24 protein-coding genes are annotated in these 42,035 nt (G+C 47.3%); 12 read left to right on the plus strand and 12 right to left on the minus strand.

Translation table 11 applies throughout. From position 1 onward, the window contains the following. Positions 1-431: 431 nt before the first annotated feature. Positions 432-791, plus strand: coding sequence for a thioredoxin (trxA, locus tag AAC052_RS26725; RefSeq protein WP_339816197.1), 360 nt, complete (start codon positions 432-434; stop codon positions 789-791). Positions 792-893: 102 nt separating this feature from the next. Here trxA and AAC052_RS26730 read toward each other — a convergent pair whose 3' ends face one another. The 5 genes from AAC052_RS26730 to AAC052_RS26750 form a co-directional block, all read right to left on the minus strand. Further along, the gene (locus AAC052_RS26730; RefSeq protein ID WP_339816198.1) at positions 894-2,378 is read right to left on the minus strand and encodes a mandelate racemase/muconate lactonizing enzyme family protein; all 1,485 of its coding nucleotides are present in this window, start codon (positions 2,376-2,378) and stop codon (positions 894-896) included. Between the two features lie 249 nt (positions 2,379-2,627). Beyond that, positions 2,628-4,145, minus strand: coding sequence for a SusD/RagB family nutrient-binding outer membrane lipoprotein (locus AAC052_RS26735; protein ID WP_339816199.1), 1,518 nt, complete (start codon positions 4,143-4,145; stop codon positions 2,628-2,630). Positions 4,146-4,156: 11 nt separating this feature from the next. Further along, complete coding sequence (locus tag AAC052_RS26740; RefSeq protein ID WP_339816200.1) at positions 4,157-7,723, minus strand: SusC/RagA family TonB-linked outer membrane protein; 3,567 nt, start codon at positions 7,721-7,723, stop codon at positions 4,157-4,159. A gap of 42 nt (positions 7,724-7,765) precedes the next feature. Then, on the minus strand, positions 7,766-8,770 hold the full coding sequence (locus tag AAC052_RS26745) for a FecR domain-containing protein (RefSeq protein WP_339816201.1): 1,005 nt from the start codon (positions 8,768-8,770) through the stop codon (positions 7,766-7,768). Positions 8,771-8,868: 98 nt separating this feature from the next. After that, positions 8,869-9,465, minus strand: coding sequence for a sigma-70 family RNA polymerase sigma factor (locus tag AAC052_RS26750; protein WP_339816202.1), 597 nt, complete (start codon positions 9,463-9,465; stop codon positions 8,869-8,871). A gap of 394 nt (positions 9,466-9,859) precedes the next feature. Here AAC052_RS26750 and AAC052_RS26755 point away from each other — a divergent pair, with 394 nt between their 5' ends. Further along, entirely contained in the window at positions 9,860-11,881 is a 2,022-nt protein-coding gene (locus AAC052_RS26755) for a M13 family metallopeptidase (RefSeq protein ID WP_339816203.1), read from the plus strand. A gap of 75 nt (positions 11,882-11,956) precedes the next feature. Here the strand turns inward: AAC052_RS26755 and AAC052_RS26760 are convergent, their stop codons facing one another. From AAC052_RS26760 to AAC052_RS26785, 6 genes are all read right to left on the minus strand, one after another. Beyond that, positions 11,957-12,919: a M14 family metallopeptidase gene (locus AAC052_RS26760; RefSeq protein WP_317491800.1), complete on the minus strand. Its 963-nt coding sequence runs from the start codon at positions 12,917-12,919 to the stop codon at positions 11,957-11,959. A gap of 111 nt (positions 12,920-13,030) precedes the next feature. Next, positions 13,031-14,023, minus strand: coding sequence for an SDR family oxidoreductase (locus tag AAC052_RS26765; RefSeq protein WP_339816204.1), 993 nt, complete (start codon positions 14,021-14,023; stop codon positions 13,031-13,033). A 110-nt stretch (positions 14,024-14,133) separates the two neighbouring features. After that, positions 14,134-14,850, minus strand: a complete 717-nt coding sequence (locus tag AAC052_RS26770; RefSeq protein WP_339816205.1) for a tRNA threonylcarbamoyladenosine dehydratase — start codon at positions 14,848-14,850, stop codon at positions 14,134-14,136. After that, positions 14,847-15,467 (minus strand): TatD family hydrolase, encoded by a 621-nt coding sequence (locus tag AAC052_RS26775; protein WP_339816206.1) that lies wholly within the window; start codon positions 15,465-15,467, stop codon positions 14,847-14,849. Before AAC052_RS26775 ends, AAC052_RS26770 begins: the two co-directional genes overlap by 4 nt. Positions 15,468-15,553: 86 nt before the next feature. Continuing rightward, entirely contained in the window at positions 15,554-16,252 is a 699-nt protein-coding gene (locus AAC052_RS26780; protein ID WP_317491796.1) for a response regulator transcription factor, read from the minus strand. After that, positions 16,249-19,368, minus strand: a complete 3,120-nt coding sequence (locus tag AAC052_RS26785; protein ID WP_339816207.1) for a histidine kinase dimerization/phosphoacceptor domain -containing protein — start codon at positions 19,366-19,368, stop codon at positions 16,249-16,251. The genes AAC052_RS26780 and AAC052_RS26785 overlap by 4 nt, the downstream gene beginning before the upstream one ends. 253 nt (positions 19,369-19,621) lie before the next feature. Between AAC052_RS26785 and AAC052_RS26790 the strand changes: the two genes are divergently transcribed. After that, on the plus strand, positions 19,622-25,408 hold the full coding sequence (locus tag AAC052_RS26790; RefSeq protein WP_339816208.1) for an Ig-like domain-containing protein: 5,787 nt from the start codon (positions 19,622-19,624) through the stop codon (positions 25,406-25,408). A gap of 339 nt (positions 25,409-25,747) precedes the next feature. On the opposite strand, the gene AAC052_RS26795 is transcribed toward AAC052_RS26790, so the two are convergent. Next, positions 25,748-31,042: a T9SS type A sorting domain-containing protein gene (locus AAC052_RS26795; RefSeq protein ID WP_339816209.1), complete on the minus strand. Its 5,295-nt coding sequence runs from the start codon at positions 31,040-31,042 to the stop codon at positions 25,748-25,750. 295 nt (positions 31,043-31,337) lie between these two features. Between AAC052_RS26795 and AAC052_RS26800 the strand changes: the two genes are divergently transcribed. The 9 genes from AAC052_RS26800 (at position 31,338) to AAC052_RS26840 (ending at position 42,032) form a co-directional block, all read left to right on the plus strand. Further along, entirely contained in the window at positions 31,338-33,359 is a 2,022-nt protein-coding gene (locus AAC052_RS26800) for a tetratricopeptide repeat protein (protein ID WP_339816210.1), read from the plus strand. A gap of 134 nt (positions 33,360-33,493) precedes the next feature. Beyond that, the gene (locus tag AAC052_RS26805; RefSeq protein WP_339816211.1) at positions 33,494-33,745 is read left to right on the plus strand and encodes a hypothetical protein; all 252 of its coding nucleotides are present in this window, start codon (positions 33,494-33,496) and stop codon (positions 33,743-33,745) included. A 67-nt stretch (positions 33,746-33,812) separates the two neighbouring features. Further along, on the plus strand, positions 33,813-36,800 hold the full coding sequence (locus AAC052_RS26810) for a GH92 family glycosyl hydrolase (protein WP_339816212.1): 2,988 nt from the start codon (positions 33,813-33,815) through the stop codon (positions 36,798-36,800). 57 nt (positions 36,801-36,857) lie between these two features. Next, positions 36,858-37,355 (plus strand): hypothetical protein, encoded by a 498-nt coding sequence (locus AAC052_RS26815; RefSeq protein WP_339816213.1) that lies wholly within the window; start codon positions 36,858-36,860, stop codon positions 37,353-37,355. 232 nt (positions 37,356-37,587) lie between these two features. After that, entirely contained in the window at positions 37,588-39,645 is a 2,058-nt protein-coding gene (locus tag AAC052_RS26820) for a 3'-5' exonuclease (RefSeq protein ID WP_339816214.1), read from the plus strand. A gap of 114 nt (positions 39,646-39,759) precedes the next feature. Beyond that, complete coding sequence (locus tag AAC052_RS26825) at positions 39,760-40,515, plus strand: DUF5715 family protein (RefSeq protein ID WP_317491779.1); 756 nt, start codon at positions 39,760-39,762, stop codon at positions 40,513-40,515. A gap of 70 nt (positions 40,516-40,585) precedes the next feature. Beyond that, positions 40,586-40,957, plus strand: a complete 372-nt coding sequence (locus tag AAC052_RS26830; protein WP_317491778.1) for a hypothetical protein — start codon at positions 40,586-40,588, stop codon at positions 40,955-40,957. Between the two features lie 30 nt (positions 40,958-40,987). Beyond that, on the plus strand, positions 40,988-41,671 hold the full coding sequence (locus AAC052_RS26835) for a hypothetical protein (protein ID WP_339816215.1): 684 nt from the start codon (positions 40,988-40,990) through the stop codon (positions 41,669-41,671). A gap of 70 nt (positions 41,672-41,741) precedes the next feature. Beyond that, the gene (locus AAC052_RS26840) at positions 41,742-42,032 is read left to right on the plus strand and encodes a hypothetical protein (protein WP_339816216.1); all 291 of its coding nucleotides are present in this window, start codon (positions 41,742-41,744) and stop codon (positions 42,030-42,032) included. Positions 42,033-42,035 lie beyond the last annotated feature (3 nt).

The following is a 42,035-nucleotide window of genomic DNA, read 5'->3' on the forward strand; positions in this document are numbered from 1 at the left end:
GCCTTTGTGGCTAATTAAGGCCGCAAAGTTGGTTTCAGCAGGAAAGTGCCTGCCGAACCGGTGAAGATCTTGTTGTTCTTTTTTATTGAATTATACATCACGCAAGGGGCAAGTTTGCTGGAGCAAACTGCAAAGTTGTTATGTGCTATGCTTCGAGCCTTTGTGCCTTTGTGGCTAATTAAGGCCGCAAAGTTGGTTTCAGCAGGAAAGTGCCTGCCAGATCGGTGAAGATATCGGACAGCGGTTTTTCTTTGCGACTTGGCGTCTTTGCCTGATATTTAGAAAGAGAAAAATAAGAGAGTGGCTAATCAGCCCTACTGAACGGAAACAGGTTTTATGATGTTGACTCTGCCTCCTCGGCTTACGTGACATGTGTCACAAAATTCCTTTAGAAGAACTAGTACTTTTGTAGAAAATTAAAACAAGCAACCATGGCAACTGTCAAATTGACTACACAACAATTCAAAGACGATGTTTTCGACTATACCACCGAAAAAGAGTGGAAATTCAAGGGTGAAAAGCCCGCTATTATCGACTTCTACGCCGATTGGTGCGGGCCCTGCAAAATGGTAGCACCGGTGCTTGAAGAACTTTCTAATGAGCACCCTGAAGTGACCATTTACAAAGTTGATACGGAGGTAGAGCAGGAACTGGCGGCTGTTTTCCAAATACGAAGCATTCCCAGCATGCTCTTTATACCCATGACAAAACAGCCTATGATGCAGGCTGGTGCTTTACCCAAGCATACATTGAAAGAGGTCATCGAAAAAGAGTTGGTGGCTTCGGTGTAGGCTCCTTTCGAATGGCCCTTTATAAAGAAAAACTGCACAGGATCGCTGTGCAGTTTTTTGTCCAAATGTTCTTGGCTGAACAACTATTGCTTTACCTCATTTTTAGCTCCATGTCCTGTCGTGGGAACGCTTTGCATCCCATTCCCTGGTGGGAGCAAAGTAAGAGGTGTCACGGGCATCAAGGTGCTGTTTTACCACGTCATCCACCAGTTCAATCCCCAGTCCGGGTGCGCTGAGCGGCACAGGGGCAAAGCCTTTGTCAATCAGCTTTCGTCCGTCCGTCGTTTTTACCATACTTTCCCACCATGGCAGATCGACAGAATGGTGCTCCAATGCCAGGAAGTTTTCGGTGGCGGCAGCGCAATGTACATTTGCCATAAAAGAAACTGGTGTACCGGCCTGATGCATGGCCATGGCGATGCCTTTTTCTTCAGCATAATCACCAATACGTTTCGTCTCCAGCAGGCCGCCTGAAGAGGCTAGGTCGGGGTGGATGATGTCCACGGCATGGACGTCGATAAGTGGCTTGCAATTTTCCAGCAGATAGATGTCTTCACCTGTAGTAGTTGGTGTTTCCAATGCATCGGTAATTGTTTTGTGCTGCTCAGTATATTGCCAGGGCACCATGTCTTCAAGCCAGGCCAGGCGGTATTTTTCCAGCGATTTGCCCAGCCGAATCATATTGTTGAGGTCGAAATGGCCATAGTGATCGGTAGACATGGGAATTTCGTCTCCCACCACGGCACGAACATCTGCCACCCGTTGGGCCAGAATTTCAAATCCCTTTTCCGTCACCTGGATGCCGGTAAATGGGTGTCTGGCATTTGCGTACGACATAAAATCGCCTGAAAATTGAGAACCGTTCGACCTCCAAAAAGCCTGGTTGACCAGCGTACCCGGAATATCTCTTAGCACGTTAATTGAAACGTCCATTTTTAGCCAGGTATACCCCTGGTCGACTGTCCGGAACTTTACTTTTTCCTTAAAAACTTCCAAATCCGGCGACTCTGGCGTGTCGGCATAGATACGAACAGTATCCCGGTACCTGCCGCCAAGCAGCTGCCAGGCCGGAACATTGTAGGCTTTGCCGCATAGGTCCCAAAGTGCCATTTCTACTGCACACACACCGCCTGCCTGACGTCCCTGTCCTCCAAACTGCTTGATGATCTTAAATACCCGTTCTACGTTGCACGGGTTTTCTCCCAGTATCCTGCTCTTGAGCATCAAAGCATAGCGGGGGTCTGCCGCATCTCGCACCTCGCCAAGGCCGTAAATACCCTGATTGGTGTCGATGCGGATGATGGCCGTGCCACCCATAACACCTGTTAGGCAATAGCGCATGTCGGTAATTTTGAGGTCGGAGGGAGCAGACGCTTTCTGGACTTTGGAGGTGGTTTGTGCCATGCTGTCCTCAAAGGACAAACTCATCAAACCGGCGAGCGACAAACCTCCCAGAGCAGTTTTCTTTAAAAAGCTGCGCCGGTTGTCGGGAGTTTCTGCGTTATCAATTTCAGCCTGGCGTACAAGTGCAGCTTCTCTCTCCCGCTGCTTATTCTTTTGGATGATTTCCTGTAGTACGTTTTTCATGGGGTTTGTTTTTTATTTGGATGCTCTTTTGGAGCAATTCATTGAGCATTAGATACATAACAGTAGCCGGTAGTGTTCTTTGGGAACTTACTCAACTGCATCCGTTCTTGCTGGTTCCAGCAACTATTTTAAAAGATGTGAGAGGTGCTGCTATTTGATTTTTCACCCCAGCTTTGGCATTGATAAACAAGCCAAAATAGCTGGGCTGTAAGAGTTGTTTCCAAACAACCTCTTACAGCCTCGCTATTATTATTTATCCCACCATACTTTGGTCTCAAGATCATCTGCACCCTGAGCAGCAATGGCTGCATTTACTTGCTCGGTGTTCACCGAGATCTCAGAGTTGGGGTAGGTGAGCCGGTTGATAAATACCACTTCCCTGCCGGGAAAAGGATTAGGTGACAAAGTCGGGAAACCGCTCCGCCTGAAATTGGCAAATGCCTCAGGTCCGTTCAAGAAGGAAGCAATCCAATATTGTGTATTGATTTGCTCCAGTTCTGTACCAGCACCCAACGGATTTGCCGCCACGTAATTGTCTCTGTCGGTAGCGGCCACTGCCGAAGCGGCATCAAAAGTGGCCAGTTGATCCATATGCGCTTTTATGCCTGCTTCATAGTACTGAGCGGCCGTGCCCGACGTAATCCAACCCCTGACCCTGGCTTCTGCGAGCAGCAGATTAGTCTGTGCTGCCGTTACCAGGAATGCCGGAGAACCTAATTTGGCCATTCTGCGACGATCCACCTGGCTGTAATCATAGAAGCTGGCCAGTCCGTCAGCCTCGGCTGCGCCGGTCACTGTTCCATTGTCATGGCCGAGTGGCATACCGATTTGATCCGCTGCCGCTTTTGAGCCTACTTCTACCACCTGCGTGGGCCCGGAAGTGGCGCCTACATAACGAATGGCTATGGCCGACAGGCGAGGGTCGTTTGTAGATTGCAAGGCATCCACAAACGGTTTTGCCAGATAGAAGTTAGCAGCCTCAGTAGAGTTCAGCGTATTCCCCATCGGGTTGGCATAGTTGGCGTCATGCCTGATAAAGGCATTATCGTCATTAGTAAGAATCACCCCGCCGTTGAATGCTGCTGCTACGGTTGACTGGGCTGTGGCTGGCGATACCTCGCTTAGTCTCATGCCAGCTCTAAGCATCAATGAATAACCAAATTTTCTCCATTTTTCTACATCGCCACCAAAAAGTACATCGGCCCGCTCCACTCTTCCGCTCGCATTAAGTGCAGCAGATGCCTCTTGTAGCTCCTGAATCAGCTTCGGATAAATGGACTCCTGCGTATCATAGGAAGGAAAGAAAATCTGTGTGTTGTAGCCATCTCCGCCTTCAGAATAGGGGATGTTGCCGTACGTGTCGGTCAGCACCATAAAGGCGTTGGCCTGCAGGATTCTGGCCATGCTCACAAGGTTGGCTCTGGCAGGGTCTCCGCTGGCTTGGGCAATCACGTCCTTTGTGTTCCGAATCACGTTTCTGTAGTAGTTTTGCCAGTTGCCCTGAGTAGACGCACGGTTGTCCTGATTGTAATTGGCTCCTGTAAGCACACCAGAGTTGGGGCTAATTATTTGTTGTACAATTCCAATCTCATACACAAGTTGTGCTGTTTGAAAAGAGGAGTTGAGCACGGCCCTGTTCAGTATAAAAGCAGGATCGATGGCTGTGGCGGCTGTTTTGCTCACGTTCATTTCGTCAAAATCCTTGTCACACGAGGTGATGAAGACAAACGAAAAAACCATTAGAAAGAGTTTATTTATGTTTTTCATGATAGGGCTGATTAAAATTTAACATTCAGGTTGAAACCCATGCTTCGGGTAGTAAGAAGACCTGGCGATTCCATGCCAACCAAATTGTCAGAACTATACCCAAAGCTTTCGGGGTCAATGTTGTCTACCCATTTTTTCAGCAGAAACACGTTGTTGGCTACCAGATTGAGTCGCAAACCTTTGATAAATGAACTGGGCTCGAAGAATCTTGTGAAATCATATCCGGCAGTTATTTGGCGCACTTTCCAGTAGCCGCCATTGTACACCACAGGCTCAATAAGTGCCTGCGAACGCACTATTTCCCAATAGGACTGAACTGGCGCCACAACAGTATTCACGTTGCCATCGATGTCAACGCCATCGCCCACAACACCGTTTTCTCTACCTTCAAGCGTAGCTTTGTGAAGCCCGTGACGGTAGGCATTGAAGTTGGTGCCCGATAGCATCTTGTTTCCCAACTTGAAATCGATGAGGAAAGAAACGCTAACTCCCTTGTAATTAAAGGCATTGTTGAAGCCGCCAACCCATTTTGGAAGTGCGCTGCCAAAATTGACTAACTCCAGGGTTCTCAGGGGCAGGCCATTCGTTCCAAATATCTGGCGACCGCTGTCATCCCTTCTGTAGCCAAACCCGGCAATCTGCCCCATTTCTTCACCCACTATTTGTCTCAATTCGCCATTGAATACGTGGGTACCCACGGTAATTCGTTCGCCCGGCGTGTCAGTGAGCAGGCTGAGTACCTTTGTAATATTATAGGCCCCATTAAAAGTGAAGTCCCAGGAGAAATCACTTGTCCGGATTGGACTGAAATTGAGCAACATTTCTATACCCTTGTTTTGGCTCTGGCCGCTGTTGATGCGGGAATCGACAAAACCTGATGCATCAGATATTTGAGCAGAAACGATCTGGTCGGTAGTGACTTTTTTGTAAACCGCAAGATCCAGCCCGACCCGATTGTTGAACATCTTTAGCTCAATGCCCAGTTCGGTTTCGGCTATTTCCATAGGCCTTAAATTGGGGTTGGGCACTGTGTTGCCGTTTGAACCACCAACTGGCTGACCAGCACCTGCCGGGTTCAACGCCAAATTGGAGTTAACTCCGTAGAACAACACGTTGGAGTAGGGGGGTACGTCGGTGTCGCTACCCACTCTCGCATAAGCGGCCCTGAACTTACCAAAGTTCAGCCAGCTGGGTGCGTCGAACGATTCAGAAAACACATAGCTAGCAGATACTGATGGATAAACGATGCTTCTGTTTGCTTCTGACAATGTAGAAAACCAGTCGTTCCGTAGCGTTGCATTCAGGTAAACAAATCGTTTGTAGTTCACCTCGGCAGACCCGTAGAGAGAGTTCACACCTCTCTCAGACAAGTCGTAGAGTGGATCCTTGGCCCGGCCGTTTTGAACAGTGTAAAGCCCTCTTACAACAAAATCGGTAACTTGTACGCTGTTAAGATCTGAACGTCTGTACATCTTGTTACCACCAGCGGTGATATTAACCCCGATGTCGCCAAATTCTTTGGTTCCGGAAATCAGGAAGTCAGAATTGATCTCTCTGAACCGGCGTGAATCCTGTGTGTACAAGCCATTAACAAACCCAGCCGGTGCCGCCGCCCGTGAAGCCTGGCCAGTGGGGAAGTTGTTGTATTCCTGATCACGGGACCAGTAGTCCTGGCCCACACGTCCCTGCACAAAGAGCCAATTCGTGATGTCGTATTTAACGGAAATATTACCGAATACCCTGTCACGGCGGATATTCTGAAACTGGTCTGATAATACGAAATATGGGTTTGTTCTATTCCTAAAGCGTGAGTACACGTATTCGTTGCCGTCGGCATCGTACCTGTTTGCTTTCAGCACGTCAAGAGGCATCGAATTAGCCATTGCCATCAATGAGGTGGGGATGGTGTTGTCTTGCTGCCCGACGTTTGGAGGGTTTTTGTTGTACTCGTTGGAGTAGTTGATGTTTCCCTTAAAGCTCAGCTTGTCTGACAGGTCGTAGCCGAAGCCCAGATTAATTGTTTTTCTTTCGTACGAGTTGTTAGGTACTATTCCCTGACTGTTCATGTTGGCAAACGACAGGTTGAGGCCACCTTTATCAGAGTTCGCAGCCAAAGATACCGTGTTGGTTAGGTTTTGACCATTTCGGTAAAAGTCTTTCAACATTCCTCTTTGCGGCTCATAAGGCACCGTTAGTCCGTCAAACAATACCTGGGTCATACCTGGCTGGAATTTCTCACCAAAAGACCACTGACCCGATGTGGGGTTGGCTGTTGTTGGGCGGACACCGTTTTCACCCTGACCATATTCGTATTGGTAGTCGGTGAAGTCGAGGGGCGTATCGTTGGTGTAGTTCATGTTGTAGGTAACGCCAAGGCCTTTGGCGGCTCCCCTAGATTTGGTGGTGATCATGATAACACCATCCTTTGCACGAGACCCGTAAAGAGCCGACGCTGCCGCTCCTTTCAAAACAGTCATGCTTTCAATGTCATCAGGATTGATGCTGGAAAGTCCGTCACCGCCGTCGGAGGTGTTTCCTCCGCCTCTGACGCCAATGGAGCTGTCGGATCCGGAATTACCCGGGTTGCTGCCAAAATTAGTGTTGTCAATTGGCACGCCATTGACGACGATAAGAGGGTTGTTTTGGCCGGAAATAGAGGACTGGCCACGGATGCGGATTTTTGACGTACCCGCAGGGCCTGTTCCAAGACCGGAAATGCTCACTCCAGCAACCTTCCCAGTCAATGCGTTCATCATGTTGGGTGTTCTGTTGATTGAAAGTTCATCAGAGTTAATTGTGGAGGTGGCGTAGCCGAGGCTTTTGGCTGACCTTTCCAAACCAAGGGCTGTAACTACCACTGTCTCCAGTGACTTGACGTCCAGTTGAAGGGAAATGTCAATTACACTTCTTGCCCCCACAGTCACTTCTTGTGTGGCATAGCCAATGGCAGAAAAAACCAAAACCGTGTTCTCATCAGGCACCGAAAGTGAATACTTCCCAGTGGCGTCAGTAGATGTGCCGCTCGACGATCCCTTCAGGATGACGTTCACACCCGGAAACCCGTTTCCGTTTTCATCTTTTACGGTACCACTAACTGTGAAATCAGGCTGGCTTTCCCGTTTTTGTTTGCGGCCTGATTTGGAGTAGGTCTTAAAATTGAGGTTGGCAGCAGGGGAGGTGACGCCAACTGACAGGTCAGGGGCTTTTGATGCTGACGCAGATTCCGATACTCCTGCATTCTGGAGGCTTTTTAATGATATCACGTAGAATCCAGAACCCGCCTTTTCATAGTAGAGCTCTGTTTCACTCAAGAGCTCACCAAGTGCTTCCTCCACGTTTCGTTTGTCAGACGACGGTGCCTGCACTTTCTTGCCTTTCACCCATTCATCCCGATAGGCAATTGACACATTGAACTTTTTTTCAAGCTGCTCCAAACCCTTTTCAAGTAAAATAGACTCAGCCTTGGTTTCCGCAATCGATTGCGGGTTAAAGGCAGAAGCAAGAGCTTGCTGGTACTGTGACGCAGCCTGATGCGCCATCACACAGGTAATAAAAACAATCAGATAAAGCTTTCTCATAGTAGTTTAATGTAGGTGTTATCATTTTTTAAGTCGGTATTATCAATTCTTTAAAAGGTAGTAGTCTTTTCTCTTTTCTACTTTCAGCTGAAAAACCTTGGCGACTTGAAGCACAAAGCTTTCTGAATCTCCCACAGGCATTGACCCTGACACCGTTTGCTCAAGCATCGACTCCGTCTCGACACGGACGGTCACTCCGAAGTTGTTGCTCGCCATTTCTATCATTTCAGCCAACGAAGTTTTATCAAGGATCACCCTTTTATCCGTCCAGGCTGCATAAACCTGTGTGTTTACCTGTCGTTTGCTGAATTGCTTGTTCTTGTACTCAACCAATTCACCTGGTTGCATCAAGATTTTTTCTTCCTTGTTTTCCCCGGGAAAACTGAGTGCAATTTGACCGGTATTAAGTACCACCTTGGTGTCGGCCTTGCGGTGGTAAACATTAAAGCTGGTGCCAAGTACTTCCACTGCTACCCCGTCTGCCACTTTAACCCTGAATGGCTGGTGGCTGCGGGTGTGCACCACTTCGAAAAACGCCTCTCCGTCCAGCCAAACTTCCCTCAGCTCTTTTTCCTCCCAGTCGTTTCTGAACTCAATGCTCGAATTAGCATTCAGAACGACTGAAGAGCTGTCTGGGAGTAGTATTTGCTTGGTTTCACCGTAAGCAGTCTCGTAGCGAAAGGTGGCGTTCCAATTGACGATAAAAACTGCGGACAGCCCGATGGCTACCAGGGCCACCACAGCCGCAGCAGACCACAACCATCGTGGAGGGTGTGGTTTGGCCTGGATGACTCCCACAGCATGATGAGGATCGTTTTTTATGTTGATCCAAAGACCTGATACTTCTGAATCAGAAAGCGCATACGCCGGAAAGTCGAGCTTTTTCAGCAGTGCAATAGCTTCTTCAACGTCAGTAGCTTTGTCGGGATGCTTAGCGATCCATTCCCGCCAAAAGGCATTGCTTTCGTCGTTGGGTTTCCAAACCCAGGTTCGAAAAGAATCGTCCATTGCAAAGTCGTTCGCCGAAAAGTGGTAATAGTCTTTCACTAGAAACTTATTTAATACTTAGAAGAGAAGAGCATCGTCAATTTCTCATCATTTTTTATAAAATAATTTTTATCAGGCCCGAAAAGCCCCAAAGGAAGTCAGAAGGAGGGATTATCCTTCAGCTTTTTCTTCAACACTGTTAGTGCTTTTGATATCAGGTTGTAGACGGAATCCACATGCACCTCCATAATAGAGGAGACTTCATGATAGCTTAACTCATTGAAAAACTTGAGAAAAATGGCTTCCCGTTGCCGTTTCGTCAGGGCATCAAAGCTGAGCTTCAGCAGCTCAAGCTGTTGCTTTTTCGTTTCCCCGGCAATCATCGATTCCTCCGTGGATGGAATGAATTCAAACATGCTGTCGGGGTTGCCTTGAAACGGGAGAGTAAATTTCCGGTTGGCCATGATCCGACTGATGAGCAGCCGGCGGAAGGATTTGAACAGGTAGTAATTTACTGAACCAGCTACTCCCAAGGTTTCTCTTTTGCTCCACAGCCTGGCAAAAAGCTCCTGGAGGCAGTCTTTCACTAACTCTCTGTCACGACAGTTGTGCATCCCATAGTTGAACAGCCTGTTGACATGGCGTTTGTACAACACAGAGAACGCCAGTTCGTTGCCGGACTTGAATTGCCCCCAAAGCACTTCATCATCAAGCGACCCTGCTTCTGTTGTCGATATGATCCGTTCGCTATTCAATACAAACTTGTTTCACCAATAGACTTGTTACCCTGCATACCATTTTTTCCACTCGAACTTGGTTGAATAGTTCAGGTAACGTCATGCTTTAAGAACCCGAGTAGTCGATGAAATACAGGGTATTAGCTTAGATGACGACACCTTATTTATCGGCATTGTAAGGCTGAATATACTAAATAGCAGCGATAATATATTGCCAGGAAGGCATGGAAGAGTGTATAAATAGACTTTAAGTGTCGATTTGACACGAAATTTTATTTAAACGACCATTAAAAGGTTATTTCTCCCGGGCGATTATAGCTCGAAAGCAGTCACATCAATAAGCCTCCGCTAACGGAATAGTCGAGTGCGTTGCTTCGAATTCTTTCTAACTTTCAAAAAACTAACCGAATCTATGAGGCGAATACTTTACTGCATTGTTATAGCCCTTGCTGTTGTTGCCTGCAAAGAGCAGGAGCAAAGTGCTCCGGAAAGAAAATATGTAGATGTTTCGGGGCTCGATCCTTCGGTCAAACCTGGCGACAACTTCTTTATGTACGTGAACGGGATTTGGTACGACACAGCGAGAATTGCCGACGACCAATCAGGTGTGGGCTCTTATAGCTTCCTGAATATTCCTCAGAAAAAACTGCTTCAGAGTATTTTGGAAGAGGTATCGGCAGGCGAGAATCCTTCCGGAAGCATTGAACAAAAGGTAGGCGATTTTTTTGCCTCAGGAATGGATACAACAGCCATCAATAGGCGAGGCTTCGGGCCCATTAAGCCAATACTGGAAAAAATAGAAAAGATTAACGACCTCAAAACACTGATGGCCTTTGTGGCAGATGAGTCAAAGCTCGGCGACAATTCCATCGTTAGCGCTGGTATTTCGCCTGATGATAAGAACAGCACAGTTAACATTGCCCATTTCGGGCAAGCGGGTTTGGGCTTACCCGACCGTGACTATTATTTTAAAACTGATTCATCTACCATCGGCATTCAAAGTGCTTACAGAGGATATCTAGCTACTTTGTTTGAGTTAACCGGTGACAGCACGGAAAAAGCAGCTGCCAAAGCAGATCTTGTGTATGGTATCGAAAAGCAGCTGGCGGAGTCGCATAAAACGAGGATACAGCGCAGAGACGTACAGAACAATTACCATAAGATGGCTGTAGCTGACCTCCAAAAGGCACAACCCAATATAGGGTGGACTGCCTTGCTGGACAATCTTGGGCTTGATACTGACAGTGTTGACGTCCGTCAGCCGGCTTACTTCGAAAAACTGAACACTTTGCTGGGGTCATTGCCACTTGAGGGCTGGAAAACCTACCTGAAAGCAAGCTCCATTGCTGCTTATGACCAAATCTTGAGCCAACCTTTTGAAAAGGCCTCGTTTGAATACAATAAAGCCTTGTCGGGCCAGTCGACCGAAAAGCCACGTGCTCAGGTAATGGCCGAAGCAGTCGACAGGCAAATGGGTTTTGCCCTTGGGCAGCTTTATGTGAAGCGGTACTTCGGCGAAGATGCCAAAAAGAGAATTTCGGAACTGGTGGACAACCTCCAAAAAGCTTTCGAAGCCCGTATTGAGAAGCTCGACTGGATGAGCGACAGCACCAAAGTAAAGGCCAAAGAAAAGCTTTGGGCCATCACCAAAAAGGTGGGCTACCCGGATGTATGGAGAGAGTATGATGTTACCATCGACCGTGGCAAGTATTTTGAAAATGTGATTGCCTTGAGGGAAGATAATTACAAATACCAGGCTGGCAAGCTGAATAAGTCGCCCTACAAGCACGAATGGGGCCCCTCTCCGTCGACGGTAACGGCCTACTACCGGCCCTCCTTCAACGAAATTGTATTTCCTGCCGGCATCCTGCAATATCCCTACTTTGATGTGAACGCTGACGATGCTATCAACTACGGAGGTATCGGAATGGTGATCGGCCATGAGTTGACCCATGCTTTTGACGACCAGGGTGCGCAATATGACAAAGATGGTAATATCAAGAACTGGTGGACTGAAGAAGATTTTGAAAAATTCAAGGACAAGACGCAACAGGTGATTGACCGCTACAGCACATTTACTGTGCTCGACAGCGTGCATGTAAAAGGAGCGATGACAGTAGGAGAAAACACAGCGGACAATGGCGGCATTGCTATTGCGTACGATGCCTTCAAACTCACAGAGCAGGGACAAGACACCACAAAAATTGACGGCTTCACCCCGGATCAACGTTTCTTTTTGTCCATCGCCCGGATCTGGCGAGTGAAAACACGTGATGAGTTTTTACGCACGTACGTAAACACCAACCCTCACTCACCAGCCATGTGGCGAGTGAATGGGCCGCTGATGAACTTCACGCCGTTTTATGAAGCCTTCAACGTGCAGCCAGGCGATAAAAATTACAAGCCGATAGAGGAGAGGATCAGGATTTGGTAGGCCAGAACGACTTATAGCTTTCCCATAAATGAGTAGCTGGCTGGAAGTCTTGATACAGAGCTTCCAGCCAGTTTGCTATTTTGCCGACTGAACGCCAATAGCGCACAGTGGATCGTTCGTCGTAATAGCTAATGAGGTCACCAGGTACAAGACGATGCCATCACTTTCCGCATGGTAATCGCTCAACTTAGTGCCGAAGAAGTCCCTAATTTCGCCCAACTTCTGGCCCTTTGCTACCTTGTCTTCGAGCTTTACCTCAGGGTACCAACACCCCTCATGCCGGGCTGTTGCAACCAGCATTTTCTCAAGATACTCTACTTGGTAGGTTTGAACCTGCCCGGGGATCGTAGCCAATGAACGAAGCACGTTTTTGACAGCAACTTTGTATTGTTCTACTTCGCTTTGGTTCCAGCGCCCGCACTGCCCAAGCTCCGCAAGAAAGCCTGGTGTTCCACAGGAAGCAGCACCACCAATAGAACCGTTTTCGGATACTGAGCCCACCACATAAGGAAACCCAAGAAGGGCAGAGGCCTGACGAGACTGTTCAGACACTTCTTTGCTCCCCACATTGGAATAGATAACGAAAGGCACCAGCGATTCATGAATGTCGCCGCCATGCAGGTCGATGAAGAAGGCTGCTTCTTTTTGAAGCTGGTTGATGACGTAGGCAATCCGCTCACTGACAGTGCCTGTGGCTTTGCCTGGGAATACCCTATTGAGGTTTTTTCCATCATAGGGCCCGTAATACTGCATTCTGGCCAGAAAAGCGGCTGTATTGACGGGATGAATGATAAGCACTGTACCAGCAACGGCATTGGGGTCTAGCTCTTTCGCCAATTGTATGGCTGTTTCTATGCAAGGATACTCACCACCATGAACACCGCCAGTTACAAGGATGTCTTTTCCATCCTTTATCCCGCAGATCAATGTAAAAGGCATTTCAATAGGCGTTCCTGGTACTGGTATGTGGCCCGTTGTCTTTGTGCCAGCTGTTAGGGCCATATCGCCCGACACAAGCTGTCTGATAAGTTCTTTCATGTATGGATTTTATGCGGTTAAACTACAAAAGAAACTGCAACGATAAGCCATAAAAGTGACAGACTAAGCTTCTGGAACAGGGATCGGCGCTGTTTCTAAGTTAGTCTGCACCTATTGCCCATGCTGTTGGTATTTTTCGACAATTTTGTCAAGTTCTTTTTCAGTCTCGGGGTTGATCACCTGCCTGGAAGGATCTGCCTCCAGCCAGCCCAAAGTCCGGCGGATGCCCTGATGGAAAGGAATAGTAGCCTTGAACTCCGGCACAAAGGTTTTGATCTTCGTATTGTCAAACACGGCACTATGCGCCTTGTCACCCAACAGGTTGCCGGTTTGGTCTGGCCAGTGCTGGCAGATAAAATCGGAAGGGATGTGGACAATGTTCGGCGCAACGCCTACCGCATCTGCCAGTCCCTCGTAGACCTGATTCCAGCTCAGCACGTCGTCCGAGGTGATGTGAAACGCATGCCCAATCGCTTTTGGATGGCCCAACAGACCAACGAACCCAATAGCAAAGTCGTCGGAATGGGTCAGCGTCCACAGGGAGGTGCCGTCGCCATGCACTATGATTTTCTTTCCTTTGCGCAAGCGATCCACAATATTGTACTCCCCCCAGCCGCCAAGGGCCACTGGTATCACGGTGTCGTAAGTATGCGAGGGGCGCACGATGGTCATAGGGAATCCGTCGGTTCTGTAGGCCGACATCAGCGCATCTTCGCAGGCAATTTTGTCCCTTGAGTACTGCCAGAAAGGATTGAAAAGGGGAGTGGATTCCGTGATCAGATAGTGAGTGGCTGGTTTCTGGTAGGCCGAGGCGGAGCTGATGAAAATATACTGTTTGGTTTTACCGGCGAACAGCTTGATGTCTCGCTCTATTTCCTCTTTGGTGAAGGCAATCCAGTTCACCACCACATCCCACTGATGACCGGCCAGCGTTGACTCCAACTGTTCAGGCGCATTGATGTCACCTACAATAGACTTGGCTCCTCGTACTTTCAGGGTGCTTTTCCCCCGGTTGAGCAAGTACAAATCTATGCCTCTTTCTACTGCCAACCTGCTGGTGGCTGTGCTGATGTTTCCGGTGCCGCCGATGAATAATACCTTCATTTCTAATGGTTCTGCTTAGGTCGCTAAGGTACGAAGATCGGAGAACTTCTGGAGTAAAGAGGTCGCTCTGTGCAAGCGGACAGAGCGACCTCTTTACTCATCGTCGCCCCCTAAACCGTCAGCCGCCTGATCACCTCAGCGGCCATGGTCATGCCAAACATGGCTGGCATATAGGAAATGGTTCCATAAAACGACTTCTTGTATTTTGTACCATCAGTAAGCTTTAGGGAATGTGCGGGCTGTACCTCTTCAGAATAGACACATAACACCCCTTTGGTTACGCCTTTTCCTTTCAGGTTCTTTCTAACTTGCTGTGCAAACTTGCACTCCCGGGTTTTGCTGATATCAGCAAGTCGTATTTTGGATGGATCCAGCTTGCCGCCGGCACCCATCGACGAAATGAATTTGAGCTTCATCCGTTTCAATGTCAATATCATCGACATCTTCGGAACGATGCTGTCGATGCAGTCCATGGCAAAATCAAAATGATTCTTCAACAGAAAATCGTGCATGACATCCGGCTCCATGAAGTTGTCGACTACCTGAACCTGCAGGTCAGGATTAATGTCCAGAAAACGATCCCTAAGTACGTAAGCTTTCTGTTTGCCGACAGTGGAGTTCAGTGCCTGGAGCTGCCTGTTTTTATTGGTAGGGTCTACATCGTCGCCATCAATGATGGTAATGTTGCCCAAGCCAGCCCGTACCAGTGTTTCTGCCGCATAGCTGCCCACGCCACCCAATCCAACAACGAGCACGTGGGCATTCTTTAGTTTGTCTAAAGCTTCTTTACCAATCAATAGCTCGGTTCTTTCTAACCAATCACTCATATTCCGAAAAAAGTTCTAGCGTTGCTGTTCATCTGTCGCTGAAGTTCAGACATCTCTATTTCAATCAATCCAGCCACAGTTCCATACACATCAATAATGCTGATACCAGGCATACTATCCGTTTCCAAAAATAGGTGATCGATAGGTAAAGACTCAAACAGGTCCATGTATTTAGCAGGAGGGAGGCCCGGCATGAGCGAGAGGTAAAACCCCTGATCGATCAGCTGCTTTGCCAGTGTAGCATGACGGCCATAGCCATGCACACACCATTTCTCAATACCAGGAAACTCTTTCTTGATTTCACTGAGCTGACCAAAGGCCCTAACGCAATGGATAATGACGGGTTTCTTCATTTCATCAGCGACCTTCAACTGGCTTCTGAGGATGTCCATTTGAACTTCTATTGCGGGGCCTTTAAGATTATCCAGTCCCATTTCGCCCATGGCAAGGCAGTAGCTATCGGCCAGCAGCCCTTCCAACTCCGTTCTTTGTTCGGGAGTCGTCGGCTGCGCTGTCCACCAGGGGTGCAGACCCACTGTGAAGTATTGGTGTGGCTTACTTTGGCCCAGATGAAGAGAAACAATTTCCATCACATCAGCACGATCTGCTTGCCTCATACTGTGGGTATGGAAGTCGAGGAAGTGATTGTTTTGGAAAGGTGTAGAGCCCATTTAAGTCAGCCAGTTGTGACCATTTGCAGTGATTACATTTTTTTTGAAAACAACTCTATTAACTCGTTTTTATAGGTTCTTGACAATGCAATTTTCTCGCTGTTCACCACTACGTATCTGCCATTAACTGCTTCAACTTTTGCCAGGTTGACAACAAAAGATCGGTGAACTCGGACAAAGTTAGCAGATTGAATTTCTTCCAGAAACCCCTCCAGCGACTGCCTGTGAGTATATTTTTTTAACGTGGTATGTATATCTATATAGTTGTTATCCGATTCAACGTAAAGGATATCGCTGGCCTCGACTTTTACACTTTCATTTAGGTTGCGAACGAGAATGACTCTACTGTCTTCAATTCTTTTGCTCCTTATAATTTCGATAGAAGCGAAGAGATCGCTTTTTGAAAAAGGCTTGATCAGATAGGCTGACGGAGCGGTGCTAACTGCTGCCTTAATTGTTTGCGGGTCGGTATAAGAAGTTAAGTAAACAAATGGAATTTTGTACTTGTCTCTAAGTAGCACACCTACATCAATTCCGCTTTTTTCGTCGCTGAGATTGATGTCCAGAATAGCTACGTCGATTGGTCGTGATTGCTCCAGGTATCTATTGGTTTCTGCGTAATTTTTGGCAACGCCTACCACAGAGTATCCCAACTCCAGGAGCATTTGCTTTGCCATTTCGGCAATCATCAAATTGTCTTCTACGATTAAAATGTGAAACTGGGAGCTCATTTTGGAATAGTTAATAGAAACGTTTTTGCCTTATAGGTCATCGTGGCGTCTATCTGGTTCACCAAAATATTGATGATTCGGAAGCCGAACCCTTGCGAAGTCTTCGTATCGAAGCCGTCTTGAAGGCCGTTTCCGCTGTCGCCATATGCAACGTCAATGCTGTTCTCTTTTTGGTTGATTTTGAGGCTGATTTTGCCGGTAGTTGCGTTGGCAAATGCGTACTTGAATGAATTTGTAATCAACTCATTTAGAATCAGGCCCAGGAAAACCGACAACTTCATGTCCAGCTTGATGTCTTCAGATTCTATGTCCATTTCAACTGAGTCGCCCAGATCAAACAGCTTTTGCAATTCTACGAAGAGTTCACGCATAAACGATTTAAAATCCACCTCAGTCACGTTATCAACATCGTACAGGTTTTGGTGTACGAGGGCCATGGTTTCAATCCTTGCCTGACACTCGTCGAGGATAATTTTCACCTCCCCGCTGTTGGTTGATTTTGACTGAAGATACAACATGCTCTTCAAAAAGGTAAGGTTATTCTTTACCCTGTGGTGTACCTCCTGCCGCAGCAATTCTTTTTCATGCAGTTGTTTGAGCACCTCAGTTTTTTCATGTTTTAACTGTTGTGTTCTTTCTTCTACAAGGTTTTCGAGCAGCTTTTTACTTTGTTGCAAGTTGTGTTCCCGTATACGGATAAAAAATCCAACGGCCATTGCCCCGAGCATCAATACGACGACAAGGAACCAAGTCTCCTGATAAAACGGCTTGTATATTATGATCGGAATTCTCAGTTCCTCGGCAGTTCGGTGAGCAGTACCACGGCCAGTCAGCACGAGCGTGTATTTTCCATAGGGGAGAGACCTGATACTAATCTCGGGTTTATCAGTATATGTCCATTGTTGATCGAAATTTTCAATTTTGTAGGCATATTGGATTTTTTCACTTTTATAGTCAATGATTGAATAACCTAATTGAAACGCCAGATCGGACGGATACACATGGATGGTATTTTCATCATTTATGAAATCTTCGACTGCTTCAATAAAGGACCCATCCGATTTTGACTGTTTGCTGAATGATGTAACATATAATCTGGAAGGTGTAGCGTCGATGAGAAAATCCTTGGGATTCAACATATTCACACCATTAATGCCTCCAAAAAATAGCCGCCCGTCTTCTGACTGGTAATGTGATATTGTATTACATTCATCGTGTGCAAGCCCATCCGATTCGAAGTAACTGTTGATGCTGAAATTTTGCTCATTAATTTGCATGATACCCCTTGCGCTACTTACCCAGAGGTATCCATAATCATCCCGGTAAATGGCATAAGTCTCATTGTGCGTTAGACCATCTTTAGTGGTATACTGCTTGTAGCTGCCATTACTGATATCCAGGCGAATAATCCCGCCACCCTTGGAAGCGAGCCAAAGCACACCAGGCTCAAATTCATTGATATGAGCAATATGGTCGTGGGGGATAATACGCCCCTCAGATCCTTCACGATGATATCGGTCTATTACTCCTTTTTGCGAATCAAGGAGATACAGGCCGGTGCTCGTAGCCAACCATATGCTATCGCCCCGTTCATGAAAATGATACACAGTGGACTTTTCAAGGAGAGAAAATTGATTGTAGTCGTTGAAAACTTGAAGGCTGTCCTGCGAATTCAAAAATGAAATACCCTGAGCATGGCCTACCCACAGTTTCCCATGCCTGTCTCTGAAAATGCTCCAGTGAAGTCTTGGGTATTCTGCACGTAAATTAGTCTCTGAAGCATAGTAGTAGTCTTTGGTGTTTCTATTGCTTGGTTTAAACCACGACACCCGATGCCCCTCATCAGTAAACCAAAGCTTCTCGTCCTGATCCAGCCAAAATGCGTGTCGTTTTACTTCGTTAATAAGGTCAGTTTCTTCCGTTTCTGGCGCCTTGTAGTAATATGGTGTGCCCGATATGATAGGAGTTTTATTTCCTGTTTCCAGATCAATTGCATAAGTGTGTCCTAATCCATTTACGTAGAGTGTGTCCCTGATAACTTTCATACCACGTGCGTTATATCCCTGGGTTCCGTAACTCTCTGTATCAGTCAGGAAGGTCTTTATATTTGATTCTATAAGTGTAAAACGGAAAATATTGCCGCTCTGCTTCATCCAGTAATTTCCAAGACGATCCATCCACGGTGACGGAAAATAAGGATCTACAATTTCTCCGTCTTGTTGTTTCGTGGCAAGAAGTTGGCCGTCAAAGGTGTAAACACAAATCATTTGCGATGATTTTTGCTCCGTCCAAATGCGACGGTTATAAACGTCCACTCCAAATACCCTATAGTTGAAGTAATCCCCGTTGGGTAAAAAATCGATGGGCTGCTCATCACGATATACCAGATAAGATTCCAGTGAGTCGGTCTTGTTTTTGGCTGATATTAATTGACCGTCCGAATCAATCCCGACCCAAAACCGATTGTCAGCACCAACTCTTGGCAGTTCCTTTACTACTTCTCCTGTCCGATTGATTTTGGTCAGGGTCGATTGGCCAAAGACCCATATGTGCTCATTACGGACATATCCGTTCGATATTCCATGGTCAAGCACGCTAATGGGCGCACTGTGCAATGAATCACCATCGTAAAGAAAAACAGCATTATCAGCAGTGAAAAGGAGTATGTCTCCTGCTTCCGTACCACTTGACACCCACGCCAGCTCTTCAATTTGGAAGGGAAGCGGTCGTTGCAAGTATTCACTGAGGGGAATGCTCTTATTGGTAAAGGGATTGAAAATGCCGAGGCTGATGACCTTGTGATTTGGGGGGACGGAGTGTAGCAGCCACAAGTTCCCATGAACGTCTTCGTTTATTTCTCCTACACTGCTGTAAAGCAAATGGCCTTCTTCCATCGTGAATGATGCCATGTTGTGGCCGTCATAACGAGTAAGGCCGGTGGTCATGCCGAACCAGGTAAACCCCCTGCTATCCACATAGGTATCCTGCATATTTCTATCCAGAAGACCGCCCTCAACGCTCAAGATCACCTTGTTAATGGAATAATCCTGGGCATTTGCAAAAGTCCAGCAACCACAAATAATTCCAAAAAAAACCAGCTTTGTGAATAGGTTCATTCCAATAAATCACAGTCTTCTTACCACGGCATAAATATCCCCAATTCGAGGCAAAATGTCTTAATCTTCTTAGGACTTGCTTCCATTTTTTTGTGGGTTCATTTTTTGGTGTTGCTACGGTGAATTGTCGGCGTTACTGATTCTGGCTCGTCAAACTCATACAAATTTTGGTTGTTCACCACACATATTTGAACGCTTCATGGAAGCGATAGTAATTGGTGACTGATTCATTTTGGGTTTAATGTACTTGTATATGAAGTTAGCTAGAATTGTTGCCGTTTGTTTTTTCCTTGTAAACCTTCACACCGTATCTGCTCAAACTGCCTGGTCGCAACTGGGCGGCGATATCGTAGGCAGTGCAGATGGAGATGGTCTGGGTGCCATGCTGAGCATATCAGCCGATGGAACCATTGTTGCGGTGGGAGCGCCAAGTGCTGATGCAGGGGGGAGTTCTTTCTCTACACGGGGTCTGGTGAAGGTTTATGCAATGCAAAGTGGTTCGTGGATACAAATGGGGTCTACGATCAACGGCACCGAGGATGGGGCGTCGTTTGGAGCAAGCGTGAGCCTTAGCGATGACGGTACCTTGTTGGCGATTGGTGCTCCGCACAGCGCCTCCACTTTTGGAGAATTTTCCAATTCCGGTCAGATGAAAATATACTCCTGGGATGGACTTCTAAGCGACTGGTCGCTCGAAACGACAGTTGAAGCTGAGGCTGCGGGAGATAATTTTGGCTATGCAATAAGTATTTCAGGAGATGGTTCTGTGATTGCGGTGGGCGCCCCCATCAGTGCCGCAGGAGGAGATTCAAGAGGGCGGGTAAGAGTTTATGACTGGAATGGTTCCTCTCTAAGCAGCAGGGAAGATTTGAATGGAGCAACCGACTTTGAAGGGTTTGGAACGGCCGTTAGCCTTAACCTTGACGGTAGCGTGCTGGCAGTAGGTGCGCCATCGAAAAACGGCTCGGGAGGTGAGCTGATCGTTGGGCAGGTAACAAGTTATAGCTGGAACACAACGAATTACAGTAACACCGGTACGTTGAACGGAGTCGCTGAGTATGATAGTTTTGGGGACGAGGTGAGCCTGTCTGATGACGGTACCCGCCTGGCAGTAGGTGTCACCAAGTTTTTTGGTGGTACCTCTTATGTGGAGCTATTCGATTTCAGCACAAGCTGGTCATCCATTGGGGTGATCAATTCAGCCAACGACACGGACGGCTTTGGTAGTTCGATCAGCCTCTCGGGCGACGGCTCTCATATTGCAATTGGTGCGAGTGCAAACGTAACTGGCAGCGAAGGGGGGCGTGCAGAAGTATACGCTTATACCGGGGCAACCTGGGAAAAAGTGGATGTGGACCTGACAGGTGATGCCGCCGGTGACGGTGCCGGAACGGCAGTCAGTATTTCAGCCGACGGTGCCTTCGTAGCGGTGGGAGCACCCAATAATGTTACAGGTGGTGTGAATGCTGGTCAGGTAAAGGTGTTTGAGCAGGCATTGCCTGATCTATCAGCGCCAACGGTGGCGATTACTTCTAACGAAGGTGAAATTACGAATAACAGCCCTTTTGCAATTACAATAACATTCAGCGAGGAAGTAACCGGCTTTGTCATTGGAGATATTGCTGTGGCGAACGGAGCAGCAGGCAATTTTGCTACTTCAGACAATACCACATTTACGGCGGATATCACTCCAACAGCTGATGGAACCGTAACTGTGAACATTGCTGCCGCTGTTGCGCAGGATCTGGGGAGCAACGCAAACACTGCTGCCGAAGAGTTCAATATCGTGTATGACGGAACAGCGCCTGTGGTAACTATTGACGCCCTGGTGACCAATGACCAGACACCGGCCTTAACCGGTACCATTGACGACAATGCGGCAACCATTATGGTAACGGTAGGTGACGAGACCAATGAAGCAACCAACCATGGCGATGGTACCTGGACTTTGGCTGATAATACACTTTCCAGTTTGGCTGAAGCTGAGTATACTGTCAGCGCTATTGCAACAGATGGTTTGAATGAGAGTGACGAAGCAACAGCTCTGCTCACAATTGATCTTACAGGTCCGCAAATATTTTTTGATAATGCCAACCTCGACGGACTGGCACCATTCACTGATCCTGTGAATATTTCACCTCTTATCGTCAATATTTTTTTCACCGAAGAAGCCACAGGCCTTACCCTGGGGGAGATAACGATTGACGGAAACGTAGGCACCACCGGTCTTTCTGAAGTGCAGGAGTCAGGAGTAAACTTTTATATGCTTGCGGTGCCTCTTCAAAACGAGAGCATCGATCAGGAGATCACCATTACCATTCCGGCTGGAGCAGCATTCGACCAGGCGGGAAATCCGAACCAGGAAGGCAGCGTGACTATCTCCTATGATATCACTGGCCCGTCGGTTAGCTCTATTTCAACAACAGGCCAAAGTACGACCAACACTGCTCCAATGGCCATTGAAATTGTTTTTGATGAGAAAATAAGAGAGCTGGCTGCAGATGATTTTACGGTTGGCAATGGTACAATAGAAGGATTACCTTCGAGTGAAGACAATATCACATTTACCGTCAATATTACTCCCGCAAATGAGGGGTTGGTTACGATTCAACTTCTGGCGGATGCCGTAGAAGACATTGCCGGCAATACAAATGCCTTAGGTTCCGACGTGTTCGAAATGACTTATGACATCACACAGCCTACTGTTGAAATCAGTACTCAGTCAGCGGCCACTGCCACCAGTCCAATTGTAGCAACTGTCACTTTTTCTGAAGCCATGGACCCAATTGCCCCTGGAGATTTCACTGTCACCGGCGGGACTGCCTCAGGCATTAATACAACCGGTGTCGGGGTTTACAGCCTGGAAGTAACTCCGAATCCTCCGGCCGAAGGAAGCACATCTACTGCCGGAGTGGAAATGACGATTGCTTTGGCAGCAGGAAAAGTTCAGGATGCTGCCGGCAATACCAATACGGCATCCAACACTTTGGCTGTTACTTTTGATGATCAGCTGCCGGTTTTCAATCTGTTCAATGATGCCAGCCAGCCGCTTACGGCCGTTAGCGGTAACTTTACAGCTAATTTTATCATTACAGAATCGGCATCCCTTTTTGATATCAATGACATCACCGTTACCAATGGAACCAAGTCTAATTTCAGGTCAGAGTCGATCTTCGGATCTACTCGTTATCGGGTAGATATAGCTCTTACGGGCAGTGAGGGGGTCACCATTACCATACCGGCTGGCGCAGTGGCGGATGCTGCAGGAAATGAAAATGCCGAGACCACATTCTCCATAGCAGTAGACAATGTCGGTCCAACGGTCACCATCAGCTCCAGTGCAAGCAGCCCTACCAAAATGAACCCCATCCCGGTCACCTTTACTTTCAGTGAAGCCGTAACGGGATTTGCAATGGATGATATTGCGGCTAATAATTTTACAGTCACCGCACAACCCTCAACTGAAGATAACATCACTTTTTCCACGACCATTGCACCGGCTGCCAACGGAGAGCTGACCATTGCGCTGAAAGATGCCTCAGTAACAGATGTGGCCGGAAACCCTCTTACCAATACCGGGGCCTTCGCTATCACTTATGACAATGTGGCTCCGACATTAACCATTGACGGACCGAATGCAGTAAATACGACTGATCCTTTCACGCTCACCCTCAACTTCAACGAACCTATAAGTGGATTGACTGCCGATAATTTTACTATAGCAGGCGCTGCACCTGGCACCATTACTGCTTCTTCAACGTCAATCTACACCGTGCTATTAACCCCTCAGGAGGCAGGTACTATCTCGGTGACGGTGAAAGGGTTTGCAGACCTCGCTGGTAATGCCAATGTTGATGGCGTGGCAAAGTCGATCTTGTTTGATAACACACGTCCTACGGTGATAATCAGTGGCACTCCTGCAGCACCGGTTAATAGTAAAAACCCGATCAAATTTACGTTTACTTTTAATGAAGTGGTGTCTGGGTTTACTGTGGAAGATATTTCGGTCTCGAATGCAGAAGCTTCAAACTTCACAGGAAGCAATGCTGAGTATACGGCTGACATCACCCCAACAACGCCAGGCACCGTGACGTTGAGCCTGGCCGAAAACGTAGCGGTGGATGCAGCTGGAAATGGCAATCAAGGTGCGTCTGCTTCTTTCGTGTTCAATCAGAAATACAGCGGCGGATCAGGCACGGAAGCCGATCCCTACCTGATCGCAACAGAATCTGACTTAAGAAAAATAAGTAGTAACACAGAGGACGTTAGAGCGCATTTTCGGCAAACAGCCGATATATTGATGAGTAATGCTAGCTACAACCCAATTAGTTCCTTTTATGGTGTTTATGATGGCCAGGGATTTGAGATTCAAGGATTGACAAATATCGTCCCGGAAATTCAAAGAGGGACTTTATATGGGGATATAGGACTGGTTGGATTATTTATATATACCAATGGAGCTATTCTTAAAAATATCTCGCTCACAGCAATAAATATTCAAGCCTATCAGGGTGTCAACGTGTATTCAGGGGCAGGACTATCTGTTGAAGCAACCAATACAAGAATTGAAAATTGTTTTGTTACTGGAAATATTAAGGGTCCCGCAAATGTAGGTGGACTGGTAGGCAGTGCTGAAGGTCTTTCCGTTATAGCGAATTCATTTACAGATATAGAAGTGTTTACAGGACCGATTCCTACTCTTTCAGTAGGCGGCTTGATTCATAGTGCCAATGATGCAGGAGGAGGACGAGCTCCGTTGATTACGGATAGCTATTCGTTAGGTAACTACAGTGCACCTGATGGAACAATTTTTGGCATTGGAGGTTTGGTTGTAGAATTACTTGATGGATCAAAAATTAATAATTCTTTCTATGCTGGAACAATAAGTAGCACGTCAGGGCCTCTTGGAGGCTTATTAAAGTCTGGGACATCTACGGCTGATCCTTCACTCGAAATAACTGTAGCTGAAGTAAATAACTCGTTTTGGGATAAAGAATGGAGTGGGCTAGAAACTAGTGCATTAGGTGGTTCAGGTTTAACCACATCTCAGATGAAAACCCTCGCTACCTACACTGTAGCTGGTTGGGATTTTACCAACACATGGGAATATGTATGGAATAGCTATCCACGTTTGAAGTGGCAGAAGGAGCGACACAACAAACCTTTTAAGATTTCTGGTAAAGTTCTGGACGAAAATGGCAATCCATTTACCAACGGTACTGTGAATGCGTTTTCATTCGATGGCCCGAAATCTGTTTCAGTCACGCCGGATGCTTCAGGTAACTATAGCCTTGCTTTGGAAACCGGGGAGTACTTTCTATCGGTGTTTCCAAATGATTTCAATAAATATTACCGGACATATCTTGGAAATACCAATCGTCTGGATAAATCCAGAGTAGTGTTTTATGACAATATTCATACTATTCAGATGGTACCCAATTCGCCCGACGTAAAACTGAATGGAAATGGACGGGTGTCTGGTCGTGTGGTTCAAAGTACAAATGGCGGAAGAATTGTTCAGGGAAGGGTGCTTGAAGGAAATCCTTTGGAAGGAGTAACCGTCATGTTAATCAGGGTTTTAGATCAGGAGGTGATGACCTCGGTACAAACGGATGCAAATGGTGATTTTGAAATCACTGGAATTCCCGCTGGCAGCTATCAACTTGTCCTAGGGGTAGATGGAGTTGACCTCAACCTGGAAGGCTCTACCTTCACGATGGATGAAGCTGGAACCCCAATAGTGATCTCTGCAGCCGTTGGTGAGAACGGCATCACCTTTGCCATCGAAGAAGTGCTGGGAGTGGAAGATGAAATAGCCCTTTCCATCTATCCAAACCCTGCACAAGACCATATAAACATTGCCGGCATGGGCCAAATGACAGTAAGGCTACTAAGCCTGTCAGGTGATGTAGTGAGCAATACAGCGTTTATCGATCAAATTACTATCGACCTGGGATCATTGCCTCAGGCCATGTACCTACTGGAAATTACTAATAACTCACAACAACGAACTGTCAGGAGGGTCGTCAAAACGAATTGACCCAACTGTCGCCAATGTACGCAGTGCCATGAAAATGCCGGGTTTGTGATCGCCCGGTTTTTTTGTGGAATCTGGTGAAGAGTTGGCAGCGGGCTTACATGCGCTTTTATTGCCAGAAAAAACAAATGTTGGAGGATGCCGAACTCGGATAAAAGCATTCAGGATGAAATACTTACAGCCTTGTCAATTAAGTGTTTTCTCTTTGCGACATGGTATATCCGGGGAATCAACATAAGCGTAAATGACGTCATTTCTATGTGTAATGCTTGGAATGCTTGGAATGCTTGAAGCACTTGAATGATCCTTTGGTTTTGATAGGAGATTAAGATGCCTAAAAAGTTATTTTTTAATTATTCGATAGCTTGACAATGGCACATGATCGCCCCGGATGATCAAAATGTAGGTGCCTGGCTCGGCTTGAATTGAGCACTCGACCCTTGCGGTACTGCCGTAAAACGAGCTGAAAATCAGCTGGCCGGCTACATCGCTTATCTGTACGGTTATATTTCTGTACTCCTTGTCAAAGTCAACATTGAATGTTTCCGTAGTAGGGTTGGGGTAAATTTTAGGCCTCACAGCTAGCTCTTCGCCAGTTCCCAATACTTCAGCAGCAACTTCCACATTAAATTCAATCATCTGACTTTGTGTTCTTCCAGAGGCCGAAGTCCTGGTCGCTACCACAGTAATGGTGGTTACACCTGCGCCTACAGGAGTTATAATGATGTCTGTTCCCACTATTTTGGCGGTGGCCACCGACTGGTTACTCGAATGAATAGAAAAGTGCAGGGTTACAGCGTCAGGAAAAACCTCTGACAACGAGATCGTTATAACTCCTCCTCCTTTGCCTGGAGGGCCTACTTTAATGTCCTCAACATCTCGCACCGGAGCAACAGTTTCTATAAACGCCACGCCAAATCCAGTGGTTACTCCGATGGCATTGGTGAATATAGAAGCATCACCCGTTGCAAATGCAACGTCGGTGAATGTGACCTGCAGGTTGGCTACATCATCGGCTAGGTCATGGCTTGCTGCCTGTCCGCCCAGCGTCAGTACAGCCTTATCACCCGTTGTGTTGAGTGATATGATAGGGCTGAGGCCCTCCGGCAGGTTGCTCATGGAAAAGTGAACTCCATTTTCGAGAGCGGCACCCGCATTAACAAACTGACCACCGACAACAGAGATAGCAATGCTTCCGGTAAGGGTACCATTGTCTTCCTCAGTTTCGGTAAAGCCGCCTGTGAGCGTGCCAGTGCCATCGTCTTCACCGAATACCAGGTAAGGGCTCATGCCGGTAACTGTAAAGGTCTGTGAGGCGGTGCCATGGCTTTCCCCGATAGCTGTTACCGTGATTAAAGTGCTCCCGGCTGCAAGCACGTTGACTGATAACACTCCGTCTGCCTGAATAGCAGTTGCAACAGCACTGTTGGCCGACGAGACATCGTAAGTGAGCGCTTCTCCTAAACTAAAATAGTCGCCAAGGTCAAACTGAAGTTCAGCCGTCACATACGCTGTTGTATCTGCAAATGTTTTTGTGATTTCGGGGATTGGGATGGCTATGAAGCCGATACCAAGTCCGGTGTTTGCTTCGACGGCATTAACGAATACCGAAGCATCACCCGTTGCAAATGCAGCGTCGGTGAAAGTGATTTGCAGGTTGGCTACATCATTGGCTGGATCATGGCTTGCGGCCTGTCCGCCGAGCGTCAGTATAGCCTTATCCCCCGTTGTGTTGACTGATATGATAGGGCTGAGGCCCTCCGGCAGGTTGCTCATGGAAAAGTGAACTCCATTTTCGAGAGCGGCACCCGCATTAACAAACTGACCACCGACAACAGAGATAGCAATGCTTCCGGTAAGGGTACCATTGTCTTCCTCAGTTTCGGTAAAGCCGCCTGTGAGCGTGCCAGTGCCATCGTCTTCACCGAATACCAGGTAAGGGCTCATGCCGGTAACTGTAAAGGTCTGTGAGGCGGTGCCATGGCTTTCCCCGATAGCTGTTACCGTGATTAAAGTGCTCCCGGCTGCAAGCACGTTGACTGATAACACTCCGTCTGCCTGAATAGCAGTTGCAACAGCACTGTTGGCCGACGAGACATCGTAAGTGAGCGCTTCTCCCGAGCTGAAATAGTCGCCAGACATGTATTGTATTGGAGTCGAAGCTACGTAAACTGTCGTGTCGCTTATTTTTTTTGCTATCCCTGGTTTGGGACTGGAAATAAACTCGATGCCGAAGCCAGTGCTTGCAGCGACAGCATTGGCGAAATCGGAGACTGTACCGGACTCAAATGCGACGTCAGTAAAGGTAACCTGCAGATCACTTACATTGTCCAGCACATCATGGTCTGCAGCAGCGCCAGTAAATGTGAGGGCCATCTGATAGCCATCTATGCCTACATTGCCGACTGGATGGAGGCCCTCTGGTAGATTTTCTATCGTGAAGTGGGTACCTTCTTCTAGGGCGCCTCCGGCATTCACAAATTTGCTTGCTTTTGAAGTGACCAGCATTTCACCATCCACTTCACCAGCGTTCCCTGCTATTTCGTTAAATACCGTTATTCCTCCCGATACAGCATATTGCTGCAGAGAAGTCACCCCATCTTCCCATGTTTCAGTGTACAATTTTTTTCCGTCCTTGCTCCAATACACCCCTAAAAGGTAAAACTCAGACGTAGGAGAGCTTTTCAATTCAGAGATGTCAAATTGGTATTTGCCCAGGTATTCGGGCGCTGTTGTTAAGTCGTATGCGGCGGCCAGTGAGTAGTAGCTAACCGTATAGTCTGTTTCGTCTACTATATAAACCATAGATCCATCGGGGTTAAAGCCGAAGCTGGCAGGACTTGTCAGGCTGTCGACAGCGAATGCAGCTACTTTTGTGAGCCCACCGCTGATATCATAGGGCGCTGTTAATTCCAACTGCTGAATTTCTTTATTGCTATAGGCATAGTAAAACAGGTAATTACCGTCCGCACTTAATTCCATATTCCCCAGGTCTCCGTCCAACGCAGGGGTAATGGATGCTTCCAGTGCACTTTCCGATCTGAGGTCAAAAGGAACTGACAGTAAGAATTGCAGTAAAGGGCCTCCTTGCTCTGATATATATGCCCTGGTTCCATCGGCATTGAATGTGATGTCATTAGAGTTACCATGAGTCAGGTAGCCAAAACTATACTCTGTAGCTATTGGTGTCAGCGGTTGAGGGGGAACCTCTTCACTATTGGTAGCACCATAAGTGATGTCGCTTTCAACATTGAGCTCCAACTGAAAAGCCAGTTTTAATGGTGCCTGTCTAATAATTTTGTTTCCATCCGGAGAAAAATAGGGGCTGCCGAAGTAAGGAAAAGTTCTTTTCCCTTCGTCGGTCAGTGTTAAATCATCCAGCAATGAGACTTTGGGAGAAAAAGTAAGATAGGACTCAATAACATTGATATCAAAAGCCTGGCTTGTAGTTGCTCCTGCCTCCGTGGTCACACTAACTGTTATCGTACTCGTACCTGGTGCCAGTGGCGTTACTTTCAGGTCATAGCGAATGTCAACAGGATTGCCCAAATCAATGACGGACGTTGTTGCCACTGCTTCATCTGAGGAAGTAGCAGTCACCGTGGTGGGTGAACCTCCAGGATTTTGAAAAATGTATTCCAGTGAGTAGATGACGGGCTCGGCACCTTTTGGTCTGGTGATGCCCTGAATGTGAAAATAGATTGTGGCAGCCGGATACACGTCAAAAGTGATGCCTTCCCCGCTATCAAAACTCACTGCATTAGTTACATTGGCGGCTAATGAACTGGTGAAGGCTGCGTCAGTAAATGTAAAAACCAGCCCGTCGATACTGTTCGTTGCATCGTGGTCAACGGCTTGTCCGCTCAAGGTGAGTATTGCAGCATCGCCTTCTGCCGAAACAACCAGGCTAGGAGTGAACTCATTTGGTAGATTATCGATAGTAAAGTGAGTGCCTTCTGTCAACACCCCTCCGCCATTCACAAATGTGTCTCCTGTGAGCGCTATTTGAATCTCTCCGGTTACCGATCCATCATTAACGCCACTTTCTTCAAACGCTCCCGAATAGTTGATGTAGGGATTGATCACATCAACGATAAAATCGAAGCTTGTTTCGCCCCCCAAGGCATCGGTGGCAGTGACCGAGACCGTGGCTGTACCCACTTCAATTAAATCCAGCACCAGATAGTCACCTGATACTGAAGCGTCCAGCACACCCGACCCCGCTGTTAAGGCCGAGAAGGTCAGGTCATCCTGATCGGCATCGCTGAAAACAGTCGTCAGGTCAAATTCCACGTTCCCTTCGAGAATGATCAGGGATGTGTCAGGAATAGCATTGACAATTTCCGGTAAGAAATTGGTAGTCCTTAGTTTCCATAGTTCCTTCCCGTTAGTACCATCGTATCCCTCAAAAAAGAGGGTGGAATGATGAAGCGACAGGTTGGCAATGAGATCGTCGCCGTCTGCATTTACATCCACTGTTTCCGAAAAAGTGCCATCAATTTCTTCTACCCCCAGCTGGTAGCTTACACCTGGATCCAGCTCGAGATTGTAGTACACATACTTTCCGACCCTGACATAGGATTTGAAACTTCCGGTGGAAGAAACGATGGTAAAAAAAGAACCTCCATTCAGGGTTACCAGGTGGTGCTGGCCAGCTGGAATGATGTAATAGGAAAATAAGAGCTGGTCACCGTAGGCGCTAAGCTGTCCCCAGTCGCTCACGTTGGTAGATTCATGAATGGTAATGGCAGATTCGTCGTATTCGTAAAGAGCGTCTGAAGCAGTTGCGCCATCGGCTAGCCAGAAAAGCTTGGCTCCTGCCACAATCAGCTGACGAGGCTTGGAGTCGCTTCCTGATTTGTCGTTGTTGAACCAGGCTACATGGGTGCCATCGTATCTCCAAAGATCATGTCCATTAGCTACGTCATAAGCAGTAAAGTACAGCTTATCATGATAGTCGCTTATGCTGAACGATGTTTTATCGGGTACCGAAGTATAGCCGCTTCCATCAGAATTATTTATTAGAGAAAGAGACAAGCCATCATAGGAGTAGAGCTCCCGGTTCGCACTTTCTATAGCTGTGAAGTATAATGTATTGCCGAGCACCGTTAAGCTCTGAGGATCAGACGCCCCACTTCCTGAGGCTATGTCCGTCACCCGTGAGGTGCTTGTGCCATCAGTCTTCCATACTTCACTACCTTCACTGCCGTCGTCAGCAACGAAATACAGCTTTCCGCCGAGTGTGGCATATTCCTGCGGAGCAATCTGGCTGTCGCCTGCAGGATTGATATCGGCAACGAGGGAGGTGGTCGTTCCATCGTGTCGGAATAGTTCTGAGCCTGTTCCGGATGTCGAGGCAACGAAGTAGATGTTTCCAGCTAATTGGCCTGCGATATATTGATAAGTGGCGCCGCCCAGATTAACAGTTGCAGCTGAACTGCTGCCATCGTACATCCACAAAGTGCCATTCGCCTCGTAGTAAACCCGGTCGTCTACGGAGGTAATATTGGCCGCCCCGCCATCGGCAGAGCCGGGATTGGCGTCAAATACCATTGAGGGACTTGGAGTAATTGTTTCCTGCGCCCAAAGGCAATTGGTCATTATTACTAATACAATGGATAAAAAATGTCTTGTCATAATCATTTGGTTATGCTAATTAAAAAGGGCAGATCGGTTATAACCCCACCACTCATTCGGAACCTCAATTGCTTAGAAAAACCGATGTGATAACTGCCTTGCTGAACTACATACCAAATCTAGTATGCGGGTGACCCGATAGCTTCTTTTTAAGAGGGTGGCAAATGGGTGACAATCAAAAAAACGTACAAATTCAGCTCAGGGGGCATGTAGTCGGTTCGTTCTACGCATGATTTTTCAGGCATTCATCAATGGTCAACAAAGGAACCAAGGGCTAAACTTGTACATTTGCTTAATGACCCGTTATAAATTGACACCAGTATTCGTATTGCTCAGCTATATCGTTGTTGCACAGTCCCCTTCTTTGGAACTAAGACGGATAGACTCGCTAATACGGAATGAGCAATTTGACGAGGCAGCAGCAGAACTTGAACGGCTGGAAGACGCCCAGGTGGGAAATTTCGAGGTTGACCTTCTACGGGGTGATCTCTACTTATCAAAAGGAGACAACAGCAAAGCCATTGAATATTACAGTAAACTTAAGTCAATCCCTGTTCCCGAAAACAAAGAACTTGCCCTGAAGCTGGCCAAAGGGATAAATGACCTGGGTATTGCCTACTACAGGGTCGGCCAGATGGATTCAGCAGAAGCTGTCCATCACAGAAGCGTTAGCATTTATAAGTCTTGGGGTGATCAGCAAGGGCTCTCCTATAACTATAACAACCTGGCCCTAATCGCCAGGCAAAGAAAAGAGATCGATTCAGCGATAACTTACCACCAAAAGAGTCTGGAGGCAGCTCAAAAAGCCAATGACACATTGGGCGTTGGTTACAATTACCTAAATATGGCACTTCTGGAAGCTGACAACAAAAGCAGGTTAAAGGCACTTGATTATTTCTACAAAGCCAAAGATGTTTTCAGACAAGCCGACAACCAGAAAATGATCGCTGTTCTGCAAACACGCATGTCGGGCCTGTACATCAGGCTAGGAGTTTACGATTCTGCCGCATCCATGCTTCGAAAAGCAAAAACATATTATCAGTCTTCCGAAAACCCTGTCGATCTGATGGCCCTTTACGTTAAAATGGCCCAGCTTTTTTACACCACCGACCAGCCTGACAGTGCCATATACTATGTTGAAAAGACAAAAAAAATGGCGCAAGACAATAATTCATCTCACTATCTGGGCCGTATTTACGCTGTTGAGGGGCGGGTCATGAAGAAGCAGAAAAATTATATCCGGGCCATTGAAGCATATAAAAAATCGATTGAGACCTATGGGAAGAATTTCGTAGGACTGTCATTCATAAGTGCTGCGGGTTTGTCCGCCATCTATCTTGAACAGGAAAAATATGAATTGGCTAATTACACCGCTCTTGATGCGTTGGAAAAGGTCGGCAATTCTCCCAACCCCGAGGCCGTTTCGCAGGTATACGAGGTGCTCTATCACACGAATAAACAACAGGGACGTCCATCGGAGGCCCTTAGATATCTGGAGAAGTTTAAGACAAGCCAGGATTCTCTTTATGACAAAGAGAAATCTTATGAAATGGCCCGCATCGAATATAGAGATTACCTTGAAATGAAAGAACGACAAGAGGCAGCAGAGCGGGAACGGATACAGCTAACCTATGAACAACAACTGGAGCGAGAACGCTGGATCCGGTTGTCCGCAACGTCAGGCGCCACACTGTTACTTATCATTCTCATCCTTATTTACAGACTATATTCCAATAAAAAACGAGACCATCGCTTGCTTGAGCATAAAAACGAAACCATTGAAGCCAAAAACGAAGAGCTGCGGGCAAAGAATGAGGAACTGTTAGCATTAAGAGAAAAAGATCAGAAAAATCAGGAGACCGAAAGGAGGTTGCTTCGTGAAACGATCTTTCTAAAAGACCGGGAGCTGGCGGCCACAGCCATGATCAACCATGAAAAAAACAATATTCTGTCCAATATAGGGGAGAGGCTGGATGACATACACAGTCATGCCAAAGACAGCCTAAAGGAAGATTTGAGGCAGCTGAAAAGATTCGTAGAAACCAACGTCAACGACAATGAAACCTGGAACAGCTTTATCCATCAGTTTGAACAGGTGCACCCCGACTTCTTCCATAAGCTCAAGGACAGGTTTTCTGATATGTCGGTCAATGATCTTAAGCTGTGTGCTTATATAAAAGTTGGCATGGATAACAAGCAGATCGCTAATGCCAGCAACCTGGCCCTTTCAACCGTCAAAAAGAATATCAACAGAGTGAAGAAAAAGATATCTCTGACGCCCGAAGAGAGTATCAGGGACTTTTTGCTTGCATACTAATGTCAAATTGCAGACACCTTATCGGAATATCTGGTACATGTCGAAGTTGAGGAAGAGGGCATGAAGGATGGGTGAGGTTATCGCATTACTTGCTAACTTGCCGGCACTATCACTAGCAGATACACTTTTAGACAATGTTCGAAGGCTCAGATTTTCCACAATCACTCGATGAAAACCTCTTTAACGATTGGCTGGAAGCCGGCCGGAACAGCAAGCTGAGTTATACCTATATGCTCATCATTTGGGACGAACTGGACTCGAAGTATCTGCCAGTATATGCCGAGGCCCGGGAGAAAATACAGACCTACGAAAGATATCCCGGCGCAAGCAGCAACGAATCGCTAATAGCGGCCTATGATTTGTATTCGGAATCGAAGGTGGCTTAGAAATTATTGCGAAGAGCGTTTTCAGATTGCATGTGATAACCTCATCACCATCGTGGAGTAGCAACAAGTGACAAACTACTTTTCCCACGCAATTCCTTACCTTTACACCCCTGATTTTACCCTTGAAGAGCATCACCTAATGCACCACAAATTATCTTTTATAGCCTTTCTTCTTTTTGCACAGGTGGCCAGCTTAGCGGCCCAAACCAACCATTCTGGCCTGGTCAATCCCTTCATAGGCACGGGCGGCCACGGACATACTTATCCCGGCGCCAGCATGCCCTTTGGTATGGTGCAGCTCAGCCCCGATACCAGACTTGAAGGATGGGATGGATGTGGCGGCTATCACTATACCGACTCGCTGATGTACGGCTTTTCACACACCCATCTGAGTGGCACTGGCATTCCCGACTATTGCGACATACTCGTTATGCCTTTTACAGGCGACGTTCATTGGAACAACAACGAGTATTGCTCACCATTTTCCCACAGTCAGGAAAAAGCCGAGCCGGGGTATTATGAGGTATTGCTGAAAAAGCACAACATTTTGGCACGTCTGACCACAACCACACGGTCGGGCATGCATGAGTACACGTTTGAGAAAGCCGGCGAGGGCAAAATTTTATTGGATCTCAAGCACCGGGATGTGGTGCTGGAATCGTCAATGGAGATCGTCAACGACTATGAAGTCAGAGGCATGCGCCGCAGCAAAAGCTGGGCCGAGAATCAGGTGGTGTATTTTCATATCAAATTCGACAAGTCAATCAAAAACTACGGCATTGCCCTCAACGACACCTTGACAAGCGGGCTAAAAACTGCTGACGGATTGAACGTCAAATCTTATTTCAGTTTCGATTTGAAATCGGACAAAAAGCTGGCGATGAAGATTGGCATTTCGGGAGTGAGCATGGAAAATGCCTTACTCAACCTCGATGCAGAAATACCTGGGTTTGATTTTGAAGGAGTGAAAAAAGCGGCGCATACTGCCTGGAACAGGGAGCTGGGCAAAATTGACATAAAAGGTGGCACCCACGACCAGCAAGTTGCCTTTTATACCGCTTTGTACCATGCCTGCCTCAGCCCCAATACCTACACCGACGTGAACGGCGACTACCGTGGCACCGATTTGAAAGTACACACAATAGAAAAGGGTACCTATTACAGCGTATTTTCCCTCTGGGACACTCACCGGGCCTTGCACCCGCTGCACACCATCATCAATCGTACCCGCACCACCGACTGGATCAATACGTTCCTCACGCAATACCAGCAGGGCGGCATGCTGCCTGTATGGGAGCTGAGTGGCAACGAAACGTTTTGCATGATCGGTTATCACTCGGTTCCAGTGATTGCCGATGCCTACCAGAAAGGTATTAGAGGATTTGACGCTGGCCTGGCTTTGGCCGCCATGACCGACTACGCCGAAAGCGACAGGTTTGGCCACAGGCAGTACATCCGGCAGGGCTATGTAAGCAATGATGTCGATCATGAAAGTGCTTCCAAAACAGTGGAATACGCCTACGACGATTGGTGCATTGCTCAGATGGCCAGGTGGCTGGGGAAAGAGGACATCAGCGAGACCTACCTGCTGCGTGCCCAAAACTATAAGAACCTTTTTGACTATAACAATAGGTTTATCAGGGGCAAAGTGCAGGGCTTTTGGTACGCACCATTTCAAGCCAGTGAAGTCAATAACTTCTACACCGAGGGCAATGCCTGGCACTATTCGTTTACGGCCCAGCAAGACTTAAGCGGGTTAATAAAACTCTATGGGGGAAAAGAGAAGACGGCCGAGAAGCTGGAGGAATTGTTCACCACCAGCGAAGGGCTCAGTGGCCGTGACCAAAGCGACGTAACGGGACTTATTGGCCAGTATGCCCACGGTAATGAACCCAGCCATCACATGGCCTACCTGTTCGACTACGTGGGAAAACCCTGGCGTACGCAGGAGCTGGTGCATCAGATCAGCACGGAATTTTATCCCAACCAGCCCGACGGACTGATTGGCAACGAAGACTGTGGGCAGATGTCGGCCTGGTTTGTCTTCAGTGCCATGGGCTTTTACCCGGTCACACCCGGTAGTAGGGTTTATGCGATAGGAACACCTTTGTTCAACGAAGTGAAAATCCACCTGGAAAATGGTAAGACCTTTACCGTAAGTGCTCCTTTGGTGTCTGATAAAAACATCTATATCAATAAGATAACACTGAACGGTAAAGCAAGGAGCCAGACATACTTCAATCATGAAGACCTGGCCAACGGCGGTAGCCTCACATTCGAAATGACCGACAAACCCAACAAGCAATTAGGCACATTGGAGGGGCAGATGCCATACACGGCCATTGCTGAAGGCGATTTTGTGGCGGTACCCTATTTCAATATGGACAACTTCAAATTCCAGGATTCGCTTCAGGTAGATATCATGTCGATGACTGAAGGAGCGGAAATTTTCTATTCCCTCAATGGCGGTCAGTTTGAAACATACGCAACACCATTTTGGGTGAAAGAGACAGCAAAAGTGGAAGCTTATGTCAAGCGAGGGGCTGTGAACTCGCCAACAGTGGCGCAGCAGTTCTACCTGCTCCCCAACGACAAAACCATCGAGGTACTCAGTGAGGTATATCCCATGTACACTGCTGGAGGAAATGGAGCATTGATAGATGGCATCATTGGGACGGAAAATTGGAAAGCAGGGCAGTGGCAGAGCTACTACGACCAGGACTTTGAAGCAGTGGTCGACCTCAAAACTGAGCGCCCAATCAAACGGGTGGCGGTGCATGTGTTGCAGGACGTGAGCCCCTGGATTGTGTATCCCGAATCGGTAACCTTCGAAACGAGCAACGACGGGAAGATATTCACTCCGCTCACCGCTGTCAAAAACACCGTTCCGAAAGAGATGAGTGCTGCTGAAGTACAGTTTTTAGGAGCGGCGGTCAACGTAAAGGCCCGCTATGTAAAGGTAAAGGCCAAAACTGGAGGCAGGCTGCCACCTTCTCACGAAAGTGCCGGCAATCCCTCGCATTTGTTTATAGACGAGGTGGTGGTGGAGTATTGAATCCACCAACTGACAGAAGTCATTGCGGGGATTGGGATTACCACTTAACTTTCCTTTATGTCAAGTTTTAGGATAAGACCCCGATTCAAGCACCGTGTTGAAACCGTCCAGAAACACGAGCTGGAGAGTACTATTTGTGCTGCGCTGGAGCAGAACAAACAATTCACTTTCACACACTTTCCTGATCATCTGTATATCAAGATTAACCCTGGCCAACGGCACATTTGGTCCCCACAACTGCATCTGTCATTTGATCAGGAGGGGAGCGACGTCATAGTAAGAGGCTTGTACGGCCCCAATCCAACTATTTGGGCATTTTTCTTTTTCGGCTACGTGGCCATTGGTATTCTGGCACTTTTCCTCGGCATGTGGGGCGCCAGCCTCTGGAGTTTGGGTAGGGATGCGTCGATTTTGTGGAGCATTCCGGGGCTCTTCTTTGTGGCATTGAGTTTATACGCTTTTAGCCAGGCAGGGCAAAAGTTTGGTGCCCAGCAAATGTTCGACATTCATCATTTTTACGAAAGCGTCGCACACGATAAGGTGATCGTGAGTTAACTGGCTTCAAGTCGATTTTCAGAGGGAAATTGTGCTAATGGGAGACAAAAACCTATCCGCTTGCCGTGAGTATAACGGAAAGCTTTTTCGAAAAGTGCCACGATTTGACTTTAGTTTGGATTTATTTTTTTAGCCATGGCTGAATGGAAAACGGTGGATATATTGGAACCCTTTTCACCAAAATATCATCGCCATAGCACCATCTGAATCGACAAATCCAACGGCCATTCATGTGACCGAAGAAGAGGAGCGAAGCTACCTCGACCTCATTTTGCAGCAACTGGAGTGGGCACTCCGGGAGATTAACAGCGAAACCAAACGGTTCTCCAAAGAATTCCGGGAGGAGCAACGCTACCTCTACGACCAGCGCTCGGGTATGGATGAAGCAGACCTCGTCTCTGCCGGACAATCGCATAAGCGCTTTGCCTTTCAGGGGCAGGTGGGCATTGAAGCCAGACGCAAAATTACCAAGCTCAGCGAGTCGCCTTATTTCGGACGGATTGACTTTACTCGTGAAGGGGCCATCGGTAGTTTGCCGAAGCGCCTGCCGATTTACATAGGCGTGCACTCGTTCATTCCTCAGGACTCGAGCGCTTATCCTATCTACGACTGGCGTGCCCCCGTGTCGTCCATGTTTTACGACTTTGAGCTGGGTGAAGCCTGGTACCAAACTCCAGCGGGCAAGGTGAACGGCCGTATTGAACTGAGGCGGCAATACCGAATCCGCCAGGGCAGGATGGAATACATGATTGAGAATTCGGTCAATATCCAGGACGACGTGCTGCAAAAGGAACTGAGCCTGTCGTCGGACGACAAGATGAAGAACATTGTGGCCACCATCCAGCGTGACCAGAATGCCATCATTCGCAACGAAACGTCCCCGGTGCTCATCATTCAGGGAGTGGCAGGATCTGGCAAAACGTCCATCGCCATCCACCGGATTGCCTTTTTGTTGTACCGCTTCAAAGACGAGATCAGGTCTTCCGACATCCTCATCATTTCGCCCAACAAGGTGTTTGCTGATTACATCTCTAATGTGCTGCCGGAGCTGGGCGAAGCCAATATCCCCGAGATTGGGATGGAGGAGCTGGCCGGAGACCTGCTGGACAACAGATTCCGCTTTCAGACATTCCTGCAACAGGTTTTCACTACTATCAATGCTCAGGATCCATCGTTTCTTGAGCGTTTGCAATTCAAATCGACCGCCGATTTTGTCCGGGACTTGAACCGATACTTTGTACACCTGGAGAACCACTGGTTTTCGGCGGCCACTATACAGGTAGGGCGTGTGACCGTGCCGGCCGCCTTTGTGCAGGAAAAGTTTAGAGCACTTCAGCGGCTACCCCTGCTGAACCGCATGCCTGAGGTCGCCAGTGAAGTGCAGCAGTATGTGCGCACTGCCCTGGGTCGCAAGTTGTCGGGGGCTGAAAAATCGCAGATTCGGGAGGCGCTGGTGGGCGCTTCGGAACGAGCGACCGTACTGGAACTCTACCGAGGTTTTTACCAGTGGCTCCACCGGGACGACCTGTTCGAAATGCCGGGCAATGTGCTGGAATATGCCGACGTGTTTCCCCTGATTTATTGCAAGATCAGGCTGGAGGGCATGGAGCCTTACCATCACGTGAAACACCTGGTGGTGGATGAAATGCAGGACTATACACCGATTCAGTATGCGGTCTTGTTGAGGCTGTTCCCTGCGAAAAAGACCATCCTGGGCGACACCAGCCAGGCGGTGAATCTTTACAGTTCTTCGGCGACGGATATTGAAAAGGTTTTTCCTCAGGCTGACATAGTGAAACTCCACCAGAGCTACCGCTCCACGTGGGAGATTACCCACTTCGCACTCCATATCAAAGCCAATCCGGAACTGATAGCCATGGAGCGGCATGGGCTGGTGCCGGAAGTGAAGGGTTTTCACACAACAGATGAGGAAGACGAAGAGCTCCGGCGATTGGTAGAACAATTCAGCCATTCCAATCACCAGATGCTGGCCATCTTGTGTAAAACGCCGACGCAAGCCAAAAAAGTCCATTCACTGCTCGAAGGTTCCAATGTGTATTTACTCACAGAGGAGAGCACCCATTTTAAAGAAGGTGTGGTGATTGCCACTATTCCTCTGGCCAAAGGGCTGGAATTTGACGAAGTGATTGTGCCCTTTGCTTCGGCTGAACACTATCAGTCAGAATCGGATCGTAACCTGTTGTATGTGGCATGCACCAGGGCCATGCATGAGCTAACGGTGACTTTTACCGGGGAGGCTTCGGGTTTTTTGAAAGAAGGCCCTTCGTAGCCATTGAATACACGATAGAACTTCCAGATACGAGAGAAGAGATTTAAATATGCTCCATTTCAATGAAAAGTCGAGTTATATTATTCACTTCGCAGCATTAACAGTGGTCTGGAAATGAATAGAAATGGGAATTTTCCGTCTCCTTCCCGAGGCAACCCTGACGCCGGTCAAAAAGGAGTGAGGTATAGTATTCGTAAAATCCTTGTAGCAACGGGAGCAGTAATAGGTACTATGTTGCTGCTATTCAAGGTGCTTTACCCGGTATCAAAAGGTAAAACTGAAGACATGGTGCCCGTTGCGGTGCTTTCAAAAGAAGAAAATAGGGCAGTACACCGTTACATCAACGATTATCACCTTGAAGTAGCAAAAGCAAAAGGCCTGACAAAGCCTTTGGCATCAAAAGCCGAACATAAATCAGACGCTAAAGCGTTTGGTAGCCGTTACAAACTCCATGAAATAACCGACAACAAGTACTATGAAATTCCCCATTTAACAAACTCATTACCTTACCTGCAGCCATCCGCTGCAGAGTTTCTAAACCTTATAGGTGAAAGGTTTTGCGACCGACTCGAAGAACTGGAAATGACAGAGTATCGGTTTTCCGTCACCTCCATATTGCGAACCGTCGAGGACCAAAAATCGCTACGCAAAAACAACCTCAACGCCACGGCCAATAACTCGTCCCATTATTATGGCCGAACTTTTGACATTGCCCAAACACGCTTTTTTGAGAGAGGCAATAGCACACCAGTTTATTCCTACCGCCTGCGAAATCTATTATTGCGTGAATTAATCAAGCTACAGGAGGAAGGCAAGTGTTATGTACTCCTTGAAAGTCAAACGAAATGCATTCATGTAACTGTCAGGTGATGTTATAGACGTTCCTGCATATTCTATGGCAGTTATGAACAAGTAGAAGCGATTTCTTGTTTTTCGATGCATGACAAAAAGACCAGCGATACCGAAGGCAAAAGTGACCTCTGAAACCAGTGAGGAAGAAGCGTTTCAAAATACTGTAGTAAGACCAGTTATCAAAATGAAGCATGATTTGCTCATCGCCTGCACGAAGCGGTATATTGCCACCAAGAAGCCTGATTTTTCCTTGTTAAACACGGAAAAGAAGCTCCATTACGTAAACTCATGCTTTGAACAAGACCATGCGCTGAGAAGCGAACTACGGGGAGTGATTATTGGCCAGTTTACCTTACAGGAATATGAGCGTTACAGCGCCATGAGCAACGCCATCAATAAGCGAATAGTGAACATCATCAAAGAGCGGATGCTTGATCATTTGAAGTTTTTAAGTAATTGATATAAAACTCATTATTACCAGCTACTTCCATTGATAAATCAACTTAGTGCCAACTTGTTCCACTTACCCATCGGGCAGCTCTGCACGCTCGTGAGGCAGCATTTTCCGGCACATGAGTATCATTTCAAAAAACACGCTATCGTATTAAAGGATGCTGACCTGAACCCAGTGGGTAGCATCCGACTGCCACTTCATCTTGTGCTGAACGACGACCTGTCCATCATTACAAGCGAGGCCCGGGTGCTGTACATAAGTATGGAGTCGGGCTATGCCACCATCAGCCTGATGCGTGGTGGGGAGAACATGTATCACACATCGTTTGGGGCCTACATGACCCGCAAGAAGCAGGGCTTCAGTCAGATCAAGTACCTGAAAAAGAAAGGGAAATCCCGGGCTGGTTCGAGAGTGAGGTTGGCTGAAACAATTGAGTTTTTTGAGAAGATCAATTTGACTTTGACCGACCTTTTAGAGAAGTACACGGTCGACCGGCTGGCCCTCAACTGCAACACCACGTTAATCCCTTACTTGCATCAATCGAAGGTGAAATGCCCATTTGAGAAAAACGACTCCAGGCTGTACAAAATACCGGTACATATCGCACAGTCGAACTTCACCAACTTGGAAGCGGCTATAAAGAAACTCAAAGCGCCTTTGTTATTTTATGAGGAGCAGTACAGAGAGGTAATGGAGCCACTGATGGCATCCCGCAATTGAAAGAGGGTAGAGGGCGCCGCACCCTACCAAAGGTCTTGAAATTGACCCATGAACTTTTCTATATTTATTGATGGAAAAGTCTGTGACAGAACGAAACGAATGGCTCATTACCCTGACAATGATCACTGGCTTTACCGGGGCGTTTCTGTTGCAAATGTTTTCAGCCATTTTTCATCCTCCAGATTTTAGCGGAGAGTTTCCTGTTTACCCCGAAAACACTGTTATTATCATTCAATTGTCAGGAGCGTTTTTGTTGATTGGCCTCACAGTGATTGCCATGAAGGCAGAAGAAGAGGGACAAATTCTGGCAGCACCTGACTTCATCACTGGGACACCCAATCTTCTTGGAATAATTGGATAAGGT

It is taken from the genome of uncultured Imperialibacter sp. (assembly GCF_963974565.1).
Taxonomy (GTDB): domain Bacteria; phylum Bacteroidota; class Bacteroidia; order Cytophagales; family Cyclobacteriaceae; genus Imperialibacter; species Imperialibacter roseus.

What these genes read in the sequence shown, in the direction of transcription:
- AAC052_RS26785 (WP_339816207.1), bottom strand. Translation starts at nt 19,368, where the DNA reads ATGAACCTATTCACAAAGCTGGTTTTTTTTGGAATTATTTGTGGTTGC.
- AAC052_RS26735 (WP_339816199.1), bottom strand. Translation starts at nt 4,145, where the DNA reads ATGAAAAACATAAATAAACTCTTTCTAATGGTTTTTTCGTTTGTCTTC.
- AAC052_RS26830 (WP_317491778.1), top strand. Translation starts at nt 40,586, where the DNA reads ATGACAAAAAGACCAGCGATACCGAAGGCAAAAGTGACCTCTGAAACC.
- AAC052_RS26765 (WP_339816204.1), bottom strand. Translation starts at nt 14,023, where the DNA reads ATGAAGGTATTATTCATCGGCGGCACCGGAAACATCAGCACAGCCACC.
- AAC052_RS26780 (WP_317491796.1), bottom strand. Translation starts at nt 16,252, where the DNA reads ATGAGCTCCCAGTTTCACATTTTAATCGTAGAAGACAATTTGATGATT.
- AAC052_RS26795 (WP_339816209.1), bottom strand. Translation starts at nt 31,042, where the DNA reads ATGACAAGACATTTTTTATCCATTGTATTAGTAATAATGACCAATTGC.
- AAC052_RS26755 (WP_339816203.1), top strand. Translation starts at nt 9,860, where the DNA reads ATGAGGCGAATACTTTACTGCATTGTTATAGCCCTTGCTGTTGTTGCC.
- AAC052_RS26790 (WP_339816208.1), top strand. Translation starts at nt 19,622, where the DNA reads ATGAAGTTAGCTAGAATTGTTGCCGTTTGTTTTTTCCTTGTAAACCTT.
- AAC052_RS26760 (WP_317491800.1), bottom strand. Translation starts at nt 12,919, where the DNA reads ATGAAAGAACTTATCAGACAGCTTGTGTCGGGCGATATGGCCCTAACA.
- AAC052_RS26775 (WP_339816206.1), bottom strand. Translation starts at nt 15,467, where the DNA reads ATGAGGCAAGCAGATCGTGCTGATGTGATGGAAATTGTTTCTCTTCAT.
- AAC052_RS26815 (WP_339816213.1), top strand. Translation starts at nt 36,858, where the DNA reads ATGTCAAGTTTTAGGATAAGACCCCGATTCAAGCACCGTGTTGAAACC.
- AAC052_RS26740 (WP_339816200.1), bottom strand. Translation starts at nt 7,723, where the DNA reads ATGAGAAAGCTTTATCTGATTGTTTTTATTACCTGTGTGATGGCGCAT.
- AAC052_RS26800 (WP_339816210.1), top strand. Translation starts at nt 31,338, where the DNA reads ATGACCCGTTATAAATTGACACCAGTATTCGTATTGCTCAGCTATATC.
- AAC052_RS26805 (WP_339816211.1), top strand. Translation starts at nt 33,494, where the DNA reads ATGTTCGAAGGCTCAGATTTTCCACAATCACTCGATGAAAACCTCTTT.
- AAC052_RS26730 (WP_339816198.1), bottom strand. Translation starts at nt 2,378, where the DNA reads ATGAAAAACGTACTACAGGAAATCATCCAAAAGAATAAGCAGCGGGAG.
- trxA (WP_339816197.1), top strand. Translation starts at nt 432, where the DNA reads ATGGCAACTGTCAAATTGACTACACAACAATTCAAAGACGATGTTTTC.
- AAC052_RS26840 (WP_339816216.1), top strand. Translation starts at nt 41,742, where the DNA reads ATGGAAAAGTCTGTGACAGAACGAAACGAATGGCTCATTACCCTGACA.
- AAC052_RS26770 (WP_339816205.1), bottom strand. Translation starts at nt 14,850, where the DNA reads ATGAGTGATTGGTTAGAAAGAACCGAGCTATTGATTGGTAAAGAAGCT.
- AAC052_RS26825 (WP_317491779.1), top strand. Translation starts at nt 39,760, where the DNA reads ATGAATAGAAATGGGAATTTTCCGTCTCCTTCCCGAGGCAACCCTGAC.